The sequence below is a fragment of the Inquilinus ginsengisoli genome (assembly GCF_031453975.1).
In the GTDB taxonomy this organism is placed as follows: domain Bacteria; phylum Pseudomonadota; class Alphaproteobacteria; order DSM-16000; family Inquilinaceae; genus Inquilinus; species Inquilinus ginsengisoli_A.
In genome coordinates this window covers 391,532-446,678 of sequence record NZ_JAVDPW010000009.1, presented here as the reverse complement: position 1 = coordinate 446,678, position 55,147 = coordinate 391,532, and the positions used below count along the sequence as shown (strand labels likewise).

Here is a 55,147-nt window from a genome sequence, read left to right as displayed (position 1 = left end):
TCCGGCATGCGGTGGGCGGTGCCAGCGCCCGCGGTGCAGAGCTGCAGCAGGCCGTCATGCACCTGCACGTCATAGGCCAGGATGTGGCTGCAGACATAGGCGAGCACGCCGGCCTCGACCAGCAGGGCCCAGAACGCCTTGGCGTGGTCGGGCCCGATCTCGCGCTGCCACGGGCCGGAGAAGCCGTTGACCGGATGGACCGGGTGATGGCCGACCACCAGCTTGTGCCGCGCATCGGCATGCTGCCCCAGCACCTGGCGCAGCCAGTCGGTCTCGACATGGCCTTCGCCGCCGAGGCCGGTCCACAGCGTGTGGACGAAGACCATCAGCAGGTCGCCGCGGCGGACCCAGTAGGACAGGCCCTCCTGCCCCGGCGGCCCGTTGCGGGGCAGGTCGAGCACCTCGCGGAACACCGCCTCGCTCATCTCGTCATAGGCGGTGTGGTTGCCGGTGGTGTGCCAGATCGGGGTCATCAGGCGGTCGAGCCAGCCCATCTCCTGGTCCAGCCAGTGCCGCCACTGCGCCCGCAGCGACCCGGCATCGGCGGTCAAACCGATGATCTCGTCGCCCGGGAACAGGATGAACTCCGGCTGCGGTGCGAGCCGGCGGAGGACCGTGTTGACCGCGGCGAATGTCCGCTCATGCAGGGCGCCGGGGACGCCGGAGCAGGCGTCGCCATAGAGGACGAACTGGTGCCCCTGCCCTCGCGGCAGCAGGGCGGGAATGGCGTCGGGCGGTGTCGCCGGCCCGGACATCAGAACCGGTCGGCGCGGTAGGGCGACGGGTCGACCACGGTGTCGCCGCCGGTCACCATCTCGGCGATCAGCCGGCCGGTGACCGGGCCCAGGGTAAAGCCGTGATGGGCGTGGCCGAAGGCGAACCATAGGCCCTGGTGCCGCAAGGCGGGGCCGATCACCGGCCGCATGTCGGGCAGGCAGGGCCGGGCGCCGAGCCAGGGCCGGTCCTCGACCCGGTCGGCCAGGGGAAACAGCGTCCGCGCCAGGGTCTCGGCGGCGTCCAGCTGCACCGGGGTCGGCGCCGCGTCGCGCGGCCCCATCTCGACCCCGGTGGTCAGGCGGATGCCACGGGCCATCGGCGTCAGCACGAAGCCGCGTTCGGCGTCGAGCACCGGGCGGTGCAGCACCGCGTTGCCCTGCGCGGTGTAATGGATGTGGTAGCCGCGCTTGACCGCGAGCGGGATGCGGTAGCCGAGTGGCCGGATGACGTCCGTCGACCACGGCCCCAGGGCCACCACCGCGTCGCGCGCCGCGACCGGCCCGTCCTCACCGCGCAGGGTCCAGCCGCCATCCGCCGGCTGCAGCGTGCGCGCATCGGCGGTGACGAAGCGGCCGCCGCGGCGCAGGAACAGGTCGGCATAGCCCTTGGTCACGGCGCCGGGATCCGCCACCGACACCGGGTCCTGCCAATGCACGGCGCCGGCGAGCCCTTCCGCCAGATGCGGCTCCAGCCCGCGCAGCTGGGCGGGGTCGAGCACGGTGCAGCGCAGGGCATGGGCCGCGGCCGACACCGCCTCGGCCGCCCCTTCCTTCAGACCGCGGGCGGTGCGGTAGGCGGCGACCCAGCCGGTCTCGCGCGCGAGATGGCTGATCCCGGCCTGCTCCATCAGCGGCCGGTGCTCGTCGACGCAGCGCTCGATCAGCGGCAGCATCGCCCGCGCCGCCTCGGCCAGCCGGGCGGGCGAGGAGTGGCGCCAGTACTGGAACAGCCAGGGCGCCACCCGCGGCAGGAAGGCCCAGTGATAGCGCACGTCGACCTGCCGGTTCAGGGCGTAGCGCAGCAGGTCGAGGACCGAGCGCGGGAAGGCGTAGGGCACGACGCTGGCGCGTTCGATCAGCCCGGCATTGCCGTAACTGGTTTCCTCACCCGCGCCGCGGCGGTCGACCAGCACCACCGACCGGCCGCGGGCCTGCAGGTGCAGCGCCGCGGACACCCCGATGATTCCGGCCCCGAGAACGGCGACATCGCTTCTGATCACGGATCGTCACGCCTTTCCGGGCCACGCATCGCGAGACGGCGAGAATACCGTCCGCGCAGCCGGCGTCCAGGCCTTCGCCGGCATGCGATCCCTGCGCGCCGGCCCATCCCCTAATCAAGGGGGATGCCACGATTCCGGAAATCGGAACAGACTGAGTGCAATGGTCGGGGCGATCCTGCACGGATCGTGCTTCGCCGGCGACGGGGCCGCCGCCCTGAACGCCCTGGCCGACGACTATGCCGAACGGCTGCGCGAGGAGATGAGCCGCGTCGCCGGGTGACCGCGAGACTGCGGCCGGGCGGGGGATGTCCGGCCGATGACCGACTTGTCCATGAGGGGTAGTGATGCAGAGAATCGATCGCGCGTTCTTCATCGTGGCCGTGGTGCTGGGGCTGGCCGGCATGGTGCTGGGAATCCAGATGGGGATGGCCCACGACTTCCAGCTGGTACCGGTGCACACCCACATCAATCTGGTGGGCTGGGTCTCGATGGCCCTGTTCGGCCTTGGCTACCGGGTCGGCCTGGCCAAGAACGGCCGGCTGGCCGTGGTGCATTTCTGGGTCGCCCTGGCCGGCGCCATCCTGCTGCCGGTCGGCATCTACTATGCCGTCACCCGGGAGCAGCAGGCGGTGGTGATCGTCGGCTCGCTGCTGACGCTCGGCTCGCTGCTGCTGTTCCTGGTCAATGTCCTGCGGGCGCCGTCCGCGGCGACGTCGAACCGATAGGCCGGCACGGGATCCCGGCTGTCTAAGCCAGCCAGCCGGGCTTGCGCTTTTCCAGGAAGGCGGCGACGCCGTCCTTGCCCTCGGCCCCGGCGCGGATCGCGGCGATGCGGCGGGCGCATTCCTCCTCGACCTCGGCCGGCGGCTTGCCCGCGACCGTCGCGACCAGGTCCTTCGCCGCCCGCACCGCCGCCGGGCCGTTGCCGCGCAACGCGGCCAGGACCTGCCGCGCCGTCTCGTCCAGCGCATCGCTCGACACCAGCTCGTGCACCAGGCCGAGGCGCCGGGCCTCCACCGGGTCGAAGCGCTCGGCGGTCAGGAAGTAGCGGCGGGCGGCGCGGGCGCCGATGGCCCGCACGACATAGGGGCTGATCACCGCCGGGATCAGGCCCAACTTGACCTCGGACAGCGAGAAGCTCGCCGCCTCGGTGGCGATGGCGATGTCGCAGCAAGCCACCAGCCCGACCCCGCCGCCATAGGCCGCGCCCTGGACCAAGGCGAGGGTCGGCTTGGGCAGGGTGTCGATGGTGCGCATCAGCGTGGCCAGGGCGCGGGCGTCGGCAAGGTTGGCGGCCTCGTCGTACTCCGCCATGCGGCGCATCCAGTCGAGATCGGCACCGGCCGAGAAGCTCTTGCCCGTCGCGCGCAGCACCACGGCGCGCACCGCATCGTCCTGGCCGAGCCGGGCGAAGGCCGCGGTCAGGTCGGCGATGACATGCTCGTCGAAGGCGTTGTGCCGGTCCGGCCGGTCCATGGTGACCGTGCCGACGCCGTCCTTGATCTCGGTTCCGATCGCGCTCATCGCACCACCCAGCTGAGGACCAGGAGGCCGAGCAGCCCCCAGACGATGCCGGCCACGATCGCCCGGCGGATGAAGGCGCGGATCGCGGTGTAGAGCAGCAGCAGGCCGATCGCCAGCAGCACGAAGGAGAACACCGAGGCGTTCATGCCGATGGCCTTGGCCATGCCGCCGAGGAAGTCGTTGACCGCGCCGCTGAGGCCGTCGACCACGCCGCGGACCGCGCGGATGATGAAGCCGATCACCGCGCCCAGCGTCTCACCGAGCCATTCGAAGAAGCTCTGCGTCTCGATCACGAAGTGGTTGGACCGGAGGATGTCGTAGAGAAACAGATCGAGCATCAGGATCCCCGTCACATCCGGAACACGCCGAAGCGCGTCGGTTCGATCGGCGCGTTCAGCGCGGCGGACAGCGCCAGCGCCAGCGCCCGCCGGCTGTCGGCCGGGTCGATCACGCCGTCGTCCCACAGCCGCGCCGAGGCGTAGTAGGGATGGCCCTGCAACTCGTACTGGTCGCGGATCGGCGCCTTGAACGCCTCCTCCTCCGCCTCAAGCCAGGACCCGCCCTTGGCCTCGATGCCGTCGCGGCGCACCTGGCCCAGCACGTTGGCCGCCTGCTCGCCGCCCATCACCGAGATCCGGGCGTTCGGCCACATGAACAGGAAGCGCGGCCCGTATGCCCGGCCACACATGCCGTAATTGCCGGCGCCGAAGCTGCCGCCGATCAAGAGGGTCAGCTTCGGAACCTTGGCGCAGGCCACCGCGGTGACCAGCTTGGCTCCGTCCTTGGCGATGCCGCCGCGTTCGTATTTCGACCCGACCATGAAGCCGGTGATGTTCTGCAGGAACAGCAGCGGGATGCCGCGCTGGGCGCAGAGCTCGACGAAATGCGCGCCCTTCAGCGCGCTTTCCGAGAACAGGATGCCGTTGTTGGCGACGATGCCGACCGGAATGCCCCAGAGATGGGCGAAGCCGCAGACCAGGGTGGTGCCGTACAGCGCCTTGAACTCGTCGAACTCGGAGCCGTCGACCAGCCGGGCGATCACCTCGCGCACGTCGAACGGCTTGCGCAGGTCGGTGCCGGTGATGCCGTAGAGATCGGTCGCCGAATACAGCGGGTCGACCGGGTCGCGCAAAGCGAGGTCCGGGCGCTTGGTCCGGTTGAGGGTGCCGACGATGCGGCGGGCGATCGCCAGGGCGTGGTGGTCGTCCTGGGCGTAGTGGTCGGTGACGCCGGAAACCCGGCTGTGGACGTCGGCGCCGCCGAGTTCCTCGGCCGTAACCACCTCGCCGGTCGCCGCCTTCACCAGCGGCGGGCCGCCGAGGAAGATGGTGCCCTGGCCCTTCACGATGATCGATTCATCCGACATCGCCGGGACATAGGCGCCGCCGGCGGTGCAGGACCCCATCACCACCGCGATCTGCGGCACGCCGGCCGCCGACATCGTCGCCTGGTTGTAGAAGATCCGCCCGAAATGGTCGCGGTCTGGGAAGACCTGGTCCTGCAGCGGCAGGAAAGCGCCGCCCGAATCGACGAGATAGAGGCAAGGCAGGTTGTTCTCGCGCGCGATCTCCTGCGCCCGCAGGTGCTTCTTCACCGTCAGCGGATAGTAGGTGCCGCCCTTGACCGTCGCGTCGTTGACCACGACGACGCATTCCTGGCCCGACACCGGCCCGATGCCGGTGATGATGCCGGCCGCGGGCACGTCGTCCTCGTAGACGCCATGGCCGGCCAGCTGCGACAGCTCGAGGAACGGCGCACCGGGGTCGAGCAGCGCCCGCACCCGGTCGCGCGGCAGCAGCTTGCCGCGGCCGACATGGCGGTCGCGCGCCGCCTGGCCGCCGCCCAGCTTGATGCGGGCGACGGTCGCCTGCAGGTCGTCGACGGCCGCGCGCATGGCGGTTTCATTGTCGCGAAAGGCGGGGGACCGGGGATCGACCGCGGTCTTCAGGACGGGCATGGGCGCTCCAGCTCAAGCCAACGGTTGCCGCGCACCATGCCGGGACGGAAGAGTCGGAGCAAGGGCAGAACGATTGTTACCCCGAAAGCGATGGCCGCCCGGACCACCCGGCCGCCGGGGCGCGGATGTGAGAAAGGGGGCCGAAGCCCCCTTTCGGATCGTTATGCAGCGATCGGGATCACGGGCACTGCGGGTCGCCCTTGGTGCATTGCGGGCCGTTGGTCACCAGCTGGTTCGGCGCGCGGTAGACGTTGCGGTTGACGACGGTGCCGTTCGCGTCGACCTGCGTGGTCGAGCTTTCAAGGGTCGACCCCGGCGGCACGTTGGCCGGGAGGGTGCCCGGCACCACCACGGTGTCCGCCGGCTGGGCGCAGGCTCCGAGCGCCAGAAACGCAGCGAAACCGGTGAGGATGACGGCTCTACGAAGTTCGATGCGCATGGCACTTTCTCCTGTTTCTTATGATCGATCGGGCCGCAAAAAACGACGCTTCCCCGATACAACACACGGAGGGTGGTTCAAGCTCCCTGCAATTTCAACCTTGAAACCTGCTGAATTGCCGCCGCTTCGAGTCGCTTGGTCCAGTCATATGCCTCGCGCCCCGTACAGAGGCCGAGGCATACGGCTATGCCCAATCGGGATTGGGGATCGCCTGGTAGGCGCGGCGCAGCGCATCGGACCAGCTCTGCCGCAGCCCGGCGAAGTACGGATCGTCCTCGCCGACCCGCTTGCGCAGCCCGATCGCCAGGGCGTCGCGGCGGTACAGCGCCACGTCGATCGGCAGCCCGACCGACAGGTTGCTGCGCAGGGTCGAATCCATCGACACCAGCCCGAGCTTGAGCCCGTCGATCATCGGCGTCTCAAAGCGGGCGGCGCGGTCGAGGATCGGCTTGCCGTATTTGTGCTCGCCGATCTGGAGATAGGGGGTGTCCGCCGTCGCCTCGATGAAGTTGCCGGCCTGGTAGATCTCGAACAGCCGGCAGCGCCGGCCCTTGATCTGCCCGCCGAGCAGGAAGGAGGCGTTGAAGCCGCCGGCATGCTGCTCCATCGCCGGGCCGTCGCGGTCCCACACCGCGCGCACCGCCTCGCCCACCAGCTCGGAGCAGCGGAACATCGACGGCGCGTTGATCAGGCTCTCGCGCTTGTCGTCGGCAGCGTCGACCGCTTCCGACAGCAGCGCCACCACCGACTGGGTGATGGCGAGGTTGCCGGCGGTGAGCAGGATCAACGCCCGCTCACCCGGGCGTTCCCAGATGTGCATCTTGCGGAAGGTGGAGATGTTGTCGACACCGGCATTGGTCCGGGTGTCGGAGATCATCACCAGCCCTTCTTCGAGCAGGAGACCGAGTCCGTAGGTCATGCGCAACAATCCGGGGGCATCGGGGAAAAGATGGGGCGATCAGGCCTGCGCCTGGGTCTGGGACTGGCCGACGCGGACCGTGACCTCCAGCGCCTCGCCGCTGCCGCCGTGGCGCAGGCCGCGGACCGGCGCGGCGTCGCGGTAGTCGAGGCCGATGGCGACGCGGACATAGTGCTCGGTCGGGCAGATGCCGTTGGCGGCGTCGAAGCCGACCCAGCCCAGCCCTTCGATGAAGGCCTCGGCCCAGGCATGGCCGGCGGCCTGCTCGACGCTGCCGTCGGCCATAAGCAGGTAGCCGCCGACATAGCGGGCCGGCAGGCCGAGATGCCGCGCGCAGGCGAGGAAGACATGGGTGTGATCCTGGCACACGCCGATGCCGGCCGCGAGCGCCTCGGCAGCGGTGGTGGCGGAATCGGTCTGGCCGGGCTGGAAGGCGATCCGCGCGCGCACCGTCCGGGTCAGCGCATGGGCGCGTGCCAGCGGGTCGGGCCCGGCCTCGGCCGCGACCGTGTCCGCCAGGTCGCGCAGCGCCGCATCGGCCAGGGCCAGCGGTGACGGGCGGAGATAGAAGGCCGGCGGGAACGGCTCGATCGTCCCGGTGACGATGCCCTGGGTGTCGTGGGTGTGGACCTCGCCCTCGACCAGCAGGGTCAGCGCGTCGTGCGGGCGTTCCAGCGACATCATGTCGACGGTGTTGCCGTAGCCGTCCTCGCCGGGGGCAAGGTTGGCCCCGGCTGGCGGCACCACGCGCCAGCGCAGCACCTCCTGCCCGTCATGCGACCGCGGCGTCAGGCGCAGCATCTGCAGCGTCCGGTCGACCGGCGTGTCGTAGCGGTAACGGGTCTCGTGTCGGATCAGGAGGCGCATCTGGAGGGGCCGGGGGTCAGAGGAGGTAGGCCTTGCTGACCTCGAGGCCGAGGATGTTGTTCTGCTGGATGAAGTCGGTCAGGTACTCGTGCAGTCCCGTTCGTAAAATTGCGTCGATCCGCCCATAACGCAAGCGCGAATGGATTTCCCCTGCCAAGCGTTCGCATTCGTGCTTGCCGCCATAGAGGTCGGCGAGCTGGCCCAGCAGGTCGACCATCTCGTGGAAGCAGCCGGCCAGCGACCGCGGCATCTCCGGCCGCAGCACCAGCAGCTCGGCCACCTGCCAGGGCTTGATCCCGTCGCGGTAGAGATAGGCGTAGCTGCCGAGGGCCGAGGCGCCGCGCAGGATCGCCGCCCACTGGTAGAAGTCGAGCCCGCCGCCGACCTCCTCATAGGCCGGCAGCAGCACATGGTACTTCACGTCGAGCAGGCGGGCGGTGCTGTCCGCCCGTTCCAGGAAGACGCCGAGCTGCAGGAAGATGTGGGCGTCGTCGCGGATCATGGTGGTGACCACGGCGCCCTGGAACATGATCGCGCGTTCCTTGATCCACTCCAGGAAGCCGCGGAGGTCGCCGTCCCGGATCAGCGCGTCCTTGCCGCCCTCGAGCTCGAGCCAGGTGGCGTTCAGCGTCTCCCACATCGGCCGGGTCAGCGCGGCGCGCACCGCGCGGCCGTTGGTCCGCGCCCGCTGCAGGCAGGAGCGGATGCTGGAGCCGTTGTCCTGGTCGAGCGCGATGTAGTCGACCACCGTCGCCGCGGTCGCCTCCTCGTGCTTCTTGTAGAAGCCCTCCTCGCAGCCGGAGATGACGACGGCGGAGTGCCATTCGTCCTGGTGCCCGCCGCCGCTGTGCGGGGTCAGCGCCATGCGGTCGGCGACCTCCAGGATGCGGGCGAGGTTTTCGGCGCGCTCGACGTAGCGGCCGAGCCAGTAGAGGCTGTCGGCGGTGCGGCTCAGCATCCCGATGGTCCCGTGTTGATTCCGCCCGTCCTGATTCCGCGCATCGTCATTCGGTCAGCACCCAGGTGTCCTTGGTGCCCCCGCCTTGGCTGGAGTTGACCACCAAAGAGCCTTCGCGCAGGGCGACCCGGGTCAGCCCGCCCGGCACGATGCGGACACGGTCGCCGGTCAGCACGAAGGGGCGCAGGTCGACATGCCGCGGCGCCACCCCCTGCTCGACGAAGGTCGGGCAGGTCGACAGCGCCAGGGTCGGCTGGGCGATGAACTGGTCGGGCTGGGCCTTGACCCGCTCGGCATAGGCCTCGCGCTCGGCCCGGCTGGCGGTCGGCCCCACCAGCATGCCGTAGCCGCCGGAGCCTGCGACCTCCTTCACCACCAGCTCGTCGAGCTTGCCCAGGACATGGCTGCACTCGTCGGGCTTGGAGCAGTCCCAGGTCGGGACGTTCTTCAGGATCGGCTCCTCGCCCAGGTAGAAGCGGATCATCGCCGGGACGTGGATGTACATCGCCTTGTTGTCGGCGATGCCGGTGCCCATGGCGTTGGCCAGGGCGACGTTGCCGGCGCGGTAGGCATGGTAGAGGCCGGGCACGCCCAGCATCGAATCCGGGTTGAACACCAGCGGGTCGATGAACTCGTCGTCGATCCGGCGGTAGATCACGTCGACCCGCTTCGGCCCGCGGGTGGTGCGCATGTAGACCACGGCATCGCGGACGAACAGGTCCGGGCCTTCGACCAGCTCGATCCCCATCCGGTCGGCGAGGAAGCTGTGCTCGAAATAGGCGCTGTTGTAGATGCCGGGGGTCAAGAGCGCGACGGTCGGCCCGCCCTCGCAGTTGCGCGGCGCGATCGAGGCCAGGGTGGCCAGCAGCTCCTGCGGGTAGTGCTCGACCGGGGCGACGCTGTGCCGGGCGAACAGCTCCGGGAACAGCCGCATCATCATCTCGCGGCCTTCCAGCATGTAGGACACGCCGGACGGGGTGCGGACATTGTCCTCCAGCACGTAGAACTCGCTCGGCCCCACCCGCACGATGTCGATGCCGGCGATGTGGGTGTAGATGCCGCCCGGCGGGTCGAGGCCCTGCATCTCCGGGAGGTAGCCGGGATTGTGCAGCACCAGCCGCTCCGGCACCTTGCCGGCGCGCAGGATCTCCTGCCCGTGATAGATGTCGTGCAGGAAGGCGTTGAGCGCCTTCACCCGCTGCGCCAGCCCCTGCTCCAGGTGCTGCCATTCGGCCGCGTCGAGCACGCGGGGCATGATGTCGAAGGGGATCAGCCGCTCCGGGTCGCCGCCCTCGCCATAGACCGCGAAGGTGATGCCGATGCGGCGGAACAGGGCGGCCGCCTCACGCCGCTTGATGTCGAAGACCGATCCCGGCGTCGCCGCCAGCCAATCCGCCAGGGCCGCATAGGGGGTCCGGACCGGCCCCCCGCCCATTTCGTCGAATGCCTGCACAGATCCTCCGGGACGACTTGCTCGACGAAACTATCAAGCAAGCCATATGCCACGGATCGCAAGCAAAAATCGGCGGGGCCCGCCTGCGGTTGCCTAAAACTACGGCAGGCCCTGCCGGGTCAGTAGGCGTAGGCCGCGAAGATCGGGTCGACCGAGCCTTTCCACTCGGTCTGGTAGCGGCGCAGCATCTCCGACGCCTGGCTTTCGCCGGACTCGGCGATCTGCTGCAGGTCGTTGAGGAAGCCCTCCTCGGTGCCGCCGATGGCATCGGTCGCGGCCCGGGCGGCCAGGCCGTGGCGGGCGATCGCCAGCACCCGCAGCGCCACGTCGCGCAGCGTGCCGCCGCGGAACGGGGTGGCGAGGCCCAGCCGTGGCACGTCGCGGCGCAGCGCCGCCCGTTCGGCCTGGGTCCAGTCCTTGACCAGGTCCCAGGCGGCGTCGAGCGCGGTGCCGTCGTACAGCAGCCCGACCCACAGCGCCGGCAGGGCGCACAGGCGGGACCACGGTCCGCCATCCGCGCCGCGCATCTCCAGGAACTTCTTCAGCCGGACCTCGGGGAAGGCCGTGGTCAGGTGGTCGGCCCAGTCGTTCAGCGTCGGCAGGTGGCCGGGATAGACCGGCAGCTCGCCCTTGAGGAAGGCGCGGAAGCTGTGGCCGGACGCGTCGATGTAGCGGCCGTCGCGGTAGACGAAGTACATCGGCACGTCGAGCAGGTAGTCGACATAGCGCTCGAAGCCGAAGCCGTCCTCGAACACGAAGGGCAGGTCGCCGGTGCGGTCGGGGTCGGTGTCGGTCCAGATGTGGCTGCGGAAGCTCTGGAACCCGTTCGGCTTGCCCTCGATGAAGGGCGAGTTGGCGAACAGCGCCGTCGCCACCGGCTGCAGCGCCAGGCTGGCCCGGAACTTCTTGACCATGTCGGCTTCGGAGGCGAAGTCGAGATTGACCTGCACGGTGCAGGTCCGCTTCATCATGTCGATGCCGAGCGAGCCGCGCTTCGGCATGTAGTCGCGCATGATCTTGTAGCGGCCCTTCGGCATCCAGCCGATGTCCTCGCGCCGCCATTTCGGCTGGAAGCCCAGGCCGATCATGCCGATGCCGAGCTGCTCTCCGACCTTCTTCACCAGGGCGAGATGGTCGGCCACCTCGGCGCAGGTCTCGTGGATGCTGCGCAGCGGCGCGCCCGACAGCTCGACCTGGCCGCCCGGCTCCAGCGTCACCGAGGCCTTGTCGCGGACCAGGGCGATCAGGTTGCCGTCTTCCTCGACCCGCTCCCAGCCGCAGCCGGCGAGGCCTTCCAGCACCGCGCGGATGCCGTCCGGGCCCTCATAGTGCAGGGGACGCAGGTCGGAGAGCCGGAAGGCGAACTTCTCGTGCTCGGTGCCGATGCGCCAATCCTCCACCGGCTTCGAGCCGGAGGCGAGGTAGTCGACGAGCTGCGCCTTGCTCTCGATCGGTGCGGCGCTGGCGGTCTGCGGACCGGACATGGGCGAGAACTCGGGTGTCGGGATGGGGTCGGATCAAAGGCGATGCGGCGGCCGGTCGCGCCCGTCGCCGGCCAGCATCTGCCAGACCGCGAGCGCGGCGATGGCCGCCGTGTCGGCGCGCAGAATACGAGGGCCGAGGCCGACCGGTCGAACAAATTCGTGACGGCGCAGGAGGTCGAGCTCGGCGGCGTCGAAACCGCCCTCCGGACCGACCAGGAGGCCCGCCGGACCGCGGGCTTCCACCGCCGCCTCGGCGATCGGGCGCGCCGCCCCCGCCTCGGCGCAGACCAGCAGCCGCCGGCCCGCCGGCCAGGCCGCGAGCAGGGCGTCGAGCCGGACCGGATCGCGCACCTCCGGCACATCGAGGCGCTCGCACTGCTCGGCCGCGCCGACGGCATGGGCGCGCAGCCGGTCGAGATTGACCCGCTGGACATCGGTGAAGCGGGTGAACACCGGCTGGAGCACGGCGGCGCCGAGCTCGGTGCCCTTCTCCACCACCGCGTCGATCGCATCCTTCTTCACCGGGGCGAAGCACAGCCACAGGTCGGGGGCCGGCAGCGGCCGCCGCAGTTGCCGCTCGACCGCGGCGGCGCCGCCCGACTTGGCCAGCGCATCGAGCCGCGCCAGCCATTCGCCGTCGCGCGGGTTGAACAGGCGCAAGCCCTCGCCGGGCGCCAGCCGCAGCACGCCGCGCAGATGGTGCGCCTGGACATCGGACAACGGCACCGCCGCCCCGGCGGCCAGCGGGGCGTCGACGAACAGGCGGGTGCGCGGCAGGGCATCGGAGGTCATGCCCGAAGCTAGCCGGTGGCCGGGTGGCGGGCAACGCGTCCTTGGGAAGACGGCGGGGCCGCTGCCCCGGGGGCTCTCTGGGACGCACCCACTTCGAGGCCGCCTTCCCCCATCGTCATTGCGAGGAGGCACAGCCGACGAAGCAATCCATGCCAGGCGGCATCATGGATTGCTTCGCTGCGCCCGCAATGACGAGGCGGGGTTCCCGCGAGCAGAAGAGGCGACGCGCCGGTGCCGCCATCTCCCGCTTTGTCAGATCGCCCGGACGGCGCTACTGATGCGCCAGCGCACGCCATCGGCGACAGGACCATGACCGACACCGCTTCCGACATGCGGCCCCAGAGCCGGCTGCTCCGCTGGGCACCGCCCGGCGTCCGGCCCTATCTGATGCTCGGCCGGCTGGACCGGCCGAAGCCGGTCATGCTGCTGCTGTACCCGTGCTGGTGGGGGCTGGCGATGGCGCCCAGGCCGGCCGGATTCGGCTGGATCGACCTGTGGTACGCCGTGCTGTTCGGCATCGGCGCGGTGGTGATGCGCGGCGCCGGCTGCACCGTGAACGACATCCTGGACCGCGACTTCGACGCCCAGGTGGCGCGCACCCGCACCCGGCCGATCCCCAGCGGCGCGGTCAGCCCGACCCGGGCGGTGCTGTTCCTGATCGCCCTGCTGCTGCTGGGCTTCCTGATCCTGATCCAGTTCAACGGCACCACCGTCGGGCTGGGCATCGCTTCGCTGGTGGTGGTCTTCACCTATCCGCTGATGAAGCGGATCACCTGGTGGCCGCAGGCCTTCCTGGGCCTGGCCTTCAACTGGGGCGCGCTGGTCGGCTGGACCGCGGTGACCGGCGAACTGGCCCTGCCGTCGCTGATCCTCTTCGCCGCCGGCATCTGCTGGACCCTGAGCTACGACACGATCTACGCGCTGCAGGACATCGAGGACGATGCCCGCATCGGCCTGAAATCGACGGCACGGCTGTTCGGCGCCGCCGCCCGGCGCTGGGTCGCCGGCTTCTGCGCGCTGACCGTGCTCGGGATCGGCGCGGCCGGCCTCCTGGCCGGGCTGGCGCCCCTGCCCTTCCTGCTGTGCCTCGCCGCCGGCGCGGCGCAGCTGGCCTGGCAGGTGGCCACGCTAATCCCCGACCGGCCGGCCGACTGCCTGGCCAAGTTCAACTCGAACCGCTGGTTCGGCCTGATGGTCCTCATCGGCCTCATCGCCGGCCGCGCCCTGGCCTGATCGCTCAGACCCCGAGGTAGCGGGCCAGGGCCACCGCGTTGTTGTGGCGCTCGTCGCGATGGGCATAGAGCAGCGTCACCCAGCCGTCCTTGCTCTTCTGCCTGAGGAAGGCGATCGCGTTGGGGTGGGTGTCCAGCTCGGCGTTGTAGCGGCTGCAGAACTCCGTCCACTTCTCCGGGTCCTGGTGGGTCCAGCGGCGCAGCTCGTCGCTCGGCGCCACGGTCTTCAGCCACATGTCGAGCGCCGCGGCTTCCTTGGTCAGGCCGCGCGGCCACAGGCGGTCGACCAGGATGCGGTAGCCGTCGCCCTCTTCCGGCGGGTCGTAGACGCGCTTGACCCGGATCATGTCCCGGCCTCGTCTTTCGCGGCCCCGGACTTGGGCTTGGCCTTCGGCGGCCGCGGGGCAAGGCCGGCATAGGCCGGGTCGATCTCATGCAGGAAGCAGGGTGGAGAGCTACAGTCTCCGACGTCGTCTTCGGCCGGACCCGCCTTCGGCCGGGCCTGAACACGGCGGCTCGCCATCTCGTCGTTCCCCCAATAGCGGCGATGGTCTGCGCCATCGTCACAGCGGAGTCTCGACGTTCCGGCGCCGGACATCAAGACCGCCATGGCTCATTGCCGCCCTGCGCGCTAGGAAGAGCGATGATTTCCGACATCGACGCCTTCATCCGCGCCAACACGGCGCAGGCCCGCACGCCGCTGCTGCCCGAGTTCCTGCTGCATCTCGCGACCGAGGTGACGCCCCTGTGGGAGGCGACGGAGGAGACGCTGCGCCGGACCGGCCTGCCGCCGCCCTACTGGGCCTTCGCCTGGGTCGGCGGCCAGGCGGTGGCGCGCCACATCCTGGACACCCCGGGCAGCGTGGCCGGCAAGCGGGTGTTCGACTTCGCCTCGGGCTCCGGCATCGTCGCCCTGGCCGCGGCCCGGGCCGGCGCCGCCCGGGTGGTCGCGGCCGAGATCGACGCCATCGCGGTGGCGGCGATCCGGCTGAACGCGGCCGCCAATGGCTGCGTGATCGAGGCCGACGGGCGCGACCTGATCGGCGACGCGCTGGAGGACATCGACATCGTCTGCGCCGGCGACGTCTGCTACGAGAAGCCGATGTCGGACCGGGTCATGCCCTGGCTGCGCCGGCTCGCCGGGGCCGGCAAGACCGTGCTGCTGGGCGACCCGGGCCGGGCCTATCGGCCGCAGGACGGGCTGGAGGAAGTCGCCCGGCACCAGGTCCCGACCAGCGTCGAGATCGAGGACCGCGCCCTGCGCGAGGCCGTGGTCTGGCGGGTGCTGCCGGGGTGACGCCGCCTTCGCGGCGAGGCCGGCTCTCCCCCTCACCCGGAACCGCTACGCGGTTCCGACCTCTCCCCAAGGAGAGGTACGAAGGGACGGTGCTTCTTCACCTCTCCTTGGGGAGAGGTCGGAAATCCCGTGGGGATGCAATCCCCACAGGATTTCCGGGTGAGGGGGTGGCGCCGGCCGATGGCCGCCTGGACGTGTGGCTCAGTTGGTGGTCGGCGCCGCCGGAGCGGTGGTCGGCGGCACGGCGGGAACCGTGACCGGAGGTGGCGTGACCGCGGGTGCGGCCGGCGCCGCCGGGACAGCGGGGATGGTCACGGCCGGGGCCGCCGGAGCGACGGGCGCCGCCGGAGCCTCGGGTATCGTGGCCGGCGCGGCAGGCACCGTCGTGGCCGGGGCCGGCTCGACAGCCGCTCCCGGCACCGCCGGCGCAGCGGTCTCGCCCGGCGTCGTCGCCGGCGGCACGGTGCCGTCGGCACCCGGCACGGCCTCACCCGGAACCGTCGCGCCCGGAACCGTCTGGCCCGGAACCTCGGTCGGCGCCGGCTGGGCCGCCTTCGCGGCCCGCGCCTGGCGGCGGCCGGCGCTGCGGGCCAGATAGGCCTGCCGCGCCTCGTCCTTGTTGGCGTAGACGTCCGGGTAGTTCACCGGCTGGCCGAACTCGTCCGGGAAGCGGGTGAAGTAGCCGATATAGACCGGGATCTCCTCCGGCAGGCGCTCGGTGTACATGCGGCCGCGGGCGATCTTGGCGCTGATCTCGTCGACGGTGGTCTCGTCGGCCCAGGCCGCCAGGTCGCGCACCTTCTCGACCCGGACGCAGCCATGGCTGAGCGCCCGCTTCTCACGGCCGAAATAGCTCTTCTGCGGCGTGTCGTGCAGGTAGATCGACTGGTTGTTGTCGAGCTCGAGCTTGATCCGGCCCAGCGGGCTGCGCGGCCCCGACGGGATGTAGACGCTGGCCTCGTTGCGCACGATCGACGGCGTCGGGGTCCAGTCCGGGTTGTACTTGATCGCGTACATGTTCGACAGCAGCTCGGGCGTCGAGGTGCCCGCGGCGCCGACCACGACCTTGCTGCGGATCACCGGGGCGCCGTCCTGGAAGGCGATCAGCTCATAGGACGGAATATTGACCAGGATGAACTTGCCGCGCGGCGGGATGGCGACGGTGACGCCGGCGTCGCGCATGGCCTGGACGAAGGGGGACAGCGGCGGCGCGCCGGGCTGTGCCGGCGCCGGGATGCTGGCGGTCTGCTGCGGCGTGCCGGGCACACAGGCGGCGAGGGCCAGGATCGAGACCAGGGCCAGGGCGGCGCGCGTGACGGGCTGGCGGCGATGCGGCGCGCTGTGTCGGCTGACGGTCATCTCGGAAAATCCCCTTCCATCTCGGGCGGCGTGGCCCGATGGCCGCACGGCGCTGCTAATGATCTAGGCATAAATACTCGGTTCGGCAACGAAGCGACTTCGACGCCCCCGTGAATCCTTGCATCGCCCGGCGTCATGGCAAAAAAAGGGCGCTCCGAAGAGCGCCCTTTCACAATTGGACTTTGGAGGTTCCGATCCGTGAGGATCAGAAGTCCATGTCGCCCATGCCACCCATGCCGCCCATGCCGCCGCCCGGGGCCGCAGCCGCCGGCTTGCGCTCGACGTGCTCGGCCACCATCGCTTCGGTGGTGATCAGCAGGCTGGCCACCGAGGCGGCGTTCTGCAGCGCGGCGCGCACGACCTTGGTCGGGTCGATGACGCCGGCCTTGATCAGATCGCCATACTCGCTGGTCTGGGCGTTGTAGCCCCAGTTCTTGTCGTTCTTGTCCTGCAGCTTGCCGACAACGATCGAGGCGTCGCCGCCCGCGTTGGTGACGATCTGACGGACCGGAGCCTGGAGGGCGCGACGGACGATGTCGATGCCGACCCGCTCGTCGTCGTTGTCGTGCTTGACCTTGTCCAGCGCCTTGGAGGCGTAGAGCAGGGCCGTGCCGCCGCCCGGAACCACGCCTTCCTCGACCGCGGCGCGGGTCGCGTGCATCGCGTCGTCAACGCGATCCTTGCGCTCCTTCACCTCGATCTCGGTGGCGCCGCCGACGCGGATCACCGCGACGCCGCCCGCCAGCTTGGCCAGACGCTCCTGCAGCTTCTCGCGATCGTAGTCCGAGGAGGTCTCCTCGACCTGCGCGCGGATCTGGTTGCAGCGACCCTCGATCTCCTTCTTGGCGCCGGCGCCGTCGACGACCGTGGTCTCTTCCTTGCCGATCAGGACCTTCTTCGAGCGGCCCAGCATGTCGAGCGTGACGCTCTCGAGCTTGATGCCGAGATCCTCGGAGATGACCTGGCCGCCGGTCAGGATGGCCATGTCCTCGAGCATCGCCTTGCGGCGATCGCCGAAGCCCGGGGCCTTGACCGCCGCGACCTTCAGGCCGCCGCGCAGCTTGTTGACCACGAGGGTGGCCAGAGCCTCGCCCTCGATGTCCTCGGCGATGATCAGCAGCGGCTTGCCCGACTGAACGACCGCCTCGAGCACCGGCAGCATGGCCTGCAGGCTCGACAGCTTCTTCTCATGCAGGAGGATGTACGGGCTCTCGAGCTCGCAGATCATCTTCTCGGCATTGGTGATGAAGTACGGCGACAGGTAGCCGCGGTCGAACTGCATGCCTTCGACGACTTCGAGCTCGGTGTCGAGGCTCTTGGCCTCTTCCACCGTGATCACGCCCTCGTTGCCGACACGCTCCATCGCCTTGGCGATCATCTCGCCGATGTCGCGCTCGCCATTGGCGGAGATGGTGCCGACCTGCGCCACTTCGGCGTTGGTCTTGATCGCCTTGGAGCGGGTCTTGAGGTCGGCGACGACGGCCTCGACGGCCTTGTCGATGCCGCGCTTCAGGTCCATCGGGTTGAGGCCGGCGGCCACAGCCTTGACGCCCTCGCGGACGATCGACTGGGCCAGCACGGTCGCCGTGGTGGTGCCGTCACCGGCCAGGTCGTTGGTCTTCGAGGCCACTTCGCGCACCATCTGCGCGCCCATGTTCTCGAACTTGTCGGCGAGCTCGATCTCCTTGGCGACGGTCACGCCGTCCTTGGTGATCCGCGGTGCGCCGAACGACTTGTCGAGGACGACGTTGCGGCCCTTCGGGCCCAGCGTGACCTTGACCGCATCGGCGAGGATGTCGACGCCGCGCAGCATGCGCGACCGGGCGTCGAGCGAGAACTTAACGTCCTTCGCAGCCATCTTTTCAGTCCTTATATGTCTTTGGATTCCGGTGAAGGCGACAGGCGGATCAGGCCGCCTTGGCCGACTTCTTCACGGTGATGATGCCGAGGACGTCGCTCTCCTTCATGATCAGGAGATCCTGACCGTCGAGCTTGACCTCGGTGCCGGACCACTTGCCGAACAGGATGCGGTCGCCGGCCTTGACGTCCAGCGGCACCAGCTTGCCGGCCTCGTCACGCGTGCCCGCGCCGACCGAGATGACCTCGCCCTCCTGGGGCTTTTCCTTGGCGGTGTCCGGGATGATGATCCCGCCAGCGGTCTTCTCGTTCTGTTCGATGCGGCGCACCAGCACACGGTCGTGCAGGGGACGGAATTGCATCGTTGCTCTCCCACTCTTCAATGAAGAGATATGCGTTAAAGGTCCACCCCGGCCCGGTCGTTAGCACTCCCGGCCGGTGAGTGCTACGCATTTAAGGGGAAGCCCCGGACGGGTCAAGGCCCGCCGCATGATTCACCCCAACAAAGAGTCTTTCAGCGGAACGCGGCGGGCAGCCACAGCGACAGCGCGGGGATGTAGGTGACCAGCAGCAGCACCGCGATCGAGGCCCCGAAGAACGGCCAGATCGTGCGCATCGCCTCGCGGATCGTGATCTTGCCGACGGCGCAGCTGACGAACAGCACCGACCCCACCGGCGGGGTGTTCAGGCCGATGCCGGCGTTCAGGATCAGGATGACGCCGAAATGCACCGGGTCGATGCCGAAGGCCTTGACCACCGGCAGCAGCACCGGGGTGCAGATGATGATCATCGGCGCCATGTCCATGAAGGTGCCGAGGATCAGCAGCGCCACGTTGATCAGCAGCAGCACCATGATCGGGTCGCTGGAGATGGCGTGGATCGCGGCGACGGTCGCGGTCTGCACCTGCAGCAGCGCCATCAGCCAGCCGAAGGCCCCGGCGGTGCCGATCACCAGCAGCACCATGGCGGTGGTGCGCACCGCGCCCTGCACCGCCTCGACGAAGTTGGGCCAGTCGAGCTCGCGATAGACCAGGAGCGCGACCAGGAAGGCGTAGATCACCGCGATGCAGGAGCTTTCGGTCGCGGTGAACACGCCGGACCGGACGCCGCCGAAGATGATGCCGATCAGGAGGATGCCGGGCAGCGCCACCACCAGGTAGCGGCCGACGGCGCGCAGGCCGGGGAACGGGTCGGACGGGTAGCCGCGGCGGCGCGCCACGATATAGGCCGTGACCATCAGCGCCGCGGCCAGCAGCAGGCCGGGGATGATGCCGGCGGTGAACAGGTCGGCGATCGACACGTTGCCGCCGGCCGCGATCGAATAGAGGATCATGTTGTTCGACGGCGGGATCATCAGCGCGATGATCGCCGAGTTGGCGGTGACGTTGACCGCGTAGTCGCGGTCATAGCCGCGCGCCGCCATCTGCGGGATCATCAGCCCGCCGATCGCCGAGGCGTCGGCCACGGCCGACCCCGAGATGCCGCCGAACAGGGTCGAGGCGACGACGTTGACCTGGCCCAGGCCGCCGCGGAGATGCCCGACCAGGCTGGCGGCGAAGCGGATCAGCCGGACGGCGATGCCGCCGCGGATCATCAGGTCGCCGGCGAAGATGAAGAACGGGATCGCCATCATGGCGAAGGCGTTCATGCCGGAATTGATCTGCTGGAACACCACCACCGGCGGCAGCCCCATGTAGAGCACCGTCGCGAGGCAGGAGATGCCGAGGCAGAAGGCGATCGGCATGCCCATGAACATGAACAGCGTGAAGCCGCCGAACAGGACCCACAGCTCCATCACGCCATCTCCTGCACGCTGGGCATCGACGCCGCCGTGGGCTCGATGCCGGCGATCCGGTCGAACAGCCGCTCGGCCGCGAACAGCGCGATCAGCGCGCCACCGGCGACCAGCGGCAGGAAGTCGAACCCGCCGGGGATGTCCAGCACGGGAATGGTCGCGGTCCAGGTCCCGATCGCCAGCAGCACGGAGTACCAGACCATGGCGACGCCGAAGCCGAGGATCAGCAGCAGGTTCACGATCTCGAGCCCACGGTTGACCACCGGCGGCAGAATCTGCTGCAGGATGTCGAGGCCGAGATGGAAGCTCTCGCGCACGCCGACCGCGGCGCCGAGCAGGATGAACCAGCCCATCAGCTGCAGCGTCATCGGCTCGGCCCAGCTGGGCGTGTCGTTCAGCACATAGCGGGCGAAGACCTGCCAGCCGACCACGCCGGTCATGGCGACCATGCCGGCGCCGGCCACCCAGAGCGCCCCGGTGGACAGGGCGCCCAAGGCCCGGCGCGTCGCGTTCAAGACCGATGCCATGCCGGCCGATCTCCCTCTGCCATCATGTCGAACGGCCCCCCGCGCGGATGCGCGGGGGGCCGGTGCGGATTGCGGAGCTACTGGACCGCGCGGATGCGCTCGACCAGCGACTTGGTCTTGTCGTCGGTGACGAACTTCGCGTAGACCGGCGCCATCGCCGCGACGAAGGGCGCCTTGTCGACGGTGATGATCTCGCCGCCGCCGGCCCGGACCTTGGCCTCCGACTCCTTCTCGCGCGCCACCCACAGCTCGCGCATCTTGACCACGGAGTCCTTGGCCGCCTGGCGCAGCAGGGCCTGGTCGGCTGGCGCCAGCTTGTCCCAGGACAGCTTGGAGATCACCAGGACCTCGGGCGTCAGCGAATGCTCGGTCAGGGTGAGGTGCTTCGCCACCTCGAAATGGCGCGACGATTCATAGGACGGCCAGTTGTTCTCGGCCCCGTCGACCACGCCGGTCTCCAGCGCCGAATAGACCTCGCCATAGGACATCGGCGTCGGGTTGGCCCCGAAGGCCTGCAGCATCGCGATCCACAGGTCGGATTGCTGGACCCGGATCTTGAGGCCCTTCATGTCCTCGATCGACTTGATCGGCGTCTTGGTGGTGTAGAAGGACCGCGCGCCGGAATCGTAGAAGGCGAGGCCGACCAGCCCATGCGGCTCGAACGCCGCCAGGATCTCGTCGCCGATCGGGCCGTCGACCACCTTGTGCATGTGGTCGACCGAGCGGAACAGGAAGGGCAGGCCCAGCACCTGGGTCTCGGGCACCAGATTGTTGAACGGCGCCGAGTTCACCCGGTTCAGGTCGATCACGCCGAACCGGGTCTGCTCGATCGTGTCCTTTTCCGCGCCGAGCTGCGCGTTGTTGAAGACCTGGATCTTGATCCGGCCGCCCGTCCGCTCGTCCATCAGCTGGCCGAGATACTGGACCGCCACGACGGTCGGATACCCGTCGGGATGGATGTCGGCCGAGCGCAACGTGACGCTTTGCGCCATGGCGGGCAGTGCGGTCAGCGCCAATGCTGCCCCCAAGGCCAGTGCTGCGATGGACTTCATGATTGCCTCCCCCTTTGGCCTGATATGGTCTCTCGATCTTCGCCCCCGGCCCCCTGCCGAAAGACGCGATCTGGTATGATCAGGCCGCCATCTAGTATGGTATTTAGGAGGTTAGTATGGTACTTCAGCCAACGCAATATCCGTTGTGAGCTCCCGCATGGCGCCGCTCGACCTTCTCGACCAGACCACCAGCATCGCCCGGCTGATCGAGCTGGAGATCCGCAAACGGATCGTCACCCTGGCGATCGAGCCCGGCGCGCCGCTGTCGGAGCAGGAGATCGCGGCGCGCTTCGGCGTGTCCCGCCAGCCGGTGCGCGAGGCCTTCATCGCCCTGGCCCGGGCCGGGCTGGTCGAGATCCAGCCGCGGCGCGGCACCTTCGTGGTCAAGATCTCGATCGAGCGCATGCTGGAGGCCCGGTTCATCCGGGAATCGCTGGAGAGCGCGGTGGTGCGCCGGGCCTGCGAGCGGTTCGATTCCCGGGTCCGCACCCGCATCGACTTCCATCTCGAGGCCCAGGAGGTCGCGGCCAAGGCCGGCGAGCACTACGAGTTCCAGCGTGCCGACGAGGCGTTCCATGCCGCCCTCGCCGAGGGTGCTGGCTGCCCGTCGGCCTGGACGGTGATCGAGGACCTGAAGGCGCATATGGACCGCGTCTGTCATCTGACGCTGCCGCTGGCCTCGTCCCTCCCGGTGCTGATCGACCAGCACCGCGTCATCCTGGCGGCGATCGACCGGCGCGACCCCGAGGGCGCCGAGGCGGCGCTGCGCGCCCATCTCTCCGAGATCCTGCGGGCCCTGCCGACCGTGCAGCAGCAGCACCGCGCGCTGTTCGACTGAGCGAGCCTCTGGGTTCACGCCCCTTGTCCGTCGCCCCTTATCTGTCATTGCCCGGCTTGCCCTCAGGTGTCCGGTTAAGCGTTTCAGGTCGAGGACTGAGGCCCAGGTCTTAACTTTCTCATGTCATTGCCCGGCTTGACCGGGCAATCCAGGGGCCACCGAGAGCCGCTTTGGCCGCCCCTAGATGCCACGGTCAAGCCGTGGCATGACAAACAAGAGGGCGGGATATGGAGCGTGATCTAGCAGCAATCCCACCTGACCGCTGCTAAGTCTTTGATTTGTTTAGAAATACCCTTGTTCGCGGAGAAAATCCACATCACATTTCCTTCATGGACCGGACGATCGGAAAGGGCCGGCCGCGCTGGAAGGATGTGAAGGGATGACCGATCTCGAACGTCAGCTGCAGGGCTACCGCCTGACCACGGCGGAGATCCTGTACCGGCTGCCCGATCACCCGGGCCTGCTGCAGAGCTTCCTGTGGCAGAAGCTGGACCTGGCGCCGCGCTTCCCGGAGCTGCACCGGTTCCTGGATTTCTGGACGCGCAACATCGAGGGGCCGCTGCATTCGGTGCGCGTCGCCTCGACCGCGGTGGTGAAGCCGGCCGAATTGCGGCTCTGCGCCGGCGAGTTCCGTCTGCACTGAGCAAGGTGGAGCGGGCGGCGGGACCCCTGCCGGTCCCGCCGCCGCCCGCGACCCGGAGGGGGGTCCAGCCGCGGGGCTTACGCCATGGCCGCCGACGGGGAGGGGCTCCGCGACGACCACCGAGGCCTTGCCCGGCACCGGCGATCATGCAATCGCGCCGCGCCGTTCTCGGACCTCCTTTCACCAACGCCGCTATCGCCGATCCGGTTCCCCGCTGAATCCGACCGGTCCGATGGCGCCGCGCGACGCCCATGCGCCGGGCGCTGGATGACGGCCGGCGCCCCGGCTTGCTACCCTCCCCGCAGCCAAGGGAGGTTTTGGACGTGGACGGACATATCGCGACGGGTCTTCTGGGGGCCATTCGACCCGACATCGCGCGGCTGCCGGAGAGCGGCATCGTCGAGGTGGTCAATGCCGGGCGCGGCAAGCCCGACCTGATCCAGCTGTGGGTCGGCGAAGGCGACCAGCCGACGCCGGCCTTCATCGGCGAGGCGGCCAATCGGGCCCTGGCCGAGGGCCACACCTTCTACACCTGGCAGCGCGGCATCCCGCCCCTGCGCGAGGCCCTGGCCGGCTATGTCAGCCGGGTCGCCGGCGCCAGCGTTCCGGCCGGCCGCATCTACGTCACGATCGGCGGCATGCAGGCGATCATGATGACGATGCAGGCCCTGATCGTGCCGGGCGACGAGATCGTCATGCCGGTGCCGGTCTGGCCGAACATCTTCAGCGCCGTCGACATCGCCGGCGGCCGCACCGTGCCGGTGCCGATCGGGGTCGAGAACGGCCGCTGGCGGCTGGATCTGGACCGGCTGTTCGCCGCCTGCGGCCCGAAGACCCGCGCCCTGTTCCTGAACAGCCCCGGCAACCCCACCGGCTGGACCCTGACGGCGGAGGAGCAGAAGCGGATCCTGGAGTTCTGCCGCCCGCGCGGCATCTGGATCGTGGCCGACGAGGTCTATGCCCGCTTCGTCTATGATCGCCCGGCGGCGCCGTCCTTCCTGGCGATCGCGGAGCCGGAGGACCGGCTGGTGGTGGTCAACACCTTCTCCAAGAATTGGGCGATGACCGGCTGGCGCATCGGCTGGGTGGTGGCGTCGGAGGAGCTGGGGCAGGTCTATGAGAACCTGCAGCAGTTCAACACCTCCGGCGTGTCGACCTTCCTGCAGCATGGCGCGGTCGCCGCCGTCGAACAGGGAGAACCCTTCATCCAGAGTCAGGTCGAACGCTGCCGCACGGCGCGCGACCTGGTGATCGCGCGGCTATCGGAATCCCCCCGCGTCCGGCTGATCCGCCCGGACGGCGCCTTCTACCTGTTCTTCGGCGTCGACGGCGAGCCGGACAGCCGGGCCCTGGCCCTGCGCCTGCTGCACGAGGCCAATGTCGGCCTGGCCCCGGGCTCGGCTTTCGGGCCGGGCGGCGAAGGCCATCTGCGGCTATGCTTCGCCGGGTCGCTCGACCGATTGGAAACGGCGATGGAGCGGCTGCTGCCCGCATTGTCGTGAATCGGGCGCTGCTCGAACGCCTGGTTCCCAACACGCTGGCGGCCGCGGCGGAAGGGCGGCGGCGCGAGGCCGTCGGTCCCTTCGCGCTGTTCGTGTCGGAGGCCAGCGACGACCCGATGCTGAGCTTCGCCGTGCCGGTGGCCCCGGTGCCGGAATGGCGGCCGGCAATCGCCGGCCTGCAGCACGCCTTCGACACGGCCGGACGCCGTTTCCGCCTGGAATTCTTTCGCGAATTGCATCCTTCGTTGTCTCCGACGCTGTTCGCCATGGGCTATCGTCGCGAGATGGAAGCGCCGCTCATGGTCCTGGGCCTCGACGCCTACCGCGCCGCGCCCGCCGGGCCGGCGGTGCTGGTGGATGCGCATGACGAGGCCGCGATCGACGGGCTGATGCAGGTCCAGCACGACGCCTTCGACCAGCCGCTCGACGCGGCCGGCCAGGCCGATTTTCGCGCGCGGCTGACCCAAGGCCTGCTACAAGGGACCCGCCGGGCGGCGCTGGCCCGGTGGGACGGTGTGCCCGCGGCCAGCGGATTGCTGCTGATCGGCGGCGGCACGGCCGAGCTGGCAGCCGTGGGGACGCGGCCGCCCTTCCGGGGCCGCGGCCTGGCCGGGGCGGTTTGCCGCCGATTGCTCGACGCCTATTTCGGTGACGGCCACGACCTCGCCTGGCTCTCCGCCGCGGTCGGGGCGGAACCGCTCTACGCCAGGCTCGGCTTCCGCCCGGCCGGCACCCAGCTGAATTTCGGCACCGCAGGATCCCCATGACCAAGAGACGCACGACGCGGCGCACCCCGGCCAACCCGATGGTCCAGATGACCGAGATGGCGGTGGCCGCCGGCCAGACCATCGGTCATCGCAGCCTGATGATGGCGCAGGCGGCCGGCGACCCGGTGGCGATGGGGCACCCCGAATTCACCCGCATGCTGGCCGAGAAGATGGCGGTGGTGGCCGAGACCGGCGCCAAGGTCGCGACCCAGATGGCGACCGCCCAGCACGGCTGGGCCGGCTGGTTCGGCGCCCAGGCGCAGCTCGGCTTCGCGGCCATGACCTCCGACCCGGTCACGGCGTGGCAGCGTTGGATGCAACTGGGCATGACCCAGGGCGCCGAGATCGGCAACCGGCTGATGGACGATGCCGCCGCCATCACCGATGCCAGCCTGTCCTCGGCGCACCGCGTCGTCTCCGCCAACGCCAAGCGGCTGGGCCGCAAGAAGCGCTAGGATTACGCCGGGCGCCGCCGTGCCCAGGCGACCTCCGCCGACGGCCCGCCGAGGCGCTGCGAGATCCGGTCGGCATGGTCGATCACGGCCTCGGCCAGCGCCGGCACCTTCTCCTCCGGCAGGCGCTGCTTCAGCCCGGTCACGCTGATCGCGCCCGCCGCCTCCCCGCCCCGGTCGAAGACGCAGGCGGCAAGGCAGAACACGCCCTCATTGTCCTCCTCGTCATCCACGGCGTAGCGGCAGAGGGCGATCCGGTCGAAATCCGCCTCCAGCGCCGCCAGGGTGCACAGGGTGTGCGGCGTGCGGTTGGGATGGCCGACCCGGCGCAGGATCGCCAGCGCCTCCGGCCGCGGCATGGCGGCGAGCAGGGCCTTGCCGACGCCCGAGCAATGCGGCCATTCCCGCCGGCCGAGCGCCGCCTCGAACTGCACCGACCCCGGCCCATCGACCCGGCCAATCACCACCGCGAAGCCGTGATCCAGCACCGCGACCCGCGAGGTCATGCCGACCGCCCGCGTCAGGTCGCGCAGCACCGGCAGCGCCGTGTCGGCCAGCCCGATCGACGCGACGGCGAGATCGCCCAGCCGCACCAGCGCGAGGCCCAGCCGATAGCGCCGCGTTGCCCCTTGGCCGCTGTCCGCGACCACGCCATGGGCGAGAAAGGTCTGCAGGATGGCGTAGGCCGCCGCCTTGGACAGCCCGGTCGCCTGGGCAAGGTCGGTCAGCCTGGCGCCGTCGCCGCCGGCCGCAGCGATGTGCTCCAGCAGGTCCAGCGCCCGGCCCAGGCTCTGCACCCGGTAGCGCTCATCGGCCATGGCGAGCCTTCGCGTCACCGGGCGAAACTCCGCCGATGATCGTTGACCGGCCGCACATCCGAGGTTATCCCTTATCGCATTGCCGAAGTGTGTTTCGTATTACCAAACATTTGTTAGGAAAGCAAAGACCGGACGGCGCCCCCGCCGATGGTGGGACGGGCGCAACCGATCGAATCCTCTCTCTCGCAGGGGGGATCGGGCAGGCGGGAGGGGACAGCGCAGGGGACAACTCGTGGTCCCGTCCCGCCTTCTCGTGAGCGGCGATGCGCCGCCACGGCACTGGACAAAGCGAAATCCCCATGGATTGCTGGCCGGATCATCCGCCCGGAGCCGCTGCCATGTCGCTCGACCTTTGGTTCGCCTTCCTGCTCGCCGCCGGCATCGTCCTGATCATCCCCGGCCCGACCATCACCCTGGTGCTGTCCTACGCGCTGGGCCGCGGCCGGTCCCACGCCTGGTGGATCGTCGGCGGGGTCGCGCTCGGCGACTTCACCGCGATGACCCTGTCGATGCTGGGGCTGGGCGCCCTGCTGGCCGCCTCCTCCGCCGCCTTCACCGTGCTGAAATGGATCGGCGCGGCCTATCTGGTCTATCTCGGCGTCAAGCTGTGGCGGGCTGCGCCCAAGGCCGAAGGGCTGGCCGCGGCCGACACCGGGCGGTCGCCCCGCGCCATGCTGCTGCACGCCTTCGCGGTCACGGCGCTGAACCCGAAGAGCATCGTGTTCTTCGTCGCCTTCCTGCCGCAGTTCGTCCATCCCGACGCGCCGCTGCTGCCGCAGATGGCGGTGCTGGAGGGCACCTTCGTCACCCTCGCCGCGCTGAACGCCGCCGCCTATGCTTGGGCCGGGGCACGGCTACGCGACACCATCGGCCGGCCGTCGGTGCTGCGGCTGATCAACCGCGCCGGCGCCGGCGTGCTGGTCGCCGCCGGTTTCGCCACTGCCGCCTGGAACCGGTCGAACTGAGAGCCTGTCCGGGACTGCTACTGGCGTGGCCGCCTAGCGGCGGTTTCTCCGCTTCTGGTGCTCACGGACGAGATGTCCGCTGCGCGCCGGTTCTCGAAACCACCACCAGCCGACTCACGCCAGCGCATTCCCGAACAGGCTCTAACCTTCGCCGGCCAGCCCCGCGGCACCGCGGACGGCGCCGACGGTGACGCCGAAGCGGGTCTTGATCGGCGGGGCCAGCCAGCGGCCGGCGATCTCCGGGTCGGCGCCGTCCAGCGCGCCGATGCGCTTCAGGATCGCGGCCATGGCGACATTCGCCGCCCGCTCGGCCCCGTCCTCGATCTTGAGCGCGACGCCCAGGCCGTAATCCGGCAGTGCGGCGCAGAACACGCCCTCCGCCCCGACCTTGGTCATCACCCGGCCCTGGCAGGCCTGCATGATCTCGGTGTCGAAGCGGCCGGTGCCCGCGACCATGAAGGGCTGCGTGCCCCAGGCCTTGCGGATGCGCAGCACCGCGGCGCGGCGCTTCTCCGGCAGGTCGTCGGGGTCGGCGATCTGCGCCATGGCGAAGGCCAGGCCTTCGAGCGGGATGGCGATGGTCGGGATCGAGCAGCCGTCCGCCGCCCAGGGCGCCGCACCGAGGCCGCAGCCGGTCATCTGCTCGAGCACGCCGAGGATGCGCTGCTGCACCGGATGGGTGTAGCGGATGTAGCCCTTGGTCTTCTCGCCGAGATGGACGGCGGTGGTCAGGAAGCCGGTGTGCTTGCCCGAACAGTTGTTGTGCAGGGCCGAGGGATGTTCGTGCCGGCACACCAGCGCATGCGCCGAATCCTCGTGGAACGGCAGATGGGCGCCGCATTCCAGGTCGGATTCGGACAGGCCAATCTTCGCCAGCCAGGCGGCGACGCGCTCGACATGGGCGGGTTCGCCATTGTGCGAGGAACAGGCCAGCGCCAGCTCCTCGTCACCCAGGCCGAAAGCGTCGAAGGCGCCGCTTTCGATCAGCGGGATCGCCTGCAGCGACTTGATCGCCGAGCGGGCGTAGACCGGGCGGGCGATGTCGCCCCAATGGCCCTGCACGGCGCCGGTGCGGTCGACGATCAGGGCGCTGCCGCGATGCCGGCTCTCGACCACCGAACCGCGCGTGACCTCGACCAGGATCGGCCCGCCGCCGGCGGCGAGATCGGCGGTTCCCGAGGCCGGGCTGTGGTCGGGGCCATGCTCGTGGCCGTGATCGTGGCCATGGTCGTGATTGTGGGGGTCGGTCATGATCGTCTCGGCAGGATGAAGGCAGGGCCGTTCCGGCCGCACCTTGCCCTCGCGCCCGGTGCGGGGCAAGGTCGGAGCCGGAAAGACACGGACGGGATCGGATGAAAGGCTATTTCGCGATCGGCTGCGAGGGCATCAGCAAGCCGATGAATGTCGGCGCCCTGATGCGCACCGCCCACGCCTTCGGCGCCAGCTTCTGCTTCACCGTGGCGCCGAACACGGACGAGGTCGATTTCGGCTGGAGCGACACCTCCAGCGCCGCCGGCGCCGTGCCGCTCTACACCTATCCCGACGTCGCCGCGCTCGCCCTGCCCAAGGGCTGCGCCCTGGTCGGGATCGAGCTGATGGAGGATTCGATCGCGCTGCCCAGCTTCCGCCACCCGCGCCAGGCCGCCTATGTCCTGGGGTCGGAACGCGGCGGCCTGTCGCCGGAGATGGCGGCGCGCTGCGACCACATCGTGCAGATCCCGACCCGGTTCTCGCTGAACCTGTCCCTGGCGGGCGCGCTGGTGATGTACGACCGGCTGATCTCGCTGGGCCGCTTCGCCGCGCGGCCGCTGCTGCCCGGCGGCCCGACCGAGCCGCTGCCGCCGCATGTCCATGGCACGCCGAAATTCATCGGCTGACCGGCGATCGTGGAGGGCCCGGACGTCATCCGGGCCAGACCGCCTTTTGGGCGTAAGGCAGAAATCAGAATACCTGCATGGATCTTCGAAGTTATCGATCGATTTTCGCCAATTATCAGACCAGCTTCTTGAAAAATCGGAACACGGCGCAACAACATTGCCGGCACTTTAATCATCGGTAAACTCTGCTTGCGGCGACGAAATCGGCACCATGTATTGAGGCGCACACGCTCCCTCTCGCCGCCTCTGCGACGACACGTGTGACACCGGGGCTGGGCCACCGCGACACGGATCTCGACGATCCGATGACATCGCAACTGCCGGCCGCCGATTTCAGATGAATGAGGACAGAGACATGGTCATGTCGCACTCCGCACGCCCGGCCGGGCTGATCGGCCTGGTCGCGCTCGGAATTCTCGTCGGGGCGGCCGCCGCCCAGGCCAGCGAACCCCAACTCCCGCCCCAGGCCCTGTGGACCCAGACGGCGGAAGCCCCAGGCTCGGACACCACGGCGGCATCGAACGAATCGGATGACAACGCCCGCAATGACCGGATCGGATCCATGGCCGTTGGTCACGATTTCGGCCATCCGGGTGCCGCCGCGCCACACGGCCACGCCGGCGGCTTCGACGCCGGCCATGGTGGCCGCGGCGGAGGCGGTCATGGTGGCGGCGGCCACGGCAGCCGCTGAGCACGATCGGATCGGGCCCGCATACCCACATCCGGCCTGATCCGCCTTGCAGCCCTGTGTCCCCGGGCTTCCCGGAATCGGCGACATCTTCGGCGCAGCCGTGTTGTCGACGAGGAGACGCCGTTTCAGGGATACAGGACCATGGCTGAGCGCAGGACGAAGACCCGGCCGGACCGGCGGATCGCCGATCACGGTGTCATCGGCAACCTGTCGACCATGGCGCTGGTCGCCCTCGACGGCACCATCGATTATCTGTGCTGGCCGAATTTCGACAGCCCGACCCTGTTCGCGAGCCTGCTCGATGCCAGGGCCGGCGGCGCCTTCGAACTGGCGCCGGAGATCGCCGGCGCTCGGGTCCTCCAGACCTATCTCCCCGAGAGCAACGTGCTGGTCACCCGCTGGCTGGGCGAGGAGGCCAGCGCCGAGATCACCGACCTGATGACGGCGTCGGGCGATGCCGAGGATTGCACCTACCGCCTGATCCGCCGCCTGCGGGTCACCCGCGGCACGGTCCGCTTCCGGCTGCGCTGCGCGCCGCGCTTCGATTATGCCCGGATCAAGCCGAAGGTCACGGCCGGAAAGGGCCAGGCCGTGTTCACCGCCGAGGGCTCGCCCGGCATGCGGCTGTGGGGGCCCGTCGCCTTCACCAGGGCGCGGGCGGGCGCCGAGGCGGTGTTCACCCTCGAGGCCGACGAGACCCTGGATCTGGTCCTGGACGAGGACGGCGCCGAGAAGCCGGACGCCGACGCCCTGGAGCGCCTGGTCGCCGAGACCACCTCCGACTGGCAGGCCTGGGCCGCCAAATCGACCTACAAGGGCCGCTGGCGCGACGCCGTCACCCGCTCGGCCCTGGTGCTGAAGCTGATGACCTCGCGCCGGCACGGGTCGATCGTCGCGGCCGCCACCTTCGGCCTGCCCGAGACACCGAAAGGATCGCGCAACTGGGACTATCGCGCCACCTGGATCCGCGACGCGTCCTTCACCGTCTACGCCCTGATGCGCCTGGGGTACCAGGACGAGGCCATGGCGTTCACGCGCTGGACGGCGGATCGCGCCGCCACCTGTTCCGGCGGGCGCCTGCACGTGATGTACGCGGTGGACGGCAGCCCCGTGCCGGAGGAGGAATCGCTGCCCCACCTCGCCGGCCACAACGGCGCCAGCCCGGTCAGGATCGGCAACGCGGCGGCCACGCAGCTGCAGCTCGACATCTACGGCGCGCTGCTGGATTCGATCTATCTCAGCAACAAATACGGCGACGCGATCTCGAACGCCGACTGGCACGGCGTCCGCCAGGTCGTGGACTATGTCTGCGAGAACTGGCACCTGCCCGATGCGGGCATCTGGGAGATGCGCAGCCGTCCGACCGAACACCTGCATTCGCGGCTGATGTGCTGGGTCGCCGTCGACCGCGCGATCCGCCTCGCCAGCAAGCGGTCCCTGAGCGCACCGTTCGAGACCTGGATCAAGACCCGGAACGAGATCAGCGAAGACATCTGGAGCACGTTCTGGAACGAAAAGGCCGGCCATTTCGTGCGCAGCAAGGACGGAACCGACCTGGACGGTTCGATGCTGATGATGCCGCTGGTCCGCTTCGTCGGCGCCACCGACCCGGCCTGGCTGGCCACCCTCGACGCCATAGGCGACCAGCTGGCCGATGACGGCCTGGTCATGCGCTACGACCGCGAGGACGGGCTGGACGGCAAGGAAGGGTCGTTCGCCGCCTGCGCCTTCTGGCATGTCGAGTGCCTGGCGCGGGCCGGCCGCGTGCGGCAGGCGCGGAACAACTTCGAGAAGCTTCTGCTCTACGGCAACCACCTGCAGCTCTATGCCGAGGAGTTCGACGTCCGCGCGGAATTCCTGGGGAACTTTCCGCAGGCGCTGACCCATCTCGCCCTGATCAGCGCAGCCTTCGCTCTCGACCGGGCCCTCGACGGCCGGCAGGAGCAGTGGCGGGCTTAGAGACCGCTAGTGGCTCGGCTGCGCCAGCAGCGACCGCACCGTCGCCGCCAGGGCATCGGCGGCATAGGGCTTGCGCAGGGTCGGCAGGTCGGCCGGCACCCCGTCCTCGGGGCCGTAGCCGGTGGTGAACAGCACCTTGAGCGCCGGCCGGTCGGTGCGGGCCCGCACCGCCAGCTCGGCCCCGGTCATGCCCGGCAGGCCGACATCGGTGACCATCAGGTCGAACTCGCGGCCGTCGAGCAGGCGCAGCGCCTCCGGCGCGTCGGCCGCCTCGGCGACGTCGAAGCCGCCATCGATCAGGGCTTCCGCCGCCAGAAGACGTACCAGCACGTCGTCCTCGACCAGCAACACGCGTCCGCTACACATCAGGCCCACTATCGGTTCGCTTCGGGTCGCCACCATCCGATTCATGGCGGCAAACCTCGCCCGGGGCAACCCTCAATGGGACCGGTCAGTGAATCGTCGACCCCACGGGAATCGCATGGGCGGCGATATCAGGGGGCGGTGCCTGGCTGGCGACGGCGGGCAGCAGAATGCCGCCATCGCTCAGGGCTTCGGCCAGGGCGGCGAACAGCGGGCCGCACAGCCGGGAGGCCACCGGGGTCAGGATCGCCCGGATCAGGAACGGCGCCCACATCGTCTCGCCCTGCTGGTACAGCGCCACGACGTCGAGCAGCAGCCGCTCGTCCTCGGTGACGTGCCGGCAGCGCGGGCAGTTCACCCGGATGGTGCGCCCGGCGCCGCGGCCGATGAAGCCCATCAGGTCGTCCACCGCCTCGGCCGCGGCCGGTGCCCCTTCGGCGCGGAAGGCGGTGCGCAGGTTCGGCATCACCGGAATGTCGTGGCGATGGCCGGTGACCCAAGCGCGGATGCCCCACAGCACCAGGGTCTCGGCCCGGGTCAGCGGCGGCGCCCCCGCCTTATCGTCATGCGTCTCGTCGCAGCCATGCGCGTCGTCGCTCATGGCATCGCCGCCCGGACCAGGCCGAAGGACGGCAGGTTGGCCGGCACGCGCAGCGGCCGGGGCGGCGGCGCGGGCCGCTGCAGCATGACGCCGGCGGTCGCCAGCATCTCGCCCAGCTCGGCGCACAGCCCGGCCGCGGCCCGGCAGGCGGCGGAGGACAGCATGCCGCGCAGCACCAGCGTCCCCGACACGCCGCGGCCCGACTGGCCGATCGCGACCAGGTCGAGGATCCGGCGCTCATCCTCGGTGACGGTGAAGGCGCAGGGCACGCCGATCTGCACCCGCCGCTCGGCGCCGAAGCCGACGATGCGGGTCAGCAGGCTGATGCGCTCGGCGGCCTCCTCGGCGCCAACCTTGCGGAAGGCGAGCAGCACCGGGTGGTCGGTCGGCGCCCCGGTCTTCAGACCGACGACGCTGAGCCGCAGCGCCCACAGCACCAGCTGTTCGGCAAACGGCAAGGCGCGGCGGTCGGTCGGTTCGGTGATCAGGTCTTCGTCCATTCTGGACTCTCCCGTGAACGGCCCGATCATATGAGAACGATTATCAATCGCGAATCAAGAGAGAATGTAACCCCGACCCTCCGGCCGGCGAATCGCCATCAGCCTCCCATCACAGGACGCCACCATGGCCCGCCGCGGACTGCTTGCCTGCCTGATCGCCCTCTCCGCCCTTCCCGCCTGGCCGGGCGCCGCGGCGGAGCGGCCGGTGGTGGTGGAGCTGTTCACCTCGCAGGGGTGCTCGTCCTGCCCGCCGGCGGATGCGCTGCTGTCGACCCTGGCCGACCGGCCGGGGGTGCTGGCCCTGGCCTTCCATGTCGACTACTGGAACCGCCTGGGCTGGGTGGACCCGTTCTCGGGCGCCTGGGCCACGGCGCGGCAAAATGCCTATGCCGCGCAATGGGGTGCCGACCAGATCTACACGCCGCAGGCGGTGATCGACGGCGCGACCGATGCGGTCGGGTCCGACCGCTCGGCCCTGGAGACGGCGATCACGGCGGCGAAGACCGACCCGTCGGTGCCGGTCACGATCACGGCGGCCGCGGACGCGCTGCAGGTGACGGTGGACGGGTCGGCCCCGGCGGGATCGGTGCTGTGGCTGGTCGGCTTCGACGACCGGCACGAGACGCAGGTGCGGCGCGGCGAGAATGCCGGGCATAGGCTGGTCGACCGCAATGTGGTGCGCAGCCTGACCCGCCTCGACGGCTGGGCCCCTGGCGGCACGGTGGCGGCGACACGGCCGCAAGGCGACCAGGCCGCCGTGCTGCTGCAGGCGGCCGACGGCCACATCCTGGGGGCGGCGCGGCTTTAGCCGGCGATCGCCGGGCGTGGTGCGAACAGGCCGAACAGGCGGCGGTTGAGCAGCGTGCCCAGGCCGACCAGCAGCGCCACGGCGCCGCCATGCCAGACCAGCACCATCAGCGTGGCCTCGTCGCCATGGAACATGGAGACGCCGCAGGCCGACAGCGCCGACGCCGCCAGCATCGCGCTGGCGATCGTGGCGACCGGGCGCACCGACCCGGCGAAGCGCAGCATCACCAGCAGCGCCACCGACAGCGGCAGGCTGATCAGCAGGATCGAGCGGAAGCAAAAGAAGCTGGTCCCGAACGCGAAGCCCTGCGGCCCCAGGCGCACCCAGTCGGTCATGCAGCCATAGCCGATCGAGAACAGCCAGAACGCCAGGCCGGGCAGCGGCAGCAGCGCCCAGGCGCGGGGCCGGTCCGGCAGGCTGACATGGAAGGCGGCGATGGCCGAAAGCACGCCGGTCAGCAGCGCGCCCGCCCATTCCAGCTGGTAATGGGTCTCGCCCATCTCCTCCATGAAATCGGGCCGGATCCCGACGGCGGCGACGACGATCCCGATCACCACGACAGCGATGGCCAGCCAGAACAGCGCCCGCTGCAACGGCGGCCGCAGCGGACGGACAGGCCGGACCTCGGCGGCCAGCTGCGCGATCAGATCGTCGGTCCGGGCCTCGCTCGTCTCCGTCATTTCGGTCCCAAAACCCCCTTCAGCGCCTTCAGGGCGCGATGCATCGCGACCTTCAGCGCCGGCACCGACGCGCCGCTGGCGGCCGATGCCTCCTTCAACGACATGTCCTTCAGCTTCAGCAGTTCCACCGCCTGGCGCTGTCCGGGCGGCAGATCCGCGATGGCGCGCCGCAGCGCGATCGAATCGGATTCCATCCCCCATTCATTCGTTTCGGGGGCCGCAAAGGTTTCCTCGAACGGCTCGATCGCGGTCTCGCGCCCGGTGGTGCGGATCTGGATCCGCACCCGGTCGACGATCCGGCGCCGGGCGATGGCGACCAGCCAGGGCTGGAACGGGCGGGCCGGATCATAGGTGCGCCGGATGCTGTGCAGGGTCAGCAGCACATCCTGCACCGCATCCTCGGCATCGGCCGGACGGCGCAGCGACCGCCGCGCCAACGCCCGGAGATAGGGGGTGATCTCGGTCAGCAGCCGGCGATAGGCGACCCCGTCCCCCGCCTGGGCAGCGGTCATCAGCGTCGACCAGCCGACGCCGTCACGCATGCCCGGCGGGGTCCCGGCGTCGGAATCGGTCATGATGGGCGATCAAGGGCGCAGTCCGGTCATCGGCGCCGAGACTAGGGCCCCGCCCCGGGGCTTGCGAGTGAATTTTCGGGCAGCAACGCCGGACTGCGCCGCAGCCCCACCGGTCAGCGGCTGCAGGAAGCGTCCAGCGCCCCGAGCCGGTCGCGAAGCCCCGGCGTGGCCTCCGAGAGATTTTGGGCCACAATCCCATCGGCCATACAGCCGCAATAGGCGTGGCAGGATTCAATGCCGCCGCCGCGCTGCTCGCACTGCACCTGGCAGGAGATTAGAAACGGCGTCATGTCGGGCGGCGGCGACAGCATCGCTTGCGGGTCGCGGCCGAACGCCATGCCGACCACGAGCAGGAGGCCGATCAGGATCGGCTGGTGCAGCAGGTAGAAGCCGAGGCTGTGCCGCCCCGCCCAGCGCAGCGGCCGGGCGAGGGCGCCGCCATCGACCTTGCCGCCCGGCGCCCGCAGCCGCAGCCACAGCCGCGCCATGGCGATGCCCAGCAGCACCGGCCCGAACCAGGGGAACAGCGGCTCGTAGTCATTGCTGTGCGGCACCACGGTGCCGAGGCCGAGCCACAGCAGCCAGGACGGATCGAACAGGGTCGACCGCCCCATGATCGGCAGGGCGATCACGCCAAGGCCGAGGACGAGGTTCAGCAGGACCGGCAGCCGCAGGGCCAGGAGGCCGAGCACGCTGGCGACGGCGATGCAGTGCAGGATGCCGAAGAAGATGAACCCGTCCCGCATCGCGAACCAGGTCGCGACCGTGACCACGACGGCGCCGAGCGCCACCTTGCCGAGCCGGATCGCCCAGCGCTGCCAGTTCCGCCCCTGGATGTCCCACAGCACCAGCCCGGCGCCGACCAGGGCCAGGAAGCTGCCGGCGATCAGGTAGCGCGCGGCGACCCAGGCGACGCCGTCCTGCAGGTCCCAGTCGACGAAGCGGAAGAACCTGAGGTCCCAGGAGAAGTGGTAGAGGGCCATCGCCAGCAGCGCGAGGCCGCGGAGCAGGTCGATCACCGGCAGGCGGCCGGGGCGCGGCGATGCGGTCGTCATGTCCCCGGATAACCCGCGGCCGCGATTCTGGCTAGCCCGCCCGCATCACCCCGCGCGGACGAACACCCCGTCCATGCCGATCAGCCGCGCCGTGCGGCGGTTGAAGTAGCCGGGGATGAACAGCGCCGGGACGAAGCCGAGTTCGGCCAGATGCTGGATGGTGTCGCGATAGGAGGGCTCTCCGTCATAGACCGGCACGATCGACAGCTCCATCTGCACCGCGGCGATGCGAGGCAGCACGCCGCGGGCGCCGTCCAGCACCCGGCGTTCGGTGCCCTGGGTGTCGATCTTCAGCAGCACCCGGTCATCGGGCCGGGCATGGCGCGGGAAGATCCGCTCCAGCCGCGCCTGCGACGCCACCTCGGTGCCGACATAGGCCGAGCCGTCGAGCAGGTCCGCCATCTCCGCCGTGAAGTCGAGCACCGAGCTCATGTCGCTTTCGCCCGAGACGTGCAGCGTCACCGGCGCGTCGCCGTCGCCCAGCGCCAGCCGGGATTCGACGGTCCAACCGGGATCGCCCGCGGCCACCGCCGTCAGCGCCGCATGGGCGGCCGACAGCGGCTCGACCGAGACGATGCGGCCGCCATAGCCGCCGCGCCGCAGCCGCTGTGCGTACTGGCCGACATTGGCGCCGACATCGAACACCAGGGTGATGCCCTGGTGCTGCAGCACCCGGATCAGGTTGCGGGTGTCCTTCGAGACGGTCTCGGCGGGGGCGGTATCGGTCATCGTGTCCGGCTCAGGAATGGGCCCAGTCCCAATAGAGCTTCCGCGCCTTGGTGTAGAACGGCCCGGGCTGCAGGTGCCGGTCCTCGATCCGGGTGCAGGGCAGCACCTTGGCGAAGTTGCCGGTCTGGAAGATCTCGTCCGCCGCAGCCAGCTCCGCCGGGCGGATCGCGCGCTCGACCACCTCGACCCCGTCATGGCGCAGCAGGTCGATCACCCGGCTGCGGGTGATGCCGGCGAGGAAGGTGCCGTTCGCTGCCGGGGTGTGCACCGCCCCGTCCTTGGCCATGAAGATGTTGGCGGTGGCGAATTCGGCGACGTTGCCGATCGGGTCCAGCATCACCGCATTGGTGAAGCCGCGCTGCTTCGCCTGGCGCATGGCGAAGCCGGATTGCGGGTACAGGCAGGCGGCCTTGGCCAGGGTCGGCGCCATCTCCGGCGACGGCCGGCGCAGCCCCTGGGCGAAGCAGGCGGTGTCCTCGCCCGGCTGAGGCAGCGCCGATTCATAGATCGACAGGCAGAAGCGGGTGGCCGCCGGGTCCGGCTCGATCCAGCCATCCTCGGCCCAGAACATCGGGCGGATATAGACCGCGGCATTGGCGGGAAACTTCGCCAGACCTTCGCGCGCCAGCGCCTCGATCTCCTCGGCCGTCCGGGTCGGCTCGAGGCCCATGAAGCGGGCCGAGGCGACGGCGCGGACGCAGTGGCGGTCGAGGTCCGGCGCCACGCCTTCGAAGCCCCGGGCGCCGTCGAAGATGATCGAGGACATCCAGGCCGCGTGCGACAGCGGCCCCATGATCGGAGGATTGCCCTCCTGCCAGGTGCCATCGAGGAAGGTCAGCGCGTATCTCGCCATTGGCCCGTCCGATCCCGTAAAATTGACCATCGGAGCATAGGCGACCGGCACGGCGCCGCCAACACCGCCCGGTCGCAGCCCGGCCCCGTGTCGCGATGGGCCTATTGGCTGGACCAGACGATGCGGGCCTTCCAGACGATGTCGGACAGCTTCAGCGACTGCGCCGCCTGGTCGCCCGTGAGCGGCCGCAGGTCGATGCGGTTGGCGCTGATGCGCGCCAGTTCGCCCACCAGCAGCGCCCCGGCGGACGTCTTCACCAGCACCCGGTCGCCGCGCCGCAGCCCGGCGGTCGGCGACACGATGACGATGTCGCCGTCGCGGTAGATCGGCGCCATGCTGTCGCCGGCGATCTCCAGCGCATAGGCGTTGGGATCGGACAGGTTGGGGAAATCGACCTCGTCCCAGCCTTTCCCGGCGGGATGGCCGGTGCCGTCGAACTGCCCGTCGACGGCGGCCTGGCTGTGGCCGATGATCGGGATGCGGCGGGCCGGCAGGCCCGACCCGTCGTCGATCAGCCGCACGAAGGCCGCCATCGAGCTGCTGGTCGCATCCAGGATCTTGGCGATGCTTTCGGTCGAGGGCCAGCGCAGCTTGCCGTCGCTCGACTGGCGCTTGCTCGGGTTGAAGGTGGTGGGATCGAGTCCCGACCGGCGCGCGAGGCCGGAGGGGGACAGCCCGTTGAGCTTGGCCAGACGGTCGATCGCCGCCCAAATGTCGGCGTGTTTCAGCATGGGAACAATGTCTCCCAACAGGGTTCCAGCGTATCTAGGAACATTTTCATTTATAAAACTTGCCTAAAAATCGACCGGATAGTTTTCCTAAAATTGCTCGCCCCATCGTCCGCTCTTGCCTCTTTTGAAGGAAGTGGCCCCCACCACATTTCACATTGTACAAGGCAAGCCATGCGCGCGCTATGACCCGAAAGGGACAGAAGCGAAGCTTTTCTTCCCTTCACCCTCATGCAATCGACGCATTCGCCGCCTGCAAAAGCAGTCAATCGGCGGACAGGAGGGGCGCCCCTTCCAACGCCGACAATCGTCCGCGCGCGACCGGTGCGCCGATGCGCCGCGGCCACACCCGGCCGTCGGCGACGCGGCCGCGACAGGCGCGGGTTGGCAGCGACGCCAGATGTCGGTATCCCTGCGGCCATGCTCCGCCTCACGCCCCTGATCGCCATGCCGATCCGCACTCTCCGCACCGTCGCCCTGCTCGTCGTCGCCAGCCTGGCGGCGCTGCCGGCCGGGGCGGCCACGGTCGACACCATCGCCAAGCAGGCGATCCTGATCGACACCACCACCGACACGGTGCTGATGGAGAGGGATGCGGATGCGCGCATGCCGACATCATCGATGAGCAAGATGATGACGGCCTATCTGGTCTACGACGCGCTGCGGGACGGGCGGATCACGCTCGACACCAAATTCCCGGTCAGCAAGAAGGCCTGGCAGACCGGCGGGTCGAAGATGTTCGTCCAGATCGGCGACAGCGTCCGGGTCGAGGACCTGCTGCGCGGCCTGCTGATCCAGTCGGGCAACGACGCCGCCGTGGTGCTGGCCGAGGGGCTGTCGGGGTCGGAGAGCGCCTTTGCCGACCGCATGAACGCGATGGCCAAGACCCTGGGCATGAACGGCAGCCATTTCGTCACGTCCAACGGCCTGCCCGACCCGGAGCATTATTCGACCGCGCGCGACCTGGCGACCCTGGCCAGCCGCATGATCCAGGACTTCCCGCAATACTATCGCTACGAGAGCGAGAAGGAATTCACCTGGAACAAAATCAAGCAGGGGAACCGCAACCCGCTGCTGTACCGCGACATGAATGTCGACGGCATCAAGACCGGCCACACCGACGCCGGCGGCTACGGCCTGACCGCGTCGGGCGTGCGCGACAACCGCCGCCTGATCCTGGTGGTCAACGGCCTGCCCAGCATGCAGTCCCGTGCCGATGAGGGCGCCCGCCTGCTGGAATGGGGCTGGAACCAGTTCCGCCTGTACCCGCTGTACAAAGCCGGCGCCACGGTCGACGAGGCCACGGTCTGGCTCGGCGCCGAGGACAAGGTGCCGGTGACGGTGGCAGAGGACCTGGCCATGACCATGCAGCCGGCCGATTTCGACAAGGTCAAGGTCACCGCCCGGTTCCAGGAGCCGATCGAGGCGCCGATCGCCAAGGGCCAGGTGCTGGGCGAGTTGGAGATCGCGCCGCCCGACGGGCCGGTGCGGAAGGTGCCGCTGGTCGCCGCTCAGGACACGCCGAAGGCGTCGATCTTCCGCGCCATCGGCATGAAGCTGGGGCTGCTGCTGGGGCTGTAGGCCCCGGGCGGCCAATCCACGCCCGGCGTACCCGACCCCTATAGCCGACGGCTTCGATCAGGTCGGCGACGCGTTTCATCAAGTCCGCGCGCCTCCGCCGCGTACCATCCCTGCATTCGAAGCCCGCCCGCAGAGGCGGGCCGCGGCGAGGATCACCCGGCGGCGGATGCAGATGCCAGCGAACAACCCGACAGGACGCCCGGACCAGGCGGCGATCGACACGCCGCTGCGGCTGCATCGCGAGGCGGTGCCGGCAGACTGGACCGACTACAACGGCCATCTGAACGACGGCTACTATGCCGTGATCTTCAGTCACGCCACCGACGCCTTCCTCGAATATGCCGGGATCGATTCCGCCTACCGGGCGCGCAGCCGGCGCACCGTCTTCACCGGCGAGATGAAGATCCGCTACCGGCACGAGGTGCGGGCCGGCGACGAGGTCGCGATCGAGACCCGGCTGACCGCGCTGGACGCCAAGCGCTTCACTCTGCAGCACCGCATGGTCCATGCCGCCACCGGGACCGTCGTGGCGGACAGCGAGGTGCTGAACCTGTCGATCGACGCGACCGGGCCGAAGGTGGCGCCGTTCGAGGCCGAGATCCACGACCGTTTGAGCGAGATCCGCACCGCCCATGAGGCGGCCGCGGAGGACGAGAAGGGCTGACCCACGCCCCCGTCCGACCAGACCAGACAGGAGGCTAGAGATGACGAGCGCAAGACGTATCCTTTTCGCAGCGGCGGCGATCGCCGCGCTGGCCCCGACCGGGGCCGCCCTGGCCGACGACGCGGCCTGCAAGACGGTGCGGATGTCCGATCCCGGCTGGACCGACATCACCTCGACCACCGCGCTGGCCGGCACCGTGCTGAGCGGCCTGGGCTATACGCCGAACGTCAACCTGCTGTCAGTCGCGGTCACCTTCGAATCGCTGAAGAACGGCCAGATCGACCTGTTCCTCGGCAACTGGATGCCGGCGCAGACCGAGATGGTCGACCCCTATCTGAAGCAGGGGGTCGAGCTGGTCGGCACCAACCTGGCCGACGCCAAGGTGACGCTGGCGGTCAACCACGAGGCCTATGAGGCCGGGGTCAAGGACTTCGCCGACCTGCAGAAGTTCGCCGACAAGTTCGGCAAGTCGATCTATTCGATCGAACCCGGTTCCTCGGCCAACAAGAACCTGTCGACCATCATCGGCAAGAACGAGTTCGGCCTCGGCGGCTGGAACCTGGTCGAGGCCAGCGAGCAGGCGATGCTGTCCCAGGTGGATCGGGCCCAGCGCCGCGGCGAATGGGTGGTGTTCCTGGGCTGGGCGCCGCACCCGATGAACATCAAGTACAAGATCGACTACCTCTCCGGCGGCGACGCCTATTTCGGGCCGAACTACGGCGGCGCCACGGTGCGCACCCTGGTCAACCAGAAATGGATCTCGGGCTGCCCCAACCTGCAGAAATTCGTCAAGCAGCTGACCTTCGACCTGAACACCGAAAACCAGATGATGTCGATGATCCTGGACGGCGGCATGGACCAGAACGCCGCCGCCAAGAAGTGGCTGAACGACAATCCCGATCTGTTGACCAAGTGGCTCGACGGCGTCACCACGCTGGACGGCAAGCCAGGCCTCGACGCGGTGAAGGCCTCGCTGAAGGGCTGAGATGCCGGGGCGGCGGCTGTCTCGCCGCCCCCACTTTGCTAGGACGCGGCGGCTGCCCGCCGCTCCGCCTACCCACGCCGGAGGATGGCCGGCGCATTACCGAAACGTAAGTACGCCGCGGCTCCCTTTCAAAATATTCTCTCGACCGGGTCATTCGCCCGCGGCACCGTCAGGACGTGCGACGTGCCGACGGGAGCGTGCGCAGGCTCTCTTCCGGCGTGGTCCATTTCGTCACGCCTGCGATCCGACGTCCGAGAGCTTCAGCCGCACATGCAGATCCTTCTGATCGAAGACGACCTCGAGACCGCGCAGCACATCATCAGCAGCCTGCGCGAGGCCGGCCATGTCGTCGAGCATTGCGTCACCGGCGCCGACGGGCTGGCCCGTGCTTCGGCTGCCCGCCCGGGCAGCCATTACGGCCTCCTGATCATCGACCGTATGCTGCCCGACATCGACGGGGTGAGCGTGGCCCGCCGGCTGCGCGCCGGCAATGATGCGGTGCCGATCCTGTTCCTGACCACGCTGGGCGGCGTCAGCGACCGGGTCGAGGGGCTGAACGCGGGCGGCGACGACTATCTGGTCAAGCCCTTCGCCCTGGCGGAGCTGCTGGCCCGGATCGACGCCCTGGCCCGCCGGGCCGGCGCCGCCGCGGTCGAGACCTCCTTGAAGGTCGCCGACCTCGAGGTCGACCTGCTGAAGCGCACCGCCATCCGGGCCGGCCAGGCGATCGACCTGCAGCCGCGCGAGTTCAAGCTGCTGGAATACCTGATGCGGCATTCCGGCCAGATCGTCACCCGCACCATGCTGCTGGAGCATGTGTGGGAATTCCATTTCGAGCCGCAGACCACGGTCGTCGAGACCCATATCAGCCGGCTGCGCAGCAAGATCGACCGCGGCTTCGACGCGCCCTTGCTCGATACCGTCCGCGGCGTGGGGTATTGTCTCCGTGATCCTGGCTAGACTCGTCCGAACGGCTACTTTTCGGCTGGCGGCCGGTTTCGCCGCGCTGTTCAGCGTGTCGATCATCGCGGTGTCGAGCATCGTCTATGTCGCGATGACGCGCTATTCGGACCACCAGATCGACCTGTCGATCTGCTCCGAGATGAAGGCCGTGCGGGATGCGGTGGCCGGCGAGGACCCCGCCGACGTCGCCAAGGCGATCAACGACCGCGTTGCCGACATCGACCCGGACTATTTCTACTACGTGCTGCAGGACCGGGCCGGCCACATGCTCGCCGGCAACCTCCGCCCGATCGCCGGGGCCGCGGGCTGGAGCGACATCCCGCTGGAATCGACCGACAGCGGGACCAAGGAGACGCGCAACGTCCGCGGCCTCGGGGTCGACCTCGACGACGGGCTGCAGCTGTTCATCGGCCGCGACACCCACGACCTCGACGAACTGCAGGAGGGCATCACCCGATTCTTCCTGGCCGGGGCGGCGGCGACGGTGATCCTGGCCCTGGCCGGCGGGCTGGTGCTCAGCGCCCGCTTCCTGCGCCGGGTCGAGGCGGTGAACACCGCCACCCGCCACATCATGGACGGGCATCTGCACGAGCGGGTGCCGACCAAGGGCAAGGCTGACGAGTTCGACCGCCTGGCCGACAACCTGAACGCCATGCTGGACCGCATCCAGCAGCTGATGCAGGGGCTGCACCAGGTCTCCAGCGACATCGCGCACGACCTGCGCACACCGCTGTCGCACATGCGCCAGCGGCTGGAGCTGGCGCGGCTGAAGGCCGCCTCGGCGCAGGATTACGACGCCGCGGTCGACCGCGCCGTGACCGACATCGACGGCATCCTGGGCGTCTTCGCGGCGCTGCTGCGGATCGCCCAGATCGAGGCCGGGGCGCGGCGCGAGGGCTTCGCCCCGGTCGACCTCTCCGGACTGTTCGAGACCATCATCGACACCTACGGCCCGGTGGCCGACGATGTCGGGCACCGACTGACCGGCACGGTGGCGCCCGGCCTGTCGATCCGCGGCGACCGCCAGCTGCTGACCCAGATGCTGGCCAACCTGGTCGAGAACACCATCCGCCACACCCCGGCCGGGACCGAGATCACGGTGTCGCTGATGCCGGGCCCGGCCGGCCCGGTCGGCATCGTCCGCGACACCGGCCCCGGCATCCCCGAGACGGCGCGGGAGAAGGTGTTCCAGCGCTTCTTCCGGCTCGACGCCAGCCGCATGACCCCGGGCAGCGGCCTGGGCCTGAGCCTGGTGTCGGCGGTGGCGCAGCTGCACGACGTCCGGGTGACGCTGTCGGACAACCATCCCGGCCTGGCGGTGACCCTGGACTTCGGCGACCTCGCCAAGCCGCAGGCCGTCGGTTCGGCCGGCCGGACCGCCGCGGCGGCGCGGCCGATGGGCGACGCGCCGCCCGCGGGGCACCGGCAGGGGGTTTGGGACCGGATGCGGATCCGAGGGACGGCGGACAGCTGAAACGGACACCGCCGCGGACTGTCACCGCGCCCGTCGCGCTTCCTTCAGCAGGTTGTCGCGCAGCGTGGTGACCGCCTTCTGCATCTTCGGGAACTCCTCGGGCGTCAGGCCCGAGGCCTTCACCAGATTCATCGTCAGGCCCTTCTCCCGGATGCGGCGGCCGGCTTCGGTCAGGCTGACGATCACCTGGCGCTCATCGGCGGGATCGCGCTGCCGGGTGACATAGCCCAGGCTCTCCAGCTTCTTCAGCATGGGGGTCAGCGTGTTGGATTCGAGGAAGAGCTTCTCGCCCAGGCCGCTGACGGTCTGCCCGTCCTGCTCCCACAGCGCGACGATCGCGATGTACTGGAGATAGGTCAGGCCGAGCTCCTCTAGGATCGGCTTGTAGGCGCGGCCATAGGCGAGGTTGGCCGAATAGATGGCGAAGCACAGGAAGTCGGACAGCTTGGGGTTCGGCGGATCGGCGGCGGTCATCTGGGGTCTCGCGAGCATGGGGTCGGTTTGTCGTTATATATCGGATGCGATTTAATCGGAAGATTGACATATCGGGTCCGCCTAACTTATATAACTCGCATCCGATTAGATCGGATACGATTTTGAGGTAACTTTCGGCAAGGACCCCGGCCATGGGCCAGATCGAAAACGTGCATCGGCGTCGAGATCAACCTGGTCCAGGCCGCTGCGCCGCAGCCCTCATCCCAGTCCTGTTGCCTTCCAGGCGGTGTCACCGATGACGCTCTCCATCCTCGCCTCTCTCACCGGCGTATCCGCCATCGCCCTGGCCGCCGTCAGCCGGTCGGTGCGGCGGGGCCGGCGCCGCATCCTCGGCGCAGCCATGGTCGCCGGCGCCGCGGCTCTCTGGCTCGGCTTCGGCGCCGACCTGCCGGCCCGCTGGTCCTCCGCCGGCACCACCCTGGCCATGGGCACCACGGCCTATGCCGCGGCCCCTGCCCTGCCCGGCCCGTTGGGGTCGCTGCTCGGTGCGCCGCAATGGCTGAACGCGCCGCCGCTGCGCGCCGAGGACCTCCGCGGCAAGGTCGTCCTGGTGAACTTCTGGACCTATTCCTGCATCAACTGCCTGCGGGTGCTGCCCTATGTCCGGGCCTGGGCGGAGACCTACCGGGACCGCGGGTTGGTGGTCATCGGCGTGCACACGCCGGAATTCGCCTTCGAGAAGAATGTCGGCAATGTCGGCAAAGCCGCGGCCTCGCTCGGCGTCGGCTATCCCGTCGTGATCGACAACGACTTCAAGCTGTGGCGGGCCTTCGACAACGAGGCCTGGCCGGCGCTGTACTTCATCGGCGCCGACGGCCGGGTCCGCGGCCGTGCGCTGGGCGAGGGCGGTTATGATCAATCCGAAAAGCTGATCCAGCAGCTGCTGTCCGAAGCCGGCGACGCCCCCATGCCCGACGCAGTGGCCCCCATCGCTGCCGCGGGGCCGCAGGTCGCGCCGGACGAATCGGATCTCGGCTCGGGCGAAACCTATGTCGGCTATGACCAGGCCCGGGGCTTCGCATCGCCCGGCGGCGTCACCGCGGATGCCCCCAGCCTCTATCGCGGCGTGTCGGCGCTGCCGCTCAACCGCTGGAGCCTGGCGGGGGTGTGGACGGTCGGGGGCGAATTCGCGACGCTGGACCAGGCGTCCGGCCGCATCGCCTACCGGTTTCACGCCCGCGACCTCCACCTCGTGCTGGCGCCGCCCTCTCCTGGCCAATCCGTCCGCTTCCGCGTCAGGATCGACGGCGCCGCGCCCGGGGCCGACCACGGCTCCGACGTCGACGCCGAGGGCTGGGGGACCGTGCGGGACGATCGCCTGTACCAGCTGGTCCGCCAAGCCGGCCCGGTCGCGGACCGGACCTTCGAGATCGAGTTCCTCGACCCCGGGGTCCGCGCCTACGTCTTCACCTTCGGATAAGGCTGCCGAGCGCAGCAATCGGCTGCAAACCGCGGCAGTTCTGGGAAAGCACCGCCGCGGCCTCGACGGTAGATTGGCGGGCAAACTGTCCACCGACGGCCAAGCCCGCTTTGCCATCAAAGGAATGATCATGTCCGAAGACCTGCCATCGCCGACCCGGCGCGGCTTTCTCGCCACCTCGGCCACGGCAGTGCTGGCCGCCTCGGCCGCCGGCGCCTTCAGCCTGTTCCCGATGCGGCAGGCCGCGGCCGCCAGCGGCAGCGCCATCCGCCCGTTCCAGGTCGCCGTCCCGGACGCGGACCTCGACGACCTCCGCCGCCGCATCCTGGCGACGCGGTGGCCAGCCAAGGAGACCGTCGCCGACCAGTCCCAGGGCGTCCAGTTGGCGCGGCTGCAGAAGCTCGTCCGCTATTGGGGCACGGAGTACGACTGGCGGAAGGTGGAGGCGAAGCTGAACACCCTGCCGATGTTCGTGACCGAGATCGACGGCCTCGACATCCAGTTCATCCATGTGTCGTCGAAACACCCCGATGCCCTGCCGCTGATCATGACCCATGGCTGGCCGGGCTCGATCCTGGAGCTGCTGAAGGTGATCGGCCCGCTGACCGATCCCACCGCCCATGGCGGCAGCGCCGCGGACGCGTTCCATCTCGTGGTCCCGTCGTTGCCCGGCTTCGGCTTTTCGGGCAAGCCGCAGGAGACCGGCTGGGGTTCGGACCACATCGCGCGGGCCTGGGGCGAGCTGATGGGCCGCCTGGGCTACACCCGGTTCGTCTCCCAGGGCGGCGATTGCGGTTCCGTCGTCTCGCACCGGATGGCGATGCAGGGGGTGCCGGGGTTGATCGGCATCCATGTCAACATGCCCGCGACCGTGCCGGCCGAGCTCCAGCCGCTTCTGGCGCAGGGCCTGCCGGCCCCGGCCAGCCTCTCCGCCAAGGAGAAGGCGGCCTATGATAAGCTGAACGACTTCTACAAGAACAACTCCGCCTATGCCGCCATGATGGTCACCCGGCCGCAGACCCTGGGCTACTCCCTGGTGGATTCGCCGGTCGGCCAGGCCGCCTGGATGTATGACAAGATCGCGCAATGGACCTTCAGCGGCGGCGACCCCGAGCGGTCGCTCACCCGGGACGAGATCCTGGACGACATCTCGCTCTACTGGCTGACCGACAGCTCGACCTCGGCTGCCCAGATCTACTGGGAGGACCATTCCAACAACTTCAACGCGGTGGACATCTCGCTGCCCGCGGCGGTGACGGTGTTCCCCGGAGAGATCTACCAGGCGCCACGCAGCTGGGTCGAGCGCAGCTACCACAAGCTCATCCACTTCAATGAGGTCGACAAGGGCGGTCACTTCGCCGCCTGGGAAGAGCCGGAGCTGTTCAGCACCGAGATCCGCGCCGCCTTCCGGTCGCTGCGCTGATTTCGGCAACGCCGTGCCACACTCCATCGGAGACAGACGAATGTCCGAAGACATCAACCACCAGCGCCGCCGCTTCTTCGGCACCGCGGCCATGACCCTGGCCGCCGCCCAGCTCGGCATGATCGGTGCGGCCGAGGCGCAATCCGCCAAGACGACTGCCGTGGCTGCGGTCAAGCCCGGGACGAACACGTCGTTCGGCCCGCTGAAGCAGGTCGATGCCGGCGTCCTGAACGTCGGATACGCCGAGGTCGGGCCCCCCGATGGTCCCGTGGCCATGCTCCTGCATGGCTGGCCATACGACATCCATGCCTTCGTCGACGTCGCGCCCCTGCTGGCGTCGGCCGGCTACCGGGTGATCGTCCCGCATCTGCGCGGCCATGGCACCACCCGCTTCCTGTCGGATGCGACGGCCCGGAACGGCCAGCAATCGGCCGTGGCCAGCGACATCATCGCCCTGATGGACGCGCTGAAGATCCCGGTGGCGACCGTCGCCGGCTTCGACTGGGGCGCGCGGACGGCCTGCATCATGGCGGCGCTGTGGCCCGAGCGCTGCAAGGCCCTGGTCTCGGTCAGCGGCTATCTCATCGGCAATGTCGAGGCCGGCAAGCGCCCGCTGCCGCCGAAGGCCGAGCACGACTGGTGGTACCAGTTCTACTTCGCGACCGAGCGGGGCCGGCAGGGCTATGACGAGAACCGGCGCGACTTCGCGCGGCTGATCTGGCAGGAGGCTTCGCCGAAATGGGGCTTCGACGACGCCACCTTCGACCGCAGCGCGGCGTCGCTCGACAATCCGGACCATGTCGCCATCGTGATCCACAACTACCGCTGGCGGATGGGCGTGGCCGAGGGCGAGGCGCGCTATGACGATCTGGAGAAGCGGCTGGCCGCAGCGCCGGTGATCACCGTGCCGACGATCACCATGGAAGGCGACGCCAACGGGGCCCCGCACCCCGAGCCCGCGGCCTATGCCAAGAAGTTCTCGGGCCGGTACGAGCACCGGACCCTCACCGGCGGCATCGGCCACAACCTGCCGCAGGAAGCCCCGCAGGCCTTCGCCCAGGCGGTCGTCGACGTCGACCGGTTCTGATCCGACCAAGCCGACGGCCGCATTGCGGATCGCAGCCGGTCCGCAATGCCCCCTCCGTCCATCGAGAAGAGGAAAGTCCCATGAACCGCCTGCCGTCCCTTCGCCGCCTGGTCCTGGGCACCATGCTCGGTGCCGCAGGCAGTTTCGCCGTGTCCTGCGCCGCGGTTGCCGAGCATCTCAGCTACGCCCCCGCCCCGGTGGCCCCGCTCGCATCCCAGCCGGCGCCGGCCTATTACGTCGACACCCCGCTGCCGACCCTCCTGGCGGTTCCCGACGCCCACCGCTAAGCCTTTGACGCGAGTGATGGACGGCGGCGCGGTCGTGGCGCCGGGCTGCCGCCCCTCCCCATAGCCACGCCTCCCCGCCGCGGTTACACTTCCCGGCATGCTGGACGGCCGGATTTCCCGTTTCCCGGCCGCAGGCCCGGCCGACCGGAACGGCGATGGATTTCACTGGCGATAGTCTCTCCCATTCCCTGCTGCCCGGACACGACCTCTGGCTGGCCGTGCTCGCCATCCTGGTTGCCGTCCTCGCCTCCTATGTCGCCTTCGATCTCGGCAAGCGCATCCGCATCGCCCGCGGCGAGGCCCGGCTGCTGTGGCTGCTGGGCGGGGCGGTGGCGATGGGCGGCGGCATCTGGTCGATGCACTTCATCGCCATGCTGGCGATGCGCCTGCCGGTCAACTTCGACTACGACCTGCGGCTGACGCTGCTGTCGCTGCTGATCGCCGTGCTGGCCACCGGCGCCGGCTTCACCGTCGCCACATTGGGGGGCGCCATCCCGCTGGGCGAACAGCGCACGGCGCCGCTGCCGCTGCTGGCCAGCGGCCTGTGCATGGGTCTGGGCATCGCCGGCATGCACTATGTCGGCATGGCCGCGATCGTGGCGCCGGGGCACATCGCCTACGATACCGTGTTCGTGGTGCTGTCGATCCTGGTCGCCGTGGTCGCCGCCACCGCGGCGCTGCATCTGGCCCTGTCCGACATCCGCCGCATGCACCGGGTGCTGGCCGCAGTGATGATGGGGGCGGCGATCGCCGGCATGCACTTCACCGGCATGGCCGCGGCGCATTTCATGCCCGACCCGGCCGCCTACGCCGCCATCGCCCGCGCCGCCACCCCGGTGCCGCCCACGATTCTGGCCGGGCTGATCACCGCGGCCGACATCATCGTCTTCGCCCTGGCCCTGATCGCGACCCGGCTGGACCGCCGGATCATGGAACTGCAGGCGCACCGGCAGCTTGCCATCCTGGGCGAACGCTACGCCGCCACGCTGAACGCGCTGCCGACGCCGCTGGCCCTGATCGACGAGCGCGGCCTCATCCTGACCGCCAACCCGCTGTGGCAGTGGCCGGGCGAGCGCGAGCGCTTCGTCGGCGGCGGGTCCCGCCCGGGCGAGGACTACTTCGCGCTGAGCGACGCCGCCGGCGGCGCCGGGGCCGAGGTCAGGGTGCATCTCGCCGGCGTGGTCCAGGGCATCCAGCCGGCAGCGCCGATCGAGTACAGGCTCGGTGCCGGCGCGGCGGAGCGCACCATCCGACTGCTGGCGGCGCCGATCGTCGAGGGCCGGGCGGTGGGCGCCGTGGTGGTGCATCTCGACATCACCGCCGAACGCGTGGCCGAGCAACGGATGCGCGAGGCGATGCAGACGATCGAGGCGGCGGACCAAGCCAAGACCACCTTCCTGGCCCATATGAGCCACGAGCTGCGGACGCCCCTGAACGCGATCCTCGGTTTTTCCGAGCTGATCCGGGACGCCCATCTCGGCCCGCTGCCCGAACGCTACCGCAGCTACGCCGACGACATCCACCGGTCGGGCCAGCACCTGCTGGCGCTGGTCAACGACGTGCTCGACCTGTCGCGGGTGGAATCCGGGCGCCTCGACCTGCAGATCGAGCCGGTCGACCTGGCAAGCGACATCCGCGACGCGGTCAGCCTGGTGGCCCAGCGGGCCGAGGCGCTGGGCATCCGCATCGAGCAGCGGGTGGCCGCGGACCTGCCGCCGCTGAACGCCGACCCGCTGCGGCTGCGCCAGATCCTGATCAACCTGCTGACCAACGCGGTGAAGTTCACGCCGGATGGCGGCCAGGTCACGGTCGACGCCGTGGCGGTGGCCCGGTCGATCCGGATCACGGTGGCCGACACCGGCATCGGCATGAGCGCGGCGGAGATCGCGCTGGCGCTGGAGCCGTTCCGCCAGGCACGCCGGCTGTCGCGCCGGCCGCGCGAGGGGTCGGGCCTGGGCCTGCCCCTGGCCAAGGCACTGGTGGAAAGCCATGGCGGGATGCTGATGATCGACAGCGAGCCGGAGGTCGGCACCCGCATCACCATCCTGCTGCCGACCCGCGTCCCCGACGAGAACAGCCCCGCCGCCGGTCCGCATGCCGGCGACGGGGCTGTTCTCGACGAGCCGGCTTCGCTGAACGCGAGCCGGGGGATCAGTCGGCGACGTTGACCATCGACTGGAACACGCGCCACGCCACCTCGACGGTGACGCCGCCCGCCCGGGCGCCGGCGGCCAGCATGCTGGCGGTCGGCTTGGTCGGAACCGTGGTAATGCCGGGGTCGCCCATCGCCGCCACCATGTCGAGGGCATAAGTCATCGGGGTCTTCATCTCGACCACCGTCATACTATTCGTCATCGCAATGTCGCCCATTGGAAACCTCCCAGGTTAATGCCAGGAGGAGGTGCAATCGCCGTGCCAACTTTCGGACAGGGTCGGCGGCATCGCCGACTCGGCGCGGGATCAGCCAGAAGAGGGTGATTTGAAATAATCATACATATTTCCCCCAACACTTAATACTATCGATCTGATCGCCTTTTCGAACACCTCCCGGATTTCGCAATTTGCGACGTGCACCCACATACGGTTCGCATTCTGCAACGCTCACGATCCATCCCAACGGGTGGCGAGGCCCTGCCGCCGCACCCCGATCCGGCCAGCCCTTCACGCGCCCACCCGCCCCGCCCGCGATTGACGGGCCCCGGGCGCGCCCCTAGGGTCGGCCGCCATGACCGGACACATCTACAAGATCTGCAGCGCGGCGGAATGGCGGGATGCCGAAGCCGCCGGCGCCTATCGCGGCTCCGCCGTCGACCATCGCGACGGCTTCATCCATTTCTCCACCGCGGAGCAGGCCGGGGAGACCGCGGCACGCTACTTCGCCGGCCAGGCCGACCTGGTGCTGGTGGCAGTGGACGTGGCCGCGCTGGGCGACGCGCTGCGGTGGGAGCCGTCGCGCGGCGGCGCCCTGTTCCCGCATCTATACGCCGAGCTGCCTCTGGCGGCGGTGACCAGGGTGGCGCCGCTGCCGCTGGTCGACGGCCGGCACGTGTTCCCGCCCGTCCCGTGAGCCTGCTGTTCAGCCTGGCCGCGCCGCTGCTGAAGGCGCTGCCGCCCGAGGCGGCGCACCGCGCCACCCTGGCCGCCCTGCGGCTCGGCCTCGGCCCCGCTGCGTCCGACCCCGACGACCCGATCCTGGCGGTGACGCTGTGGGGCCGGCGCTTCGCCAACCCGATCGGCCTCGCCGCCGGCTTCGACAAGGACGCCGAGGTGGTGGACCCGATGCTGCGGCTGGGCTTCGGCTTCGTCGAGATCGGCAGCGTCACGCCGCGGGCCCAGCCGGGCAATCCGCGGCCCCGCGCCTTCCGCCTGCCGCAGCAGCAGGCGCTGATCAACCGCTACGGCTTCAACAACCGCGGCCATGCCGCCGCCGCGGCGCGGCTGGAGACCCGGCGCGTCAACGGCGCCGCCGCGCCCGGGCTTCTCGGCGTCAATGTCGGCCGCAACAAGACCAGCCGCGACCCGGATGCCGACTACGCCGCCGGCATCCGCGCCTTCGCCCGGCTGGCCGACTATCTCGTGGTCAACATCTCGTCGCCCAACACCCCCGGGCTGCGGGCGATGCAGAGCCGGGTGCCGCTGGAGCGGCTGCTGGCCGCGGTGACCGCGGCACGGGCGGAGGAGACGGCGCGGCCGCCGATCCTGGTCAAGATCGCCCCAGACCTGACGCCGGAGGATCTGGAGGACGTCGCGGAGGTCGCCCTGGCTGCCGGCATCGACGGGCTGATCGTGTCCAACACCACCATCGCCCGCCCCGGCGGCCTGCCGCCGAGCTTGGCCGGCGAACCCGGCGGCCTTAGCGGCCAACCGTTGATGGCGCCATCGACCCTGGTCCTGCGCCGCATGGCGAAGCTGCTGGCCGGACGACTGCCGCTGGTCGGCGTCGGGGGAGTGTCCAGCGGCGCCGACGCCTATGCCAAGATCCGTGCCGGCGCCAGCCTGGTTCAGCTCTACACCGCCCTGGCCTATCGCGGCCCCGACCTGGTGGGCGCGATCAAGCGCGACCTGGCCGACCGGCTGCGCGCCGACGGCTTCCGCTCGGTGGCCGAGGCGGTGGGCGCCGACCTGCGCTGACGCCGGAGATCAGCGGTGCAGGCGCGCCGCCGCCGCGATGAAGGCGCCGGAGGGCGGGACTGAATCCTCGCCATCGGGCCTGATTTCGGTCAACTTTCTGGGATGGACTGCGGGATGCGAGTCGCGCTCCTGCGACCGCGATCCCGGAACGGTGAAGAGGGCCCTATGATCGAGGCGATGAACCTCGCCATTCTCGTTGCGGCGGGACTCATTGCCCTCAGCGTCTTCACCAGCCTGATCTCGTTCCGGGTCGGCGCCCCCCTGCTGCTGGTGTTCCTGGCGGTCGGCCTCGGCGCCGGCGAGGACGGCATCGGCCAGATCCATTTCGACAATGCGCCGGTGGCCTATTTCATCGGCAGCGTGGCGCTGGCGCTGATCCTGTTCGACAGCGGCTTCGAGACCCGGCTGCAGAGCTTCCGGGCCGCCGCGGCCCCGGCCCTGACCCTGGCCACCATCGGCGTGCTGATCACCACCGGCCTGGCCGCGATCGCCGTCCGCCTGATCTTCGGCTTCGGCTGGCCCGTGTCGCTGCTGACCGGTGCGATCATCAGCTCGACCGATGCGGCGGCGGTGTTCTTCCTGCTGCGGGTCGGCGGCATCACCCTGCGCGATCGCATGCGCTCGACCCTCGAGATCGAATCCGGCAGCAACGACCCGATCGCCATCTTCCTGACCCTGGCGCTGGTCGAAGCGGTCAGGGCCGGCACCGGCGCGGCCAGCCTGACCTGGGCGCTGGCCACCAGCTTCACGCTGGAGGCCGGGCTGGGCATCGCCATCGGCCTGGTCGGCGGCTTCCTGATCGTGCGGGTGATCAACCGGGTCGCCCTCGACCCCGGCCTGTATCCGGTGATCGTGCTCAGCCTCGCCCTGCTGATCTTCGCCGCCACCGGCATGCTGCACGGGTCGGGCTTCATCGCCGTCTACGTCGCCGGCATGGTCGCGGGCAACGCCACCCTGCGCGCCTCCGCCCTGCTGCGCCGGTTCCAGAGCGGCATGACCTGGCTGGCCCAGATCTGCATGTTCCTGACGCTGGGCCTGCTGGCCACGCCATCGCAATTCCCGGCGGTGTTCCTGCCGGCGCTGGGCGTCGCCCTGGTGCTGACCTTCGTGGCCCGGCCGATCGCCGTGTGGCTGTGCCTGCTGCCCTACGGCTTCTCGCGCAACGAGACCACCTTCGTCGCCTGGGTCGGGCTGCGCGGCGCGGTGTCGATCCTGCTGGCCATCCTGCCGCTGATCGCCCAGCTGCCCGAGGGGCGGATGATCTTCAACGGCGTGTTCCTGGTGGTGGTGTTCTCGCTGCTGCTGCAGGGCTGGACCATCCGGCCGCTGGCGAAATGGCTGGGCCTGATCGTGCCGCCGCGGATCGGCCCGGTCGACCGCGTCGAGCTGGAGCTGCCGGGCCGCGCCAACCACGAGCTGGTGGTGTACCGCATCGCGGCGCAGAGCCCGGTGGCCCGCGGCGAGCGCATCCCGCGCTGGGCCCGGCCCGCCCTGATCGTGCGCGACGGCCAGTCGGTCGACATCCACCATGCCGGGCGGCTGCAAAGCGGCGACCAGGTCTACATCTTCACCCCGCCGCAGCAGGTCCGGCTGCTGGACCGGCTGTTCGCCACCCCGATGCGGCTGGCCGAGGACGACCGCGACTTCTTCGGCGACTTCACCCTGAACGCCGACGCCCCCCTGGCCGAGGTGGCGGAGAGCTACGGCTTCGCCCTGCCCGAGCCG

58 protein-coding genes (2 of these 58 cut by a window edge) are annotated in these 55,147 nt (G+C 69.6%); 26 read left to right on the top strand and 32 right to left on the bottom strand.

Annotated elements, in window-relative coordinates; all coding sequences use genetic code 11:
* Both E9232_RS26160 and E9232_RS26155 read right to left on the bottom strand, forming a co-directional pair.
* Nucleotides 1-755, bottom strand: the 5' portion of a protein-coding gene (locus E9232_RS26160; RefSeq protein ID WP_309799068.1) for a metallophosphoesterase family protein. Its footprint begins 619 nt before the window's first position; the window shows 755 of its 1,374 coding nt (coding positions 1-755); it begins with the start codon at nt 753-755; its stop codon lies off the left edge, out of view.
* Nucleotides 755-1,996, bottom strand: coding sequence for an NAD(P)/FAD-dependent oxidoreductase (locus E9232_RS26155; protein WP_309799067.1), 1,242 nt, complete (start codon nt 1,994-1,996; stop codon nt 755-757). The genes E9232_RS26160 and E9232_RS26155 overlap by 1 nt, the downstream gene beginning before the upstream one ends.
* A 344-nt stretch (nt 1,997-2,340) precedes the next feature.
* On the opposite strand from E9232_RS26155, the gene E9232_RS26150 reads away from it, so the two are divergent.
* The gene (locus tag E9232_RS26150) at nt 2,341-2,721 is read left to right on the top strand and encodes a hypothetical protein (RefSeq protein WP_309799065.1); all 381 of its coding nucleotides are present in this window, start codon (nt 2,341-2,343) and stop codon (nt 2,719-2,721) included.
* Nucleotides 2,722-2,743: 22 nt separating this feature from the next.
* On the opposite strand, the gene E9232_RS26145 is transcribed toward E9232_RS26150, so the two are convergent.
* The 10 genes from E9232_RS26145 to E9232_RS26100 form a co-directional block, all read right to left on the bottom strand.
* Nucleotides 2,744-3,520: an enoyl-CoA hydratase/isomerase family protein gene (locus E9232_RS26145; protein WP_309799063.1), complete on the bottom strand. Its 777-nt coding sequence runs from the start codon at nt 3,518-3,520 to the stop codon at nt 2,744-2,746.
* Nucleotides 3,517-3,858, bottom strand: coding sequence for a hypothetical protein (locus E9232_RS26140; RefSeq protein ID WP_309799062.1), 342 nt, complete (start codon nt 3,856-3,858; stop codon nt 3,517-3,519). Before E9232_RS26140 ends, E9232_RS26145 begins: the two co-directional genes overlap by 4 nt.
* 11 nt (nt 3,859-3,869) lie before the next feature.
* Nucleotides 3,870-5,477: a carboxyl transferase domain-containing protein gene (locus tag E9232_RS26135; RefSeq protein ID WP_309799060.1), complete on the bottom strand. Its 1,608-nt coding sequence runs from the start codon at nt 5,475-5,477 to the stop codon at nt 3,870-3,872.
* Between the two features lie 178 nt (nt 5,478-5,655).
* Nucleotides 5,656-5,916 carry a hypothetical protein gene (locus E9232_RS26130; protein ID WP_309799058.1) on the bottom strand — a complete coding sequence of 87 codons (261 nt, stop codon included), beginning with the start codon at nt 5,914-5,916 and terminating at the stop codon, nt 5,656-5,658.
* A 184-nt stretch (nt 5,917-6,100) separates the two neighbouring features.
* A complete protein-coding gene (locus tag E9232_RS26125; protein ID WP_309799056.1) occupies nt 6,101-6,835 on the bottom strand; it encodes a proteasome-type protease in 735 nt (244 codons plus the stop codon).
* Nucleotides 6,836-6,874: 39 nt separating this feature from the next.
* Nucleotides 6,875-7,702, bottom strand: a complete 828-nt coding sequence (locus tag E9232_RS26120; RefSeq protein ID WP_309799054.1) for a transglutaminase family protein — start codon at nt 7,700-7,702, stop codon at nt 6,875-6,877.
* Nucleotides 7,703-7,718: 16 nt separating this feature from the next.
* Entirely contained in the window at nt 7,719-8,660 is a 942-nt protein-coding gene (locus tag E9232_RS26115; RefSeq protein WP_309799052.1) for an alpha-E domain-containing protein, read from the bottom strand.
* A 46-nt stretch (nt 8,661-8,706) separates the two neighbouring features.
* Nucleotides 8,707-10,095: a circularly permuted type 2 ATP-grasp protein gene (locus tag E9232_RS26110; protein WP_309799093.1), complete on the bottom strand. Its 1,389-nt coding sequence runs from the start codon at nt 10,093-10,095 to the stop codon at nt 8,707-8,709.
* Nucleotides 10,096-10,232: 137 nt separating this feature from the next.
* A complete protein-coding gene (locus E9232_RS26105; protein WP_309799050.1) occupies nt 10,233-11,597 on the bottom strand; it encodes a glutamate--cysteine ligase in 1,365 nt (454 codons plus the stop codon).
* 33 nt (nt 11,598-11,630) lie between these two features.
* Nucleotides 11,631-12,389: a 16S rRNA (uracil(1498)-N(3))-methyltransferase gene (locus tag E9232_RS26100; RefSeq protein ID WP_309799048.1), complete on the bottom strand. Its 759-nt coding sequence runs from the start codon at nt 12,387-12,389 to the stop codon at nt 11,631-11,633.
* A 309-nt stretch (nt 12,390-12,698) separates the two neighbouring features.
* Here E9232_RS26100 and ubiA point away from each other — a divergent pair, with 309 nt between their 5' ends.
* Nucleotides 12,699-13,622, top strand: a complete 924-nt coding sequence (ubiA, locus tag E9232_RS26095) for a 4-hydroxybenzoate octaprenyltransferase (protein ID WP_309799046.1) — start codon at nt 12,699-12,701, stop codon at nt 13,620-13,622.
* A 4-nt stretch (nt 13,623-13,626) separates the two neighbouring features.
* Here ubiA and E9232_RS26090 read toward each other — a convergent pair whose 3' ends face one another.
* On the bottom strand, nt 13,627-13,968 hold the full coding sequence (locus E9232_RS26090) for a DUF488 domain-containing protein (protein ID WP_309799043.1): 342 nt from the start codon (nt 13,966-13,968) through the stop codon (nt 13,627-13,629).
* 296 nt (nt 13,969-14,264) lie between these two features.
* Between E9232_RS26090 and E9232_RS26085 the strand changes: the two genes are divergently transcribed.
* Nucleotides 14,265-14,918 carry a class I SAM-dependent methyltransferase gene (locus E9232_RS26085; protein ID WP_309799041.1) on the top strand — a complete coding sequence of 218 codons (654 nt, stop codon included), beginning with the start codon at nt 14,265-14,267 and terminating at the stop codon, nt 14,916-14,918.
* 201 nt (nt 14,919-15,119) lie between these two features.
* On the opposite strand, the gene E9232_RS26080 is transcribed toward E9232_RS26085, so the two are convergent.
* From E9232_RS26080 to E9232_RS26055, 6 genes are all read right to left on the bottom strand, one after another.
* Nucleotides 15,120-16,277, bottom strand: a complete 1,158-nt coding sequence (locus tag E9232_RS26080; RefSeq protein ID WP_309799039.1) for a L,D-transpeptidase family protein — start codon at nt 16,275-16,277, stop codon at nt 15,120-15,122.
* A gap of 205 nt (nt 16,278-16,482) precedes the next feature.
* The gene (gene groL, locus E9232_RS26075; protein ID WP_309799037.1) at nt 16,483-18,135 is read right to left on the bottom strand and encodes a chaperonin GroEL; all 1,653 of its coding nucleotides are present in this window, start codon (nt 18,133-18,135) and stop codon (nt 16,483-16,485) included.
* Nucleotides 18,136-18,184: 49 nt separating this feature from the next.
* Nucleotides 18,185-18,496 (bottom strand): co-chaperone GroES, encoded by a 312-nt coding sequence (groES, locus tag E9232_RS26070; RefSeq protein ID WP_309799035.1) that lies wholly within the window; start codon nt 18,494-18,496, stop codon nt 18,185-18,187.
* A 152-nt stretch (nt 18,497-18,648) separates the two neighbouring features.
* Complete coding sequence (locus E9232_RS26065; protein WP_309799032.1) at nt 18,649-19,929, bottom strand: TRAP transporter large permease; 1,281 nt, start codon at nt 19,927-19,929, stop codon at nt 18,649-18,651.
* Entirely contained in the window at nt 19,929-20,456 is a 528-nt protein-coding gene (locus tag E9232_RS26060; RefSeq protein ID WP_309799030.1) for a TRAP transporter small permease, read from the bottom strand. The genes E9232_RS26065 and E9232_RS26060 overlap by 1 nt, the downstream gene beginning before the upstream one ends.
* Nucleotides 20,457-20,533: 77 nt before the next feature.
* Entirely contained in the window at nt 20,534-21,508 is a 975-nt protein-coding gene (locus E9232_RS26055) for a TRAP transporter substrate-binding protein (protein ID WP_309799028.1), read from the bottom strand.
* A 157-nt stretch (nt 21,509-21,665) separates the two neighbouring features.
* Here E9232_RS26055 and E9232_RS26050 point away from each other — a divergent pair, with 157 nt between their 5' ends.
* The 5 genes from E9232_RS26050 (at nt 21,666) to E9232_RS26030 (ending at nt 25,713) form a co-directional block, all read left to right on the top strand.
* Nucleotides 21,666-22,346, top strand: a complete 681-nt coding sequence (locus tag E9232_RS26050; RefSeq protein ID WP_309799026.1) for a GntR family transcriptional regulator — start codon at nt 21,666-21,668, stop codon at nt 22,344-22,346.
* Nucleotides 22,347-22,725: 379 nt separating this feature from the next.
* On the top strand, nt 22,726-22,989 hold the full coding sequence (locus tag E9232_RS26045; protein WP_309799024.1) for an usg protein: 264 nt from the start codon (nt 22,726-22,728) through the stop codon (nt 22,987-22,989).
* 323 nt (nt 22,990-23,312) lie between these two features.
* Nucleotides 23,313-24,491, top strand: a complete 1,179-nt coding sequence (locus E9232_RS26040) for a pyridoxal phosphate-dependent aminotransferase (protein WP_309799022.1) — start codon at nt 23,313-23,315, stop codon at nt 24,489-24,491.
* Nucleotides 24,488-25,258, top strand: coding sequence for a GNAT family N-acetyltransferase (locus tag E9232_RS26035; protein ID WP_309799020.1), 771 nt, complete (start codon nt 24,488-24,490; stop codon nt 25,256-25,258). Before E9232_RS26040 ends, E9232_RS26035 begins: the two co-directional genes overlap by 4 nt.
* The gene (locus E9232_RS26030; RefSeq protein WP_309799018.1) at nt 25,255-25,713 is read left to right on the top strand and encodes a hypothetical protein; all 459 of its coding nucleotides are present in this window, start codon (nt 25,255-25,257) and stop codon (nt 25,711-25,713) included. Before E9232_RS26035 ends, E9232_RS26030 begins: the two co-directional genes overlap by 4 nt.
* Nucleotides 25,714-25,715: 2 nt before the next feature.
* On the opposite strand, the gene E9232_RS26025 is transcribed toward E9232_RS26030, so the two are convergent.
* The gene (locus tag E9232_RS26025; RefSeq protein WP_309799016.1) at nt 25,716-26,546 is read right to left on the bottom strand and encodes an IclR family transcriptional regulator; all 831 of its coding nucleotides are present in this window, start codon (nt 26,544-26,546) and stop codon (nt 25,716-25,718) included.
* Between the two features lie 320 nt (nt 26,547-26,866).
* On the opposite strand from E9232_RS26025, the gene E9232_RS26020 reads away from it, so the two are divergent.
* Entirely contained in the window at nt 26,867-27,493 is a 627-nt protein-coding gene (locus tag E9232_RS26020; RefSeq protein ID WP_309799014.1) for a LysE family translocator, read from the top strand.
* A 141-nt stretch (nt 27,494-27,634) separates the two neighbouring features.
* Here the strand turns inward: E9232_RS26020 and E9232_RS26015 are convergent, their stop codons facing one another.
* Nucleotides 27,635-28,744: an asparaginase gene (locus E9232_RS26015; RefSeq protein WP_309799012.1), complete on the bottom strand. Its 1,110-nt coding sequence runs from the start codon at nt 28,742-28,744 to the stop codon at nt 27,635-27,637.
* Between the two features lie 101 nt (nt 28,745-28,845).
* On the opposite strand from E9232_RS26015, the gene E9232_RS26010 reads away from it, so the two are divergent.
* The 3 genes from E9232_RS26010 (at nt 28,846) to E9232_RS26000 (ending at nt 32,020) form a co-directional block, all read left to right on the top strand.
* Nucleotides 28,846-29,370: an RNA methyltransferase gene (locus E9232_RS26010; protein ID WP_309799011.1), complete on the top strand. Its 525-nt coding sequence runs from the start codon at nt 28,846-28,848 to the stop codon at nt 29,368-29,370.
* Between the two features lie 361 nt (nt 29,371-29,731).
* On the top strand, nt 29,732-30,061 hold the full coding sequence (locus E9232_RS26005; RefSeq protein ID WP_309799009.1) for a hypothetical protein: 330 nt from the start codon (nt 29,732-29,734) through the stop codon (nt 30,059-30,061).
* Nucleotides 30,062-30,202: 141 nt separating this feature from the next.
* Nucleotides 30,203-32,020: a glycoside hydrolase family 15 protein gene (locus E9232_RS26000; RefSeq protein WP_309799007.1), complete on the top strand. Its 1,818-nt coding sequence runs from the start codon at nt 30,203-30,205 to the stop codon at nt 32,018-32,020.
* A 6-nt stretch (nt 32,021-32,026) separates the two neighbouring features.
* On the opposite strand, the gene E9232_RS25995 is transcribed toward E9232_RS26000, so the two are convergent.
* The 3 genes from E9232_RS25995 to E9232_RS25985 all read right to left on the bottom strand — a co-directional run bounded on the left by E9232_RS25995 (nt 32,027) and on the right by E9232_RS25985 (nt 33,484).
* Complete coding sequence (locus E9232_RS25995) at nt 32,027-32,386, bottom strand: response regulator (protein ID WP_309799005.1); 360 nt, start codon at nt 32,384-32,386, stop codon at nt 32,027-32,029.
* Nucleotides 32,387-32,471: 85 nt separating this feature from the next.
* Nucleotides 32,472-32,984 (bottom strand): hypothetical protein, encoded by a 513-nt coding sequence (locus E9232_RS25990; RefSeq protein WP_309799003.1) that lies wholly within the window; start codon nt 32,982-32,984, stop codon nt 32,472-32,474.
* Nucleotides 32,981-33,484: a hypothetical protein gene (locus tag E9232_RS25985; RefSeq protein ID WP_309799002.1), complete on the bottom strand. Its 504-nt coding sequence runs from the start codon at nt 33,482-33,484 to the stop codon at nt 32,981-32,983. The genes E9232_RS25990 and E9232_RS25985 overlap by 4 nt, the downstream gene beginning before the upstream one ends.
* Before the next feature lie 124 nt (nt 33,485-33,608).
* Here E9232_RS25985 and E9232_RS25980 point away from each other — a divergent pair, with 124 nt between their 5' ends.
* A complete protein-coding gene (locus E9232_RS25980) occupies nt 33,609-34,292 on the top strand; it encodes a DUF1223 domain-containing protein (RefSeq protein ID WP_309799000.1) in 684 nt (227 codons plus the stop codon).
* On the opposite strand, the gene E9232_RS25975 is transcribed toward E9232_RS25980, so the two are convergent.
* From E9232_RS25975 to E9232_RS25950, 6 genes are all read right to left on the bottom strand, one after another.
* Nucleotides 34,289-34,972 (bottom strand): NrsF family protein, encoded by a 684-nt coding sequence (locus E9232_RS25975; protein ID WP_309798998.1) that lies wholly within the window; start codon nt 34,970-34,972, stop codon nt 34,289-34,291. The genes E9232_RS25980 and E9232_RS25975 overlap by 4 nt on opposite strands.
* On the bottom strand, nt 34,969-35,547 hold the full coding sequence (locus tag E9232_RS25970) for a sigma-70 family RNA polymerase sigma factor (RefSeq protein ID WP_309798996.1): 579 nt from the start codon (nt 35,545-35,547) through the stop codon (nt 34,969-34,971). Before E9232_RS25970 ends, E9232_RS25975 begins: the two co-directional genes overlap by 4 nt.
* 113 nt (nt 35,548-35,660) lie before the next feature.
* Entirely contained in the window at nt 35,661-36,602 is a 942-nt protein-coding gene (locus E9232_RS25965; protein ID WP_309798995.1) for a heparan-alpha-glucosaminide N-acetyltransferase, read from the bottom strand.
* A gap of 45 nt (nt 36,603-36,647) precedes the next feature.
* Nucleotides 36,648-37,331, bottom strand: coding sequence for an FkbM family methyltransferase (locus tag E9232_RS25960; RefSeq protein WP_309798993.1), 684 nt, complete (start codon nt 37,329-37,331; stop codon nt 36,648-36,650).
* A gap of 10 nt (nt 37,332-37,341) precedes the next feature.
* Nucleotides 37,342-38,184, bottom strand: a complete 843-nt coding sequence (locus E9232_RS25955; protein WP_309798991.1) for a branched-chain amino acid aminotransferase — start codon at nt 38,182-38,184, stop codon at nt 37,342-37,344.
* Nucleotides 38,185-38,285: 101 nt separating this feature from the next.
* Nucleotides 38,286-38,915 (bottom strand): S24 family peptidase, encoded by a 630-nt coding sequence (locus E9232_RS25950; RefSeq protein WP_309798988.1) that lies wholly within the window; start codon nt 38,913-38,915, stop codon nt 38,286-38,288.
* A gap of 417 nt (nt 38,916-39,332) precedes the next feature.
* On the opposite strand from E9232_RS25950, the gene E9232_RS25945 reads away from it, so the two are divergent.
* From E9232_RS25945 to E9232_RS25925, 5 genes are all read left to right on the top strand, one after another.
* Nucleotides 39,333-40,493, top strand: coding sequence for a D-alanyl-D-alanine carboxypeptidase family protein (locus E9232_RS25945; RefSeq protein ID WP_309798986.1), 1,161 nt, complete (start codon nt 39,333-39,335; stop codon nt 40,491-40,493).
* Between the two features lie 166 nt (nt 40,494-40,659).
* Nucleotides 40,660-41,157, top strand: coding sequence for a thioesterase family protein (locus E9232_RS25940; protein WP_309798985.1), 498 nt, complete (start codon nt 40,660-40,662; stop codon nt 41,155-41,157).
* Nucleotides 41,158-41,197: 40 nt separating this feature from the next.
* The gene (choX, locus tag E9232_RS25935) at nt 41,198-42,142 is read left to right on the top strand and encodes a choline ABC transporter substrate-binding protein (protein ID WP_309798983.1); all 945 of its coding nucleotides are present in this window, start codon (nt 41,198-41,200) and stop codon (nt 42,140-42,142) included.
* A 270-nt stretch (nt 42,143-42,412) separates the two neighbouring features.
* On the top strand, nt 42,413-43,102 hold the full coding sequence (locus E9232_RS25930) for a winged helix-turn-helix domain-containing protein (protein ID WP_309798981.1): 690 nt from the start codon (nt 42,413-42,415) through the stop codon (nt 43,100-43,102).
* Nucleotides 43,089-44,579, top strand: coding sequence for a sensor histidine kinase (locus E9232_RS25925; protein ID WP_309798979.1), 1,491 nt, complete (start codon nt 43,089-43,091; stop codon nt 44,577-44,579). The genes E9232_RS25930 and E9232_RS25925 overlap by 14 nt, the downstream gene beginning before the upstream one ends.
* A 21-nt stretch (nt 44,580-44,600) precedes the next feature.
* On the opposite strand, the gene E9232_RS25920 is transcribed toward E9232_RS25925, so the two are convergent.
* The gene (locus tag E9232_RS25920) at nt 44,601-45,053 is read right to left on the bottom strand and encodes a MarR family winged helix-turn-helix transcriptional regulator (RefSeq protein WP_309798977.1); all 453 of its coding nucleotides are present in this window, start codon (nt 45,051-45,053) and stop codon (nt 44,601-44,603) included.
* 256 nt (nt 45,054-45,309) lie between these two features.
* Between E9232_RS25920 and E9232_RS25915 the strand changes: the two genes are divergently transcribed.
* The 5 genes from E9232_RS25915 to E9232_RS25895 all read left to right on the top strand — a co-directional run bounded on the left by E9232_RS25915 (nt 45,310) and on the right by E9232_RS25895 (nt 51,459).
* On the top strand, nt 45,310-46,494 hold the full coding sequence (locus E9232_RS25915) for a thioredoxin family protein (protein WP_309798975.1): 1,185 nt from the start codon (nt 45,310-45,312) through the stop codon (nt 46,492-46,494).
* Nucleotides 46,495-46,624: 130 nt separating this feature from the next.
* Nucleotides 46,625-47,917 carry an epoxide hydrolase family protein gene (locus E9232_RS25910; RefSeq protein ID WP_309798972.1) on the top strand — a complete coding sequence of 431 codons (1,293 nt, stop codon included), beginning with the start codon at nt 46,625-46,627 and terminating at the stop codon, nt 47,915-47,917.
* Between the two features lie 40 nt (nt 47,918-47,957).
* On the top strand, nt 47,958-49,004 hold the full coding sequence (locus tag E9232_RS25905; protein WP_309798971.1) for an alpha/beta fold hydrolase: 1,047 nt from the start codon (nt 47,958-47,960) through the stop codon (nt 49,002-49,004).
* Between the two features lie 80 nt (nt 49,005-49,084).
* Nucleotides 49,085-49,291 carry a hypothetical protein gene (locus E9232_RS25900; RefSeq protein ID WP_309798969.1) on the top strand — a complete coding sequence of 69 codons (207 nt, stop codon included), beginning with the start codon at nt 49,085-49,087 and terminating at the stop codon, nt 49,289-49,291.
* 155 nt (nt 49,292-49,446) lie between these two features.
* Entirely contained in the window at nt 49,447-51,459 is a 2,013-nt protein-coding gene (locus E9232_RS25895; RefSeq protein WP_309798967.1) for a sensor histidine kinase, read from the top strand.
* On the opposite strand, the gene E9232_RS25890 is transcribed toward E9232_RS25895, so the two are convergent.
* Nucleotides 51,443-51,646, bottom strand: coding sequence for a hypothetical protein (locus E9232_RS25890; protein WP_309798965.1), 204 nt, complete (start codon nt 51,644-51,646; stop codon nt 51,443-51,445). The genes E9232_RS25895 and E9232_RS25890 overlap by 17 nt on opposite strands.
* Nucleotides 51,647-52,016: 370 nt before the next feature.
* On the opposite strand from E9232_RS25890, the gene E9232_RS25885 reads away from it, so the two are divergent.
* The 3 genes from E9232_RS25885 to E9232_RS25875 form a co-directional block, all read left to right on the top strand.
* The gene (locus tag E9232_RS25885; RefSeq protein WP_309798963.1) at nt 52,017-52,358 is read left to right on the top strand and encodes a DUF952 domain-containing protein; all 342 of its coding nucleotides are present in this window, start codon (nt 52,017-52,019) and stop codon (nt 52,356-52,358) included.
* On the top strand, nt 52,355-53,422 hold the full coding sequence (locus E9232_RS25880) for a quinone-dependent dihydroorotate dehydrogenase (RefSeq protein WP_309798961.1): 1,068 nt from the start codon (nt 52,355-52,357) through the stop codon (nt 53,420-53,422). The genes E9232_RS25885 and E9232_RS25880 overlap by 4 nt, the downstream gene beginning before the upstream one ends.
* 165 nt (nt 53,423-53,587) lie before the next feature.
* Nucleotides 53,588-55,147: the 5' portion of a potassium/proton antiporter gene (locus E9232_RS25875; protein WP_309798959.1), read on the top strand. The gene runs 348 nt beyond the window's last position; only the first 1,560 of its 1,908 coding nucleotides appear in the window; it begins with the start codon at nt 53,588-53,590; its stop codon lies beyond the right edge, outside the window.

Coding starts and splice junctions, on each gene's coding strand:
- E9232_RS26020 (WP_309799014.1), top strand. CDS start 26,867: ATGTCGCTCGACCTTTGGTTCGCCTTCCTGCTCGCCGCCGGCATCGTC.
- E9232_RS25980 (WP_309799000.1), top strand. CDS start 33,609: ATGGCCCGCCGCGGACTGCTTGCCTGCCTGATCGCCCTCTCCGCCCTT.
- E9232_RS26045 (WP_309799024.1), top strand. CDS start 22,726: ATGACCGATCTCGAACGTCAGCTGCAGGGCTACCGCCTGACCACGGCG.
- E9232_RS25985 (WP_309799002.1), bottom strand. CDS start 33,484: ATGGACGAAGACCTGATCACCGAACCGACCGACCGCCGCGCCTTGCCG.
- E9232_RS25995 (WP_309799005.1), bottom strand. CDS start 32,386: ATGTGTAGCGGACGCGTGTTGCTGGTCGAGGACGACGTGCTGGTACGT.
- E9232_RS25895 (WP_309798967.1), top strand. CDS start 49,447: ATGGATTTCACTGGCGATAGTCTCTCCCATTCCCTGCTGCCCGGACAC.
- ubiA (WP_309799046.1), top strand. CDS start 12,699: ATGACCGACACCGCTTCCGACATGCGGCCCCAGAGCCGGCTGCTCCGC.
- E9232_RS26050 (WP_309799026.1), top strand. CDS start 21,666: ATGGCGCCGCTCGACCTTCTCGACCAGACCACCAGCATCGCCCGGCTG.
- E9232_RS26080 (WP_309799039.1), bottom strand. CDS start 16,277: ATGACCGTCAGCCGACACAGCGCGCCGCATCGCCGCCAGCCCGTCACG.
- E9232_RS26120 (WP_309799054.1), bottom strand. CDS start 7,702: ATGCGCCTCCTGATCCGACACGAGACCCGTTACCGCTACGACACGCCG.
- E9232_RS26090 (WP_309799043.1), bottom strand. CDS start 13,968: ATGATCCGGGTCAAGCGCGTCTACGACCCGCCGGAAGAGGGCGACGGC.
- E9232_RS26125 (WP_309799056.1), bottom strand. CDS start 6,835: ATGACCTACGGACTCGGTCTCCTGCTCGAAGAAGGGCTGGTGATGATC.
- groES (WP_309799035.1), bottom strand. CDS start 18,496: ATGCAATTCCGTCCCCTGCACGACCGTGTGCTGGTGCGCCGCATCGAA.
- E9232_RS25955 (WP_309798991.1), bottom strand. CDS start 38,184: ATGGCGAGATACGCGCTGACCTTCCTCGATGGCACCTGGCAGGAGGGC.
- E9232_RS26000 (WP_309799007.1), top strand. CDS start 30,203: ATGGCTGAGCGCAGGACGAAGACCCGGCCGGACCGGCGGATCGCCGAT.
- E9232_RS26110 (WP_309799093.1), bottom strand. CDS start 10,095: ATGGGCGGGGGGCCGGTCCGGACCCCCTATGCGGCCCTGGCGGATTGG.
- E9232_RS26130 (WP_309799058.1), bottom strand. CDS start 5,916: ATGCGCATCGAACTTCGTAGAGCCGTCATCCTCACCGGTTTCGCTGCG.
- E9232_RS26065 (WP_309799032.1), bottom strand. CDS start 19,929: ATGGAGCTGTGGGTCCTGTTCGGCGGCTTCACGCTGTTCATGTTCATG.
- choX (WP_309798983.1), top strand. CDS start 41,198: ATGACGAGCGCAAGACGTATCCTTTTCGCAGCGGCGGCGATCGCCGCG.
- E9232_RS25960 (WP_309798993.1), bottom strand. CDS start 37,331: ATGACCGATACCGCCCCCGCCGAGACCGTCTCGAAGGACACCCGCAAC.
- E9232_RS26140 (WP_309799062.1), bottom strand. CDS start 3,858: ATGCTCGATCTGTTTCTCTACGACATCCTCCGGTCCAACCACTTCGTG.
- E9232_RS26055 (WP_309799028.1), bottom strand. CDS start 21,508: ATGAAGTCCATCGCAGCACTGGCCTTGGGGGCAGCATTGGCGCTGACC.
- E9232_RS26145 (WP_309799063.1), bottom strand. CDS start 3,520: ATGAGCGCGATCGGAACCGAGATCAAGGACGGCGTCGGCACGGTCACC.
- E9232_RS25910 (WP_309798972.1), top strand. CDS start 46,625: ATGTCCGAAGACCTGCCATCGCCGACCCGGCGCGGCTTTCTCGCCACC.
- E9232_RS25970 (WP_309798996.1), bottom strand. CDS start 35,547: ATGACCGATTCCGACGCCGGGACCCCGCCGGGCATGCGTGACGGCGTC.
- E9232_RS25920 (WP_309798977.1), bottom strand. CDS start 45,053: ATGACCGCCGCCGATCCGCCGAACCCCAAGCTGTCCGACTTCCTGTGC.
- E9232_RS25950 (WP_309798988.1), bottom strand. CDS start 38,915: ATGCTGAAACACGCCGACATTTGGGCGGCGATCGACCGTCTGGCCAAG.
- E9232_RS25965 (WP_309798995.1), bottom strand. CDS start 36,602: ATGACGACCGCATCGCCGCGCCCCGGCCGCCTGCCGGTGATCGACCTG.
- E9232_RS25900 (WP_309798969.1), top strand. CDS start 49,085: ATGAACCGCCTGCCGTCCCTTCGCCGCCTGGTCCTGGGCACCATGCTC.
- E9232_RS26005 (WP_309799009.1), top strand. CDS start 29,732: ATGTCGCACTCCGCACGCCCGGCCGGGCTGATCGGCCTGGTCGCGCTC.
- E9232_RS26085 (WP_309799041.1), top strand. CDS start 14,265: ATGATTTCCGACATCGACGCCTTCATCCGCGCCAACACGGCGCAGGCC.
- E9232_RS25990 (WP_309799003.1), bottom strand. CDS start 32,984: ATGAGCGACGACGCGCATGGCTGCGACGAGACGCATGACGATAAGGCG.
- E9232_RS25930 (WP_309798981.1), top strand. CDS start 42,413: ATGCAGATCCTTCTGATCGAAGACGACCTCGAGACCGCGCAGCACATC.
- E9232_RS26100 (WP_309799048.1), bottom strand. CDS start 12,389: ATGACCTCCGATGCCCTGCCGCGCACCCGCCTGTTCGTCGACGCCCCG.
- E9232_RS25975 (WP_309798998.1), bottom strand. CDS start 34,972: ATGACGGAGACGAGCGAGGCCCGGACCGACGATCTGATCGCGCAGCTG.
- E9232_RS25915 (WP_309798975.1), top strand. CDS start 45,310: ATGACGCTCTCCATCCTCGCCTCTCTCACCGGCGTATCCGCCATCGCC.
- E9232_RS26060 (WP_309799030.1), bottom strand. CDS start 20,456: ATGGCATCGGTCTTGAACGCGACGCGCCGGGCCTTGGGCGCCCTGTCC.
- E9232_RS26105 (WP_309799050.1), bottom strand. CDS start 11,597: ATGTCCGGTCCGCAGACCGCCAGCGCCGCACCGATCGAGAGCAAGGCG.
- groL (WP_309799037.1), bottom strand. CDS start 18,135: ATGGCTGCGAAGGACGTTAAGTTCTCGCTCGACGCCCGGTCGCGCATG.
- E9232_RS26150 (WP_309799065.1), top strand. CDS start 2,341: ATGCAGAGAATCGATCGCGCGTTCTTCATCGTGGCCGTGGTGCTGGGG.
- E9232_RS25940 (WP_309798985.1), top strand. CDS start 40,660: ATGCAGATGCCAGCGAACAACCCGACAGGACGCCCGGACCAGGCGGCG.
- E9232_RS26010 (WP_309799011.1), top strand. CDS start 28,846: ATGAAAGGCTATTTCGCGATCGGCTGCGAGGGCATCAGCAAGCCGATG.
- E9232_RS25890 (WP_309798965.1), bottom strand. CDS start 51,646: ATGACGAATAGTATGACGGTGGTCGAGATGAAGACCCCGATGACTTAT.
- E9232_RS25885 (WP_309798963.1), top strand. CDS start 52,017: ATGACCGGACACATCTACAAGATCTGCAGCGCGGCGGAATGGCGGGAT.
- E9232_RS26030 (WP_309799018.1), top strand. CDS start 25,255: ATGACCAAGAGACGCACGACGCGGCGCACCCCGGCCAACCCGATGGTC.
- E9232_RS26135 (WP_309799060.1), bottom strand. CDS start 5,477: ATGCCCGTCCTGAAGACCGCGGTCGATCCCCGGTCCCCCGCCTTTCGC.
- E9232_RS25945 (WP_309798986.1), top strand. CDS start 39,333: ATGCTCCGCCTCACGCCCCTGATCGCCATGCCGATCCGCACTCTCCGC.
- E9232_RS26115 (WP_309799052.1), bottom strand. CDS start 8,660: ATGCTGAGCCGCACCGCCGACAGCCTCTACTGGCTCGGCCGCTACGTC.
- E9232_RS25905 (WP_309798971.1), top strand. CDS start 47,958: ATGTCCGAAGACATCAACCACCAGCGCCGCCGCTTCTTCGGCACCGCG.
- E9232_RS26015 (WP_309799012.1), bottom strand. CDS start 28,744: ATGACCGACCCCCACAATCACGACCATGGCCACGATCACGGCCACGAG.